The sequence below is a fragment of the Paenibacillus sp. CECT 9249 genome, from assembly GCF_918697855.1.
In the GTDB taxonomy this organism is placed as follows: domain Bacteria; phylum Bacillota; class Bacilli; order Paenibacillales; family Paenibacillaceae; genus MSJ-34.
The window spans coordinates 1-50,899 of sequence record NZ_CAKKLI010000037.1 but is presented as its reverse complement, the minus strand read 5'-3'; the positions used below and the strand labels follow the sequence as shown (position 1 = coordinate 50,899).

Annotated in this window: 42 protein-coding genes; 7 read left to right on the top strand and 35 right to left on the bottom strand. The window is 50.3% G+C overall.

The window, feature by feature from the left end; translation table 11 throughout:
- Positions 1-141: 141 nt before the first annotated feature.
- Together LQ229_RS20420 and LQ229_RS20415 are read right to left on the bottom strand one after the other, a co-directional pair.
- Complete coding sequence (locus LQ229_RS20420) at positions 142-459, bottom strand: metal-sensitive transcriptional regulator (protein WP_230192731.1); 318 nt, start codon at positions 457-459, stop codon at positions 142-144.
- Positions 460-555: 96 nt separating this feature from the next.
- Positions 556-1,029, bottom strand: coding sequence for a DinB family protein (locus LQ229_RS20415; protein WP_230192727.1), 474 nt, complete (start codon positions 1,027-1,029; stop codon positions 556-558).
- Between the two features lie 507 nt (positions 1,030-1,536).
- Here LQ229_RS20415 and LQ229_RS20410 point away from each other — a divergent pair.
- Both LQ229_RS20410 and LQ229_RS20405 read left to right on the top strand, forming a co-directional pair.
- Entirely contained in the window at positions 1,537-2,487 is a 951-nt protein-coding gene (locus tag LQ229_RS20410) for a ring-cleaving dioxygenase (protein ID WP_230192726.1), read from the top strand.
- Positions 2,487-3,095 carry an alpha/beta hydrolase gene (locus LQ229_RS20405; protein WP_230192730.1) on the top strand — a complete coding sequence of 203 codons (609 nt, stop codon included), beginning with the start codon at positions 2,487-2,489 and terminating at the stop codon, positions 3,093-3,095. Before LQ229_RS20410 ends, LQ229_RS20405 begins: the two co-directional genes overlap by 1 nt.
- A gap of 10 nt (positions 3,096-3,105) precedes the next feature.
- On the opposite strand, the gene LQ229_RS20400 is transcribed toward LQ229_RS20405, so the two are convergent.
- The 5 genes from LQ229_RS20400 to LQ229_RS20380 are packed head-to-tail and all read right to left on the bottom strand — an operon-like array spanning position 3,106 to position 8,483.
- Positions 3,106-4,569, bottom strand: coding sequence for a HAMP domain-containing sensor histidine kinase (locus LQ229_RS20400; protein ID WP_230192725.1), 1,464 nt, complete (start codon positions 4,567-4,569; stop codon positions 3,106-3,108).
- On the bottom strand, positions 4,559-5,254 hold the full coding sequence (locus LQ229_RS20395; RefSeq protein WP_230192724.1) for a response regulator transcription factor: 696 nt from the start codon (positions 5,252-5,254) through the stop codon (positions 4,559-4,561). The genes LQ229_RS20400 and LQ229_RS20395 overlap by 11 nt, the downstream gene beginning before the upstream one ends.
- Before the next feature lie 28 nt (positions 5,255-5,282).
- The gene (locus LQ229_RS20390; protein WP_230192723.1) at positions 5,283-6,452 is read right to left on the bottom strand and encodes an ABC transporter permease; all 1,170 of its coding nucleotides are present in this window, start codon (positions 6,450-6,452) and stop codon (positions 5,283-5,285) included.
- Entirely contained in the window at positions 6,400-7,146 is a 747-nt protein-coding gene (locus LQ229_RS20385) for an ABC transporter ATP-binding protein (RefSeq protein ID WP_230192722.1), read from the bottom strand. Before LQ229_RS20385 ends, LQ229_RS20390 begins: the two co-directional genes overlap by 53 nt.
- Complete coding sequence (locus tag LQ229_RS20380) at positions 7,143-8,483, bottom strand: efflux RND transporter periplasmic adaptor subunit (protein ID WP_230192721.1); 1,341 nt, start codon at positions 8,481-8,483, stop codon at positions 7,143-7,145. Before LQ229_RS20380 ends, LQ229_RS20385 begins: the two co-directional genes overlap by 4 nt.
- A gap of 138 nt (positions 8,484-8,621) precedes the next feature.
- On the opposite strand from LQ229_RS20380, the gene LQ229_RS20375 reads away from it, so the two are divergent.
- Entirely contained in the window at positions 8,622-8,894 is a 273-nt protein-coding gene (locus LQ229_RS20375; protein WP_230192720.1) for a hypothetical protein, read from the top strand.
- 17 nt (positions 8,895-8,911) lie between these two features.
- Here LQ229_RS20375 and LQ229_RS20370 read toward each other — a convergent pair whose 3' ends face one another.
- Entirely contained in the window at positions 8,912-10,006 is a 1,095-nt protein-coding gene (locus tag LQ229_RS20370) for an endospore germination permease (protein ID WP_230192719.1), read from the bottom strand.
- A gap of 246 nt (positions 10,007-10,252) precedes the next feature.
- On the opposite strand from LQ229_RS20370, the gene LQ229_RS20365 reads away from it, so the two are divergent.
- Positions 10,253-11,290, top strand: coding sequence for an AraC family transcriptional regulator (locus LQ229_RS20365; protein WP_230192718.1), 1,038 nt, complete (start codon positions 10,253-10,255; stop codon positions 11,288-11,290).
- 186 nt (positions 11,291-11,476) lie between these two features.
- Here the strand turns inward: LQ229_RS20365 and LQ229_RS20360 are convergent, their stop codons facing one another.
- Complete coding sequence (locus tag LQ229_RS20360) at positions 11,477-12,832, bottom strand: glycoside hydrolase family 30 protein (RefSeq protein ID WP_230192717.1); 1,356 nt, start codon at positions 12,830-12,832, stop codon at positions 11,477-11,479.
- Positions 12,833-12,953: 121 nt separating this feature from the next.
- On the opposite strand from LQ229_RS20360, the gene LQ229_RS20355 reads away from it, so the two are divergent.
- Positions 12,954-13,748 carry an AraC family transcriptional regulator gene (locus tag LQ229_RS20355; protein ID WP_230192716.1) on the top strand — a complete coding sequence of 265 codons (795 nt, stop codon included), beginning with the start codon at positions 12,954-12,956 and terminating at the stop codon, positions 13,746-13,748.
- 946 nt (positions 13,749-14,694) lie between these two features.
- Here LQ229_RS20355 and LQ229_RS20350 read toward each other — a convergent pair.
- The 9 genes from LQ229_RS20350 to LQ229_RS20310 form a co-directional block, all read right to left on the bottom strand.
- On the bottom strand, positions 14,695-15,645 hold the full coding sequence (locus tag LQ229_RS20350) for a glycoside hydrolase family 43 protein (protein ID WP_230192729.1): 951 nt from the start codon (positions 15,643-15,645) through the stop codon (positions 14,695-14,697).
- Positions 15,646-15,706: 61 nt separating this feature from the next.
- The gene (locus tag LQ229_RS20345) at positions 15,707-17,464 is read right to left on the bottom strand and encodes a sugar-binding domain-containing protein (RefSeq protein ID WP_230192715.1); all 1,758 of its coding nucleotides are present in this window, start codon (positions 17,462-17,464) and stop codon (positions 15,707-15,709) included.
- 33 nt (positions 17,465-17,497) lie between these two features.
- Positions 17,498-19,966 carry a family 43 glycosylhydrolase gene (locus LQ229_RS20340; protein WP_230192714.1) on the bottom strand — a complete coding sequence of 823 codons (2,469 nt, stop codon included), beginning with the start codon at positions 19,964-19,966 and terminating at the stop codon, positions 17,498-17,500.
- 10 nt (positions 19,967-19,976) lie between these two features.
- Positions 19,977-20,813, bottom strand: a complete 837-nt coding sequence (locus LQ229_RS20335) for a carbohydrate ABC transporter permease (RefSeq protein WP_230192713.1) — start codon at positions 20,811-20,813, stop codon at positions 19,977-19,979.
- 11 nt (positions 20,814-20,824) lie between these two features.
- Positions 20,825-21,718: a sugar ABC transporter permease gene (locus LQ229_RS20330; RefSeq protein ID WP_230192712.1), complete on the bottom strand. Its 894-nt coding sequence runs from the start codon at positions 21,716-21,718 to the stop codon at positions 20,825-20,827.
- Positions 21,719-21,801: 83 nt separating this feature from the next.
- A complete protein-coding gene (locus LQ229_RS20325; protein WP_230192711.1) occupies positions 21,802-23,184 on the bottom strand; it encodes a sugar ABC transporter substrate-binding protein in 1,383 nt (460 codons plus the stop codon).
- Positions 23,185-23,267: 83 nt separating this feature from the next.
- The gene (locus LQ229_RS20320; RefSeq protein WP_230192710.1) at positions 23,268-24,359 is read right to left on the bottom strand and encodes a GntR family transcriptional regulator; all 1,092 of its coding nucleotides are present in this window, start codon (positions 24,357-24,359) and stop codon (positions 23,268-23,270) included.
- Between the two features lie 117 nt (positions 24,360-24,476).
- On the bottom strand, positions 24,477-25,541 hold the full coding sequence (locus LQ229_RS20315) for a GntR family transcriptional regulator (RefSeq protein WP_230192709.1): 1,065 nt from the start codon (positions 25,539-25,541) through the stop codon (positions 24,477-24,479).
- 174 nt (positions 25,542-25,715) lie between these two features.
- Entirely contained in the window at positions 25,716-28,709 is a 2,994-nt protein-coding gene (locus tag LQ229_RS20310; RefSeq protein WP_230192708.1) for a glycosyl hydrolase, read from the bottom strand.
- A gap of 285 nt (positions 28,710-28,994) precedes the next feature.
- Between LQ229_RS20310 and LQ229_RS20305 the strand changes: the two genes are divergently transcribed.
- A complete protein-coding gene (locus LQ229_RS20305) occupies positions 28,995-30,275 on the top strand; it encodes an ABC transporter permease (protein ID WP_230192707.1) in 1,281 nt (426 codons plus the stop codon).
- Here LQ229_RS20305 and LQ229_RS20300 read toward each other — a convergent pair.
- From LQ229_RS20300 to LQ229_RS20225, 16 genes are all read right to left on the bottom strand, one after another.
- Positions 30,236-30,709: a DMT family transporter gene (locus LQ229_RS20300; protein ID WP_216540972.1), complete on the bottom strand. Its 474-nt coding sequence runs from the start codon at positions 30,707-30,709 to the stop codon at positions 30,236-30,238. The two genes, LQ229_RS20305 and LQ229_RS20300, sit on opposite strands and share 40 nt — an antisense overlap.
- Before the next feature lie 17 nt (positions 30,710-30,726).
- Positions 30,727-31,428, bottom strand: a complete 702-nt coding sequence (locus tag LQ229_RS20295; protein WP_230192706.1) for a cyclic nucleotide-binding domain-containing protein — start codon at positions 31,426-31,428, stop codon at positions 30,727-30,729.
- Between the two features lie 39 nt (positions 31,429-31,467).
- The gene (locus LQ229_RS20290) at positions 31,468-31,893 is read right to left on the bottom strand and encodes a DMT family transporter (protein WP_216540975.1); all 426 of its coding nucleotides are present in this window, start codon (positions 31,891-31,893) and stop codon (positions 31,468-31,470) included.
- Between the two features lie 160 nt (positions 31,894-32,053).
- The gene (locus LQ229_RS20285; RefSeq protein WP_230192705.1) at positions 32,054-32,794 is read right to left on the bottom strand and encodes a Fic family protein; all 741 of its coding nucleotides are present in this window, start codon (positions 32,792-32,794) and stop codon (positions 32,054-32,056) included.
- A gap of 95 nt (positions 32,795-32,889) precedes the next feature.
- Complete coding sequence (locus LQ229_RS20280) at positions 32,890-33,231, bottom strand: hypothetical protein (RefSeq protein WP_230192704.1); 342 nt, start codon at positions 33,229-33,231, stop codon at positions 32,890-32,892.
- A gap of 68 nt (positions 33,232-33,299) precedes the next feature.
- Entirely contained in the window at positions 33,300-35,201 is a 1,902-nt protein-coding gene (locus LQ229_RS20275) for an RICIN domain-containing protein (RefSeq protein WP_216540978.1), read from the bottom strand.
- 77 nt (positions 35,202-35,278) lie between these two features.
- Entirely contained in the window at positions 35,279-36,115 is an 837-nt protein-coding gene (locus tag LQ229_RS20270; RefSeq protein WP_216540979.1) for a carbohydrate ABC transporter permease, read from the bottom strand.
- 2 nt (positions 36,116-36,117) lie between these two features.
- A complete protein-coding gene (locus tag LQ229_RS20265; protein ID WP_230192703.1) occupies positions 36,118-36,978 on the bottom strand; it encodes a sugar ABC transporter permease in 861 nt (286 codons plus the stop codon).
- A gap of 78 nt (positions 36,979-37,056) precedes the next feature.
- Positions 37,057-38,394 (bottom strand): extracellular solute-binding protein, encoded by a 1,338-nt coding sequence (locus tag LQ229_RS20260; protein ID WP_230192702.1) that lies wholly within the window; start codon positions 38,392-38,394, stop codon positions 37,057-37,059.
- 191 nt (positions 38,395-38,585) lie between these two features.
- Positions 38,586-40,151 (bottom strand): response regulator, encoded by a 1,566-nt coding sequence (locus LQ229_RS20255; protein ID WP_230192701.1) that lies wholly within the window; start codon positions 40,149-40,151, stop codon positions 38,586-38,588.
- Positions 40,129-41,889 (bottom strand): sensor histidine kinase, encoded by a 1,761-nt coding sequence (locus tag LQ229_RS20250; protein ID WP_230192700.1) that lies wholly within the window; start codon positions 41,887-41,889, stop codon positions 40,129-40,131. The genes LQ229_RS20255 and LQ229_RS20250 overlap by 23 nt, the downstream gene beginning before the upstream one ends.
- 300 nt (positions 41,890-42,189) lie before the next feature.
- Positions 42,190-43,344, bottom strand: coding sequence for a sialidase family protein (locus LQ229_RS20245; protein WP_230192699.1), 1,155 nt, complete (start codon positions 43,342-43,344; stop codon positions 42,190-42,192).
- A 282-nt stretch (positions 43,345-43,626) separates the two neighbouring features.
- Positions 43,627-45,237, bottom strand: coding sequence for a sodium:solute symporter family protein (locus LQ229_RS20240; protein WP_216540857.1), 1,611 nt, complete (start codon positions 45,235-45,237; stop codon positions 43,627-43,629).
- A gap of 34 nt (positions 45,238-45,271) precedes the next feature.
- Positions 45,272-46,186, bottom strand: coding sequence for an NAD(P)-dependent oxidoreductase (locus tag LQ229_RS20235; RefSeq protein WP_290370061.1), 915 nt, complete (start codon positions 46,184-46,186; stop codon positions 45,272-45,274).
- 18 nt (positions 46,187-46,204) lie between these two features.
- A complete protein-coding gene (gene allB, locus LQ229_RS20230) occupies positions 46,205-47,578 on the bottom strand; it encodes an allantoinase AllB (RefSeq protein ID WP_230192698.1) in 1,374 nt (457 codons plus the stop codon).
- 17 nt (positions 47,579-47,595) lie between these two features.
- A complete protein-coding gene (locus tag LQ229_RS20225) occupies positions 47,596-48,318 on the bottom strand; it encodes an FCD domain-containing protein (RefSeq protein WP_230192697.1) in 723 nt (240 codons plus the stop codon).
- Between the two features lie 630 nt (positions 48,319-48,948).
- On the opposite strand from LQ229_RS20225, the gene LQ229_RS20220 reads away from it, so the two are divergent.
- On the top strand, positions 48,949-49,314 hold the full coding sequence (locus LQ229_RS20220) for a group 1 truncated hemoglobin (protein WP_230192696.1): 366 nt from the start codon (positions 48,949-48,951) through the stop codon (positions 49,312-49,314).
- Positions 49,315-49,695: 381 nt separating this feature from the next.
- Here the strand turns inward: LQ229_RS20220 and LQ229_RS20215 are convergent, their stop codons facing one another.
- On the bottom strand, positions 49,696-50,481 hold the full coding sequence (locus tag LQ229_RS20215) for an alpha/beta hydrolase (protein WP_230192695.1): 786 nt from the start codon (positions 50,479-50,481) through the stop codon (positions 49,696-49,698).
- Positions 50,482-50,899: the final 418 nt, after the last annotated feature.

Here is a 50,899-nt window from a genome sequence, read left to right as displayed (position 1 = left end):
CTCCGCAAAAATTGCGTTATTGGATCAAATAAGGCCTCCAAAATCCGTTAACCTTGTTCATCTTCATCCCTATCGCAATCATCGGCTTGAAACGCAGTAAAACATTCGGTGCAACGCCATTGGCTCCAGACAGGAATTCCTTTATCTCATTAACTTATTGATCGTAGTCATCAGTTCGGTCAATACTTCATCATCGCCTTCCTGAATCCGTTCGATGACACAGCTTTTCATATGATGCTCCAGCAAAAGCTTTCCGACGCCGTTGAGGGCCGATTGGACGGAGGCGATTTGATTCAATACATCGTCGCAGTAGGTGTCTTTTTCAATTAAGCCTTTAATGCCGCGAACTTGGCCTTCGATCCGGTTCAAGCGATTGATCAGGCTGCTTTTCACTTTATCCGAATGATGGCTCTTGCGCTCCGCCCCCCCGTGCGAACAGCAATCCGCTTCCAATTCCATGGTTTGATCCGTCGATTCCGTATTCACGCTCATACTTATCGCCTCCTTCTTTATCATATTATAACATACCCCTCACCCCTATATCAATTGCGGCAATTAGATTTGGATGAGTCGCTTGATTGTTTTGATCGCATCGAAGTGCATCCCCTCATGATACAGGCAAAAACTCAACAATTCTTCTACCGTAGATAAGGTATGCCCTGTGGAAGTCGTATACGGCTGCTCGATTTGATCCTTCAGGCGCAATTCCAACGCTTGCTCGATTCGGTCCGTTTGACTCGCGAGCAATTGCGTTAATTCGCGCATCGGCGGCACGTTGTCTTCCCAATCGCCCGGTTTCGTCCCGGGACCGAACAACGCAGGATAATGGTCCGGCATATTCGATGTCTCCTCCCCGGTGAGGATAAAGGCGAACTTTTCTTGCACGACATAAATATGCCCCAGATTCCACTTTATATTATTATTGAAGCCTTCCGGCACGATCGCCGCTTGCTCGTCGCCTATCTCCGCCGCTTGGCGCATCGTATTGTCCCGAACAAAACGAAGTTGCTTAAAAAGGTAATGTTTCATCGTATCCCTCCCACCCCTATTTACACGATTATCTCATAATATGCGACCGTGTAAAGGATCATTTTGTAATGGCTTTGTTCCGGATTCGGGACGTCGACAAGCAACCATTGGAATATGCGCAATCAAATTGGGGATTTTTAGGCGAAACACGGTCCTTGATTGGAAAATATCCAATACAAGCAAGCCGTTTCTCGTGATATGGCCATATTTGAGAAGATTCCATTGGATAAATTCCAATGACAGGACACATAAGGGGGGCGAAAAGGAGGATCCGTTGGATAAATTCCAATAGGCTCTTGCAAAAATCCCTCGAATTGTACGGGCTGCGCATCCATTGCCCCCGATTTGACAAAGCGCCGAAATGGATTTATGATTATCTCGAATTCGAGATAATTTTCGAACACAGTCTTAATGGCGTATCGAGGCTTCATGAGCGCTCTCCAATAAGGGCATCCTAATGGATAACGCGAAGACGCGATCGTTTCATTCGAAAGGAGCATAAAAGTTATGGGCACAAAACAAACGGCGGGAATTCACCATATTACGGCGATTGTCGGCGACCCGCAGCAAAACGTCGATTTTTACGCAGGCGTGCTCGGTTTGCGACTGGTCAAAAGAACCGTCAATTTCGACGACCCGGGCACTTATCATTTATATTTCGGCAATGAAGGGGGCAAGCCCGGCACGATTATGACGTTTTTCCCATGGCCGAACAGCTACCCGGGCCGGATCGGAACGGGACAGGTCGGCGTTACGACCTTCGTTGTGCCTGAACAAGCGCTGGATTTCTGGGAGAAGCGGCTCGCGAAGTTTCGAGTATCCGTACAAAAAGTCAACCGTTTCAACGAATCGTTTCTGCAATTTGAAGATCCGCACGGTCTCCGGCTCGAACTGGTCGCAAGAAGCGAAGGGCCGAAGAGCGAATGGGCGTTTGACGGAATGACGCCGGACGTTGCGGTCAAAGGCTTCGGAGGCGCGATCCTTCTTACGTCTTCCCCGCAACAAACGGCGCAATTGCTGGAACAGGTTCTGGGATTTGAGAAAGTCGGGCAGGAAGGCCAATACCTCAGATTGCGCTCCAACGGCGATCTCGGCAATATCGTGGACATCGATCTTCATACGAGCAATCGGGGCCTTATGGGAGCGGGCACGATCCATCATATCGCTTGGCGCGCGAAAGACGACGAAGACCATCGGGATTGGCAAAGCCATATTCGCGCCGGCGGCTATCAACCGACCGACATTGTGGACCGCCAATATTTCAACGCCCTGTATTTCCGCGAATGGGGCGGCATTTTATTCGAAATCGCAACAGACCCTCCGGGCTTCGACCGCGACGAGCCGGCCGACAAGATGGGGGAACAATTGATGCTGCCGCCTTGGCTGGAGCCGGCCCGCGGCCAAATTGAAGAGATTCTGCTGCCGATCAAGGTTCGGCAAGTGGAGGTGGAGCAATGATGAAACATGTTTACCGTCAAGGGAAAGATCCCGGCAGACCGACGCTCCTTATATTGCACGGCACCGGGGGGACGGAAACCGATTTGCTGCCGGTGGCGGACATGATCGATTCCGCAGCGTCCGTATTGGGTGTGCGGGGCAATGTCAGCGAGAACGGAATGCCGCGCTTCTTCCGCCGGTTGGCGGAAGGCGTGTTCGATGAAGAAGATTTAATATTGCGCACCAAGGAGCTCAACGAATTTCTGGATCAAGCCGCCGAGGAGCATGGATTTGACCGCAATCATGTCGTCGCCGTCGGATATTCCAACGGTGCGAATATTGCCGGCAGCCTCTTGTTTCATTACCGGAACGCTTTGAAAGGCGCGATATTATTTCATCCGATGGTTCCGCGGCGCGGCATCGAACTGCCGGATTTAACCGAAACGCCAGTGTTCATCGGCGCGGGGACGAACGATCCGATATGCAGTGCGGACGAAACCAAGGAATTGGCGGAAATGCTGGCAAAGGCGGGCGCTCCCGTAGAAACGCACTGGGAGAGCTTCGGACATCAGTTGACCCGGACGGAAGCGGAGAAAGCGGCTGCTTGGTATGCCAGCCATTTTCAATGAGGGAGATGGTCTACTTCGTCTCGGGCAGGCGCTCATTCGGCCGATGCGTTTCATGCGGAGGAACGGCCAACGGAAGACTGAACGTAATCGCCGTTCCTTGCCCGATCGCGCTTTCCACCTTGATTTCGGAGTCATGCCTGTCCAAAATCGCCTTGACGATGGAGAGGCCGATACCGGTGCCGTTCTTCTTCGACCTCGCTCGATCGGATTTATAAAACCGGTCCCAGATCCGATCCAGTTCTTCCGGATCGATGCCAATGCCTTTGTCCATGACCGTGACGATAGCGCGGCGTTCTTTCCGGAGGAAGACTTGTATATCTTGGCCCGGGTCGGCGAACTCGACGGCATTCTGCACGAGATTATGCAGGACTTGCTCGATCCGGTCCGCATCGCCGATGGCGTATACGTCTTCCCCGTCCGGCGAATCGATACGGAACACGACCCGATGGTGCGCAAATTGCGGTTCCATGCGGGCAAGCGCCCGGCGAATCGTCTCGCTAAGGTTGAACGGAGCGGAGACAACCGTGAATTGTCCCGAATCCACCTTGCCCATATCGAGCAAATCGTTGACGAGCCGGATCAATCGCTTCGTCTGCCCTTTAATGATCGTAAGATAGCGCTGCGCCTGTTCCGGCGGAATCGTTCCGTCCTGGAGCGCGCCGACATATCCGTGAATGGAAGTTAACGGCGACCGCAAATCATGCGAGACGTTGGCAATAAAATCTTTGCGCATCCGGTCCAAACTGCCGAGTTCCTCCGCCATCCGGTTCAGCGTCGCGGCCAATTCGCCCAATTCGTCCTTGGAACCGACGGGAACTTGCTGGTTGAAATTGCCCTTCGCAATTTTGCGCGCGGCGTCGATCATATATTTCAGCCTGCGGGTAATTAGCTTCGAGGTGATAAGCACAAATAATATGCCAAGCGCAAGCGACAGGCCCGCCGCATAGAGCAGTTGCCGGTTCCATCGATTGAAATCCGGCTTAAACGCCGGGGATACGTTGACGACTTTCAAGCCGCTGCGTCCGGACGATTCCGGAACGGCGGCGGCCGCGACGAACCATTCCTGGCCGTCATATTCGGTAAGCGCCGGCAGACTCGTATCGGGCGGCTGCAGTTCAAGCGCGCTTCTGAAGAAACCGGCGCCCGGTTTGAATGTCATCGTCTGCGACTCCACGCCGAACAAAACGGCCTGATTCACGCTATCGTATACATACCACGCTCTTTGTCTCCCGTTCTTCAACTTCAGCGCCGAACCGATCGTTTCCATATTCCAACCGCCCGCGAGAGCCTCCCCCACGAAATCGGCTACTTCCTGCACTTCGCTGCGATTCTCGAACCCTCCATGCTTGATCATATCCCCCCGCACCAACACGCCGGAAATCAACACGAGCAGCGCATGGGAAACAAACAACAGCACGACAACCGTTGCGACAAGCTTGAAGGTGATTCGGTTCACCCGGATTTTAGTCGGCACTCGCATCCTCATTCACCTCGAACTTATAACCGATCCCCCAAACCGTTACGATCCGCCAATCTCCGCGGTCTCCGATTTTATTGCGTATCCGTTTAATATGAACATCCACCGTTCGCAAGTCTCCTTCAAACGACAAGCCCCATACTTGGTTCAGCAGTTGTTCGCGCGTGTATACCTGATTGCGGTTCGTGGCCAAATAATAGAGCAGCTCGATTTCCTTCGGCGGAAAGCCGATTTCCGCACCGTCCACAAATACTTTATATTCCGAGGGGCTGATCCTCAGCCCGGGCAGCAGAACTTCCTCTCTCGCAACGAAAGGATTCAACCTGCGCAGCACCGCTCTCACCCGCGCAACCAGCTCTTTCGGTTCGAACGGTTTGACGACATAATCGTCGACGCCGAGCGAGAAACCTTTCAATTTGTCATAGCTCTCCCCTTTGCCTGTCAGCATGATCACCGGCGTGTTGCCGAACTGTCTCAACTCCTCCATGACCGCCCAGCCGTCCTTCTTCGGCAGCATAATATCGAGCAGGATGAGATCGGGCGGATCCATGTAGAATAAGTCCGTGCCGCGGCTCCCGTCCTCGGCGAGCGTGCAGCGGAACCGCTCCTTGACCAAATAAAGGGAGATGAGTTCGGCAATATGCCGGTCGTCTTCGATAATTAGAATATGGGGCCTCCGCATTCAGGCTTCCTCCTTCCGATATATGAACTCAATCGTACCGCAGCGCATCGACGGGCCGTAACTTCGAAGCTTTATTCGCCGGAAAAATGCCGAACGAAATACCGATTGCGAAGGAGAACAGGAACGACATGGCGATTGTGTCCCAAGTCATCAGCGCCATCGTACCCGCCCGGTTCAAGAAATAAACGGCCGAATAGCTGACGGCAACGCCGAAGACGCCGCTGAGCCCGCTAATGACAAGCGCCTCCAATAGAAATTGCAGCAAAATATCCTTCCGCTTCGCTCCGATCGATTTGCGGATGCCGATCTCGCGGGTCCGCTCCGTGACCGAGACGAGCATAATGTTCATAATGCCGATGCCGCCTACTAGCAGCGAAATGCTTGCGATGCCGGCCAGCGTCTTGGCCAGCGTCGAGGAAACTTCGGAGATCGTCTTGACCATATCCGCCTGATTGAATACGTTATAGCCGTTCGTATTTCCTCTGAATTTTTTCGCCAATATCTTTTCCACTTCCGCTTGTACGGCGGCGAGATCGTTCTCGCTCCCGGTTTGCATATAGACGGAACGAACGCCGGAAGACCGGAGCAGCCGCTCCGCCGTACTGATCGGAATCAATATTTTGTCATCGTTCGATCCGCCAAGCGAAGTTCCTTGCTCCTCCAGCAAGCCGACCACCTTGAACCTCGCGCCGTTGATCGAGACGTATTGTCCGACCGGGTTGTCCGTCCCGAATAACTCACCGGCGGTTCCCGTACCGATCAAAGCTACCTTTTGCCGGTAGCGGACATCGATCGCATTAATGAACCGGCCGCTTTGAACGCGAACGTCCCGAACCTCCTCATAGGAAGCCGTCACTCCTTCGGTCGAGACATTCACGTTATTCGCTCCGAATTTCACCTGCGCATTTCCGTTTACAATCGGAGCGACGCCCGTTACGGCATCAATGACGCCGAGCGCCTCGGCTTCTTCCACGGTGAGCGAGCTGACGGCCCCGCGTCCGCTAATGTTGACGGCAAGCAGATTGGTGCCGAGGCTGGCCATTTGATCCTTGACGTTCTGCTGCGTGCCCTTCCCCATCGCCACCAGCGTAATCACCGAAGCGACGCCGATCACGATGCCGAGCATCGTCAGCAGCGTACGCAGCTTATTCGCCAGAATCGCTTTCCAAGCCATCTTGATGCCTTGACCGATATGCATCGCCGTCCCTCCTTTCTACCGCCAGCAGGCCGTCCGTAATTCGGACGACGCTCTGCGCCCGTTCCGCCACGCCCGGATCATGCGTAATCAGTACGATCGTGTGCCCTTTGGCATGCAATTGTTCGAAGATGGCGAGCACTTCCCGGCCCGTCTTCGTGTCCAGCGCTCCGGTCGGTTCGTCCGCCAGCAGAATCGAGGGCTGGCTCGCCAGCGCTCTCGCGATGGCGACGCGCTGCTGCTGTCCGCCGGAGAGCTGCTTCGGCAGGTGATGGAGCTTGTCCGCGATTCCCATCTGCCCCAGCGCCTCTTCGGCCAGCCTGCGCCGCTCTTTGGCCGACATGCCGCGATAGATGAGCGGAAGCTCCACGTTCTCGAAGGCCGTCAGTTGGGACAAGAGATGAAAGCTCTGAAAAATAAAGCCGATTTTACGATTCCGTATGTCGGCCAACTCGTTATCGTTCATCCGGCTCGTATCTTGGCCGTCGATAATATACGTTCCTTCCGTCGGGGTGTCCAGACAACCGATAATATTCATCAAGGTCGACTTGCCCGAACCGGAAGGGCCGACGATGGCCATAAACTCGCCCCGATCCACCTGAAGGGAGATATTCTTCAGCGTTACCTGCTTTTCCCCGCCCATCTCGTGTTCCTTAACGATACGCCGCAGATCGATATCTACCGCCCGGCCGCTCATCGTCTTTCGCCCCCGCTCGGCGGAACGCCGTTTCCTCTCATTCCGCCCCCGCCGAATTCGGTTACGAATCCGCCCATGCCCGCAGGCATGCGCGTCTGTGCGGAAGAAGACGCGACGGCCGGCAGAATCACCTTTTCTCCTTCTTTCAATCCGTCCACAATTTCAATGAACTCCTCGTTGGCGCTGCCGACGGTCACGGGCCGCATCATTCCCGTACCGCCTTGCGACTGCGCCGTTCCTTGCGGGCGCTGCCCTTCCCGGCCGGCGGCCCAATTCTGAAGCCTTTCCCTCCGCTCGGCTTCGTTGCCGGACGAAGCGTTGGAACGTCTGGCAAACTGTTCGCCATTCCCCGCACCGGAATTCGGCCGGACGGGAGAAGCTGCGCCTTCCGTCCTTTCAACCGGATCGGCCGGAGCTGAACCGGAGGCGTCCGCCAACATGACGAAGGTTTGTCCGCCCCGCTCTTGCACAGCCTCGACCGGGACGAGCAGTACATTCTCCTTGCTCTCTACCAGCAGCTCCGCCGAAGTCGTCATGCCGGCCCGTACGCCCTCCTGCGTTTGAAATGCGATCGTGACGTCAAACAACGACACCCCGTTCGAAGCCGATCCTTCATCCGCGATCTTCGAAACTTTGCCTTGAATTTCCACATCCTGAAGGGCATCCAGATGAATCGTGGCCGTTTGCCCGATTTTCACTTTCGGAATGTCCAACTCGTCCACCTGAATGACGGTTTGCAAATTTTCGTAATCGGTAATCGTGACGATATCCGCCCCTTCCTGAACCCGTCCCCCTCCCTCTCGAACTGAGACGGCGGTCACCTTCCCGGCAATGGGCGCGGCAATGCCGACAACCTCCTTCGCTTGTTGCTCAAGATCTGCCGCCGAATCCCGGTTGTTCCGCATTTCCAGCTTCAGCTTTTCGATTTCGAAAGCGGCGTCTTCCCGTCCGCCTTCGTCTCCCGCTTCCATAAACTTCTTCTGCAACTGCTCCATTTGCAGCTTTTGCTTCTGATATTCGCTCTCCAATTTCGAAACCTCGCTCTCGACATCGGGAGCTTCATAAGTTGCAATGATCTGTCCCTTCTCGACCGTATCCCCTTCCTTCACCTTCAACGGCAATAATGTTCCGGCTTCCTCAGCCTTGACGTTGACGCTGTTCACGACGGACACGGTGCCCGAACCCGACACTTTGACGGCAAGATCCCCCCGCTGAACGGTTGCGGTTTGTACGGGAGCCGCAGACACCTCTTCTTTTTTAAAAAAATATTGATAGCCGAAATACCCGCTTGCCGCCACCAGGCATAGGCCTACGCAGGCAATCATCCACTTTTTCATTCTCGCACTCCTTTCGCTTCATTGCCAGAGCCGTTTGTTAGGCAAGATATGAAGTTCCTTCCTGTTGCAGCCCGATGTTCACCAGTCTAGCAAAAAAATATGAACAAACTATGACTGCGCGGACCGGCGGCGCTGGAAGTGATGGAGAGAACGTCTTTGGATGACGCCGTGGGCGAGGAGCTGCAAGAATGCGTGGACTCTTTCAACAGTGAGTTTATCGAGACCGCCTCGAAAGGCGGCCTGAAGGGCAAACACAATCAATATAAAGATGACTCTGCCTTTTCCGGCCTTTTATTCTACGAGTTCGACCGGCATGTTCTTCGGATCGAGTATCGATGTCCGATCGCGGCCGTCGACGCATTTGTTCGAATCGTAAACGAAACCGCGGATTCGGTAAAGATGCGGAACTAATCTATCAACGCGGCACTTCATTCCTTAATCCCCTTTTTCTTGCGAACGATCGCGACGAACAGCAGCAATCCGGGATAGGCGATCGTGAATAGAAGTCCCGCCTGTCCTGCTATTTGAATGATTTGGTACAGTTGCACTACGTTGCCCGGTAGAACAGCGAGCGTGAATATAATCGGCAACATAAAAAAAGACAGCATCCTCTGATCGGCTAACCGGAACAATTTGCTTATCGCGTAAACCGTAAAATAATAGCAGGAGAATAAAGATGTAAATACGGTAATGACCCAAGCGATCAGAAATAGGGCATCCAAGCGCTCCAAAATATTGGCGGGCAACGAAGTCATCTTGGCCAACTCCAAGGTTGGCCATAATGTAAGCTTGATTTCATCGGCGCCGAATACGCTGACGCTTGCGATCACAACCATGACGTACAACACGCCGGCAATGAGCATGCCCCATACCCCCGCCGGCAGAGACTTCCGGGGATGGCGCATGGCCGGAATGACCATCATCATAATGAACGATCCTTGAAACGACGTTCCAAGCGTCAATATCCCCAGAAGGAAACCGCTCGGGTTATTCCCCCAAATCGGCTCAAGATTGATGAACTCGGCATTCCGGAACGAAAGGACGATAATCAACAAGCCCGGCACTAGCAGCAACGGGAAGTAAAAATAATGAATGCACGAGAAAATCTCGATGCCTTTGCGCGAAGGAAAAGCGACGAGCAGCAGCATGGCGAGTACGATCGCTTCCAGCGGCGTTTGCTTGAGAATCGCCGTAACAACCACTTCGCCGAACTCCCTTGCAACAAGAGAAGTCAGGATGCCTATAAAAACGATGAGCAGCGCGCTCCCTCCCCATGCGAACCATTTCCCGAGAATCGCTTCGCTGTACTCAACAAATGATTGCTTCGGAAACCGCATGCCAAGCAGCGTAATCCATATTAATCCGATTAATGCGAGAAGCATGCCTGCAAACGTGACCAACGGAGCCCCGGAATCTGCTGCCTGAACGGCAGAGAGAGGAAGCGTGAGTATGCCAACCCCGATAATCGTACTGGCAAGAATCGTAGCCGCCTGTATGACGGTAATATGGCGGGAATCTTTCATGTGCCGACTCTCCTTATCGCAGATCGAATATACGGAAACACAAAACATTTCAACTATCGGCCAATCACCCGTTTCAAGTAAAAAACGGTTTGCGATTCAGTATTGCCAAGTATCCTTATAATTATCATGTTTCGGAGCCTTGTATGAAAAGGATTTAAGGAGTTCTTTATCGAATAAAATGCTCAAACGAAAGCGGTCATGCCGCGCCGAAAAATGAAAATCGCGATGTGCGAGGAGGAATCGGGGATGAAAAATTCCATGTACGAGGTGGTAGAGACCGGCGATGTTCTGCCGTTCGACGTTTCGCTCCATAGCGTGAATTACGTGCCCAGCCACTGGCACAACAGTGTGGAAATCATCTTCGTTCTGCGCGGAACGCTGGAAGTAACCGCGAATGGCCTGCGGCGCCGCCTTGCAGAGGGAGACGTCCTGCTGATCAACGATTGCCGCGTACATGAAGTCATCGGTCTGGATATGAACATCATCGCTACTTTTCTAATTCCTACGGCTTATTTAAAAGAGAACGTGAGAGGAATCGAGCAAGTCCAATTCGAGTGCGATTCGGGCTCGGCGGACAAGGAACGCAAGCCGGCATTGGAGCGAATTCGTCAATATTTGGCGGAAATGGTGCAGCTTAATCATAAAAAAGACGAGTTGTACGAGATGGAATTGCAAGTACGAATGATCAGCGTGTTCTCGATTCTTATGAAACAATTCAAACTTCCGGATCGCGGCAAGGGAATCAACGAGAAGTACATGGATAGATTGCTGCGGATCATCCGGTATATCGACGATCATTATAAAGAGCCGATCACTCTGCAAGCGATAGCCAGACAAGAATTCCTGACCGTTCCCTATCTCTCGAAATTTTTCAGGGAGAATATCGGTCTGAACTTTCAGTCCTATTTGACAAGCATTCGATTGAAACATTCGGTCGAGGATCTGCTCCGCCATGAGGACGCTCCTATCGCGGATATTGCGCTCTCGCACGGTTTTCCGAACGCCAAATCCTTCTACGCGGCTTTTAAGAACAAATATCGCATAACGCCGCACGAATACCGGAAGCAGTACCATCCCGCGCCCGATCGGGACAAGAAAAAATTCTCCTCGAACTATTTCGAATTCAACCAATCCAGCGCCCTCGGCATCATCAACCAATATTTACAGCGGGGCCGATCCTATCAAGCTTCCGAAGTCTATGCGCTTGAAACCGAGAGCTGCGAGATCAAAGTTTTGACCGGCAGCCCGATTCGCCACACCTGGAAGGTGCGCCCGGGCGATTGATCAACCTTCGCTCGAAACAGTTTTTTCGCGAATTCGTCGCCTATTGCCGGGAGCAAGACTGCATGCCGGAATTTATTCCGCTTCATTTCTACCCGCACGAGGCCCTTGACATAAAAATAGCAGGCCTATGCGTATGCGCATAGGCCTGTTAACGGATGTGCGGGTCATCGTATCCGGATCAACATGTCAAGATCCGTGAAACAGCAGCGTTTGGATGGCGTGTCCCGGGATGCTGCCTTCCGCGACATCCCCGTTATAGCGGAGACAATATGACAGATTGTCGTCCGTCCGGTTCAAAATGACTAAGGCGATCGTCCCGTCGCTGTTCTTGAACGCGGTCGTTTCCAGTTTGTCCGTATATTTGGTGCATCCGATCCGTGCAGCGCCGGGACGGATATATTTGCTGAAATGCCCGATGTAATAATAGGAGCTCTCATAATGCACTTCACCGGTCTTTGTATTTGCGATGACAGGCGCGTCGCAGAAATTGCCGACATGGTTGGGGCCGCCCGTTTCGTCCAGCACAAGATTCCAGTCTGTCCAACCGGACGTCCAGTGATTCAAGTTGCCAATCATATCATGTGCGTATCGCTCGCCGGTATGCCATGCTCCCAAGCGGACGCCGCCTTCCTGGCAACCCTCCGTGAACAACAGCCGTTTGTCGGGATACTTGTCGCGCACGGCAGACAACGCTTCGAAATGGTCTCCCGAATACCAGTGAAATGCGATCCCCCAAATATATTTCGACGCGGCCGCATCCTCGAACGCGATTTTGGCCCGTTCATAGATCCGCTCCTTGTTATGGTCCCATATCATCACTTTCACATGGGACAGTCCGGCCGCTTCAAGCGCAGGCCCGAGATAGTCGCGGACGAAATCTTTCTCCTCTTCCGCCGTATAAACGCAAGAGTCCCAAGTTTGCACCGCCTTGGCTTCGTTCTGCACCGTGATCCCCCAGATCGGAATGCCTTCTTCCTCATACGCTTGGATATATTTCACGTAATACCTGGCCCACGCATCGTAGTACTCCCGTTTCAGCTTTCCTCCCCCGTTCATCATGCCCGTCGTTTTCATCCAGCCCGGCGGACTCCACGGCGAAGCGTACAAAGCCAATTGTCCTTCAGCCTGTCGAGCGGCTTCCTGTATGCACGGCATTAACGCCTCCCGGTCGCGGGAAATATCGAACTGCGCAAGTTCCGGATCTTCCCGTTCCACGTACGCATAATTGCCCAGCGAGAAGTCGCAGCTGTTGATATGCGTTCGGCATAAAGTGTACCCGAGCCCGTGCTGCCGGTCGAAATAGGCCCGCATAATCTCTTGCCGCTTCTCGGCGCTTATTTTTTGCAGCGTTACAGCCGACGCTTCCGTAAACGCGCCCCCAAATCCCATGATCGTCTGATATTCCAGATCTTCGTAGACGTTAATCACTTGCATTTCCACTTCTTCGGAATCCGGACGGAATACAAGCGGCTGCAGTTCCGCCAGCCTATCTCCGGTATCTCTGGCGGTTTGAATCCGTCTGATTTTGTTGTTATCTCGCATCGTCGTCGCACCTCTTTTTTCTTTTTCCTTTAGTATAAAAGGTTCTAGGGCGATATTTGTAGAAATAAACTGATGATAAACATGAACGATCTGGTCGTTTTTGCGAAAAGAGGTTTAATGAATGATGCTTCAGGATGAAATATGGATTACCTTATGCGGCTTCTCCCAGCACCGGGAATTCGATCACGAGTTCCATGAAACATCGAACTCTTATATTTTTCGGCTTCAAGTCGCAGGCACATCGGAAGCGGAGCTTAACGGGACATCGATATCGCTGCAGCCGGGCCATCTGCTGCTGGTTCGCCCGGGCGACCGCTATCGGCTGCGGGTTCATGCGGACGGAACGTCCGCCGCGGGCAGCTCGGATTTCTATGTTTTCTGTCAAGGCCCGTGGATCGACCGTTGGTGGGGACAGGGCGACCGGCCGAGAAAGAGCCGCATAGCGGACATGAGCCGGATCGAGACGATCTGGAATCAACTCGTCTTGGAGCATCGGAGATTGGAAGGAGGTTCGTCCGATATTTCCCGGCTTCTGCTGCAAACCTTATGCAAAATGCTCGACCGCGCCGTCGCCGAAACGCCGGTCCGGGTATCCCCTTCGACGATCGGCGCGGCGCGAATGAAGCAATATATCGAGGAACATGCGACGTTGCCGATCCGTTTGGAGGATGTCGCAGCGCATGCGGGGCTGAGCGTTTCGCGCAGCGTTCATCTGTTTAAAGCCCATTACGGTCTCTCCATCATTCAATATGTCAATCGCGTCCGCCTGTCCATTGCGCTGGAATGGATGAACAATAGCAGCATTCCGCTGGAACAAATCGCCGAAACTTCGGGCTTTGGCAGCTATACCTATTTCCGCAGGGTATTTCACGCCCATTATGGCATGCCGCCGGGAGCGTACCGCAAGCAGCGTTAACCGCAACGGCGCAGCGGTTAAGGCCGCCGCGCTTGCGTGATATTTGGGAAAAAATCGCTGTTTCGGAAGCTCTAGTACGGATAATAGCATTACTTCGTTCGGTGACGGTCTATGCAACGCTTGATTCGAACGGCGATCGATCGTCGCGCCCTTCCCCTTTTGTCGAAATCCCCCTCGTTCAGAATACCGATTTATCATTCCAATTCGCCGCCGCCCCGTGTTCATCTCGCTTCCGCTGAGTGAAGGGGATATCGACAAAAGGCCGAGTAAAGAACGGTTATTCGTGCCGGAACGCCGCAAGTTGCGGACTTGCCCCAATCGGAAATGTTGCATCGGCCAAGTTTGGCGCAAACGAAACTGGCAATCCTTATTGGGCGGAAAATGAAGACGTTCCCATCCTAACGAAAGGACGTATCGTTATTCATTGGAAATCGGCGGTTTTACCGCCTTTTTCCCCTCATTAGCGTGCTTCCGTTTCATTACACGAGCAACAAGGCGATTTACAGGCTTTTAGCGTGTATACGTTTCGTTAACCCGCACAACGGGTCGTCAACCGCCAGCGGTATGATGAAATTCATTTAACATGCCAATGGCGTTGCATCGGAAAATTGCTATCCGGACCGTACGGCCGTTATTATGCGTCAAAATAGCTTTTTCGCTGTTTAAGCGGACATTGATTCCGTTATCCGTTCGTCGGAGGGCTTATTTTTACGCTTTTGCTGCGAATAAAGGATCGTCTGTCCGCAAACCGGTCCGAAACGGGCCTTTTGTCACAAGTAACGTCTCCTGTGTCCGCGAACTTGGGGAGCAGGGCGGTAGAAGAAAGCCGCAGCCTTTTTCAATGCAACGGCCAGTATAACTGCCTGAACAAAAATAAGGACACGATCCCGCCAGGAAGGCGGACGTGTCCGTTTCTACGATTTTCAACGCTTTGAACAATGCAGGCTCATTCTTCGCCGGACGGAACGGGTATATCCGAATTCGTAGGAAGAGGAATGCCGAAATCCGGCTCCCCGTCCGTCGTCCAACCGATTCGTTGGATCCTTGGCTGCCTCCTCTGCGATCCCCCTTCGGATTCGGGAATGGCATGATAGACGATCCAATCCTCGCTCCCGTCCGGGGAACGGGTAAAACTGTTATGCCCGGGGGCGAATACGGAATTCTCCGGAGATTTCTTGAAGACCGGCCGTTCGCTTTTCTTCCAAGAGGATGGATCAAGCAAATCGCTGTCTTCCGCTGCGCTCAACATGCCCAAAGCATAGTCGTCCGACCATGTTGTGCTTGCCGAATAAACAAGGAATATTTTCCCGTGTCTTATGAGAAAACAGGGGCCTTCGTTAATCGCCATTCCTCCCTGCTTCTCCCAAGCATATTCCGGCTTGGTCAGCAGAACGTTCGGCCCCGTCAAGGTCCATGGATCGGCCATAAGAGCGGCATAGATCGCGGAGCCGTATTCCGGAAAATGGCCGTACCCCGCATACATGAAATAGAGTTTGCCGTTATGCTGCAGGACCGTCCCGTCCAAGCCGGGCAGTTCCGTATTCACAGCGCCTTTATGCACCCAATCGCCGTCCGTCGGATCCGCACTCTCGTTCTCCAGAACGTATATCCTGCGGGTACTGTCACCGCCCCCGTCGCTTGCCGTGAAATAGATATACCATTTGTCCTCAATGCGGTGAATTTCCGGCGCCCACAATTCCCGGCTGCCCGGGCCTTCCTTGGGCGGCAACCAAACGGTTTTGCGGAATCCATCGGCGATGCCTGTCATTGATCGGGACTTCACCAATTCAAGGCGATCGCGGCGTGTCATCATAAAATAATAATAGCCGTCATCATGCCGGAACATCCAAGGATCCGCACCGCTATCCATAATCGGATTGCGAAAGATGCGATTCATTGCGTTGTTCAAGACAATCCCTCCCCCTGCCTGTTCGATAAAACGGCGTTCGGAATCTTTCTTAGATTTTCGATGTAAGATTAATTTCCCTAATAAGCTCAATTGGAATTTTCGGAGTTCGATCTTCGGTTAGCAAACCGTTCATTTCTTGCTGAACGTCGGTAACTTGCGTATAGCAGTACCCGCAAATATAGTCCGTCCTTTGTATCGCTTGGGTGATCTTGCGGAACCGCTCGGCAAAGGCTTCTTCGTCTGCCACTTGATTGCCGTATCCCCAGCCCTTCTCGGTCCGGAAAGCGATGCCGCCAAATTCGCTTACGATGATCGGCTGCCCGGTGTATTCGTGGCTTGAGGCAAAGGCAAATTTCGCATTATTAAACGCAATCTTGTTGCCCGCAATCTGTTGTTTGTCGGCATACCGCTTAGCGAATTCCTTGCCGCGCTCCACGTAATCATGCAAGGTTAAAATATCCGAGACCGTATGCTCCCACCCATCGTTCGTGATGACGGGACGGTGCGGATCGATTGATTTGGTCAAATGGTAAATGCCCTCCGTGAATTTCTGCTGCCGGACATTGGTTCGAATCTGCATCACGCCCCACGATTCGTTAAATGGAACCCAGGTAATAATGCTCGGGTGATTGTAATGTTGGCGAACAATTTCCAGCCATTCCCGGGTAAAATGGCCGATGGCCGCATCATTGAACTCGAATGTTGCCGGCATTTCCGACCAAACCAACAGCCCTTTGACGTCGCACCAGTATAAGAAACGTTCATCTTCGATTTTCATGTGCTTGCGGACCCCGTTGTAACCCATGGCTAGAATCAAATCAATATCCTTGACGATCGCTTCTTCCGACGGCGGCGTGAGATGGCTTTCCGGCCAATAGCCTTGGTCCAGAATCAATCTTTGATAGATCGGAGCATTGTTTAGCAGCACTTTCCCGTTTTCGATCGAGATTTTACGCATGCCGAAATACGAAAAAACATGATCGACTGCCTCATCGTTCCGGTATAAAACAAACTCTACGTCGTACAGATTTGGTTGCTGCGGGGACCACACGCTCACTTTCCACGGTCCGTTCGCTTCATGAATGAGTCCCGTTTCCATCTGCAACCAAGGACGGTCAACCGTAATTCTGAACTGCTTCATCAATTCGCCCTTCAAACTGATTCGCGTCTCCAATTGAAACAGGGCGGACGACAAATCCCCCGCCGTTTCATATTCGAACCGTACGGCATAATTATCAAGGTCCGGCGTAATCTTCACCGCTTGGATGTAAGTCTCCTCTACAAATTCCAGCCATACGCTTTGCCAAATGCCTGTGGTCTGGACATAGAAGCATTCAAAGCTGTCCTTAACCCAACGCTGTTTGCCTCGCGGCTGGGTACAACTTTGGCTGTCTTCCGCCTTCACGACGAGATTTAGTTCGGACCCGCCCTGAACGTATGTTGTTATATCAAAGGAAAATGCGGAATATCCGCCTTGATGTTGACCGACGTATGTCCCGTTCACCCATACTTTGGCCGTATAGTCCACCGCCTGGAAATGGAGAATCGCTCTTTTGCCCGAATATTCCGCGGGAATGGCCGCCGTTCGTTGATACCATACGTTGGGATGAAACGATTCTTCGCCTATACCGCTTGCTTCGGTTTCGTAAGTAAAAGGGACAAGGATCTTGCGTTCGGCGGAGAAAGACTCGTACCATTTCTCCGCTTCTCCAACATTTGCGTCGTCAAAGCGAAAATTCCATTCTCCGTTAAGTTCAAGCCATCCCTCGCGCACAAATTGAGGTCTGGGATAATTTTTGATATGCATTCCGGTTTCTCACTCCTGCCTGTTGTCTAGTATTCAAGGTTGAACGGATTCAACGGTCAGATCGCCAATCTCGATCCGCTCCGCATAGACCGAGCGAATTCCCACCCTGCCCTGCATCAAAGCATCCGGATCATCGTAGGCCAATACCGGCTGCGATTCATCCTCCAGATAGACGCGTATGGATCCGCCGATCGCATCGATACGCAATCGATTCGATTCATTTCTTTGAAGCGACACTTTCTCTGCATGCAGCAGGACCGAGTCGTAATTATGTTTATATAATTCGAGCTTGTTCGCGGAGACCGCCAGGAAATAACCCGTCAAGGCGTCTTTCACCTGATGGGGGAAATCCGATTCGTTCGTCACTCTAAATAGCACGCCCGCTTGTCCGGAAGGCTTATCTCCAAGTGTAACGGCCGTTTCAATGCGGTAATCGGACCAAAGCGGGCTTCCTCCATACATTTTGGAATCCGCGTCGGCGGCGCCCAAGAACCCCGCATCCCCCTTTTGCCAAATTCCGTGAACATCGTCCGCGCCCGATTGCTCAAGAACTTGCTCCTGCCGGAACGGCTCGGCTTCAATACGGCCGAAATCCATCGTCTTCCATTCGAGCCGGCCTGTCTGCAGCTTGACCGTCATCGTATGCAGGCCTTTGTCAAGCTCCGTCCGGCCTGCCCGAATTCGCGTCCACTCCGTATCAGGCGAAGTTGACGGCATGCCTGGCACCTGATAGATGCCAACTTTCCGATCGTCGACGAGCAGCTCGATCGAAGCCGATTCTTGTGAAGGCTTCACTGTCAAATCGAATGCATAAGTTCCCGATTCGGATACATTGACCGTATACCGAAGCCAATCGCCTTTATCGTGCAGCGCGACGGAATAGCTGCCGTCCCCGGCCTCCCGGATATCGACGCCGTCCGTTGTCCGCCATGCGGCCGAGTCGGCATGCTTCTTCACCGAATAGCCTCTGTCGGCCCTCATGAGGTAATGAGCCGCTTCAATCGTGCCCGGGAGCGGTTTCACCGATTCGAAATCGCTGCTGCCGTTCACATGGTTCGAGAACGCCGTGTAAGAGAGAATAGGTTCCCCTCCTTCGTAACGGTACCCGATCTTCCCGGCGCCGAAAGAAGCCGCGGCCGCTTCCATTTTCAAGCCGCCGTCAACATAGATCCGCGAACGTCCTTCCTCAAGCTCGACGCGAATGGCGTGCAGCTTCGTCAAATCGGTGCCTGCCGGCAGCTCGGCCTCGGCAAGCGTCGACCTTACACCGTCCGATACAGAGATAAGCGATATCCGGTTCCCGTCGCCGATCTCGACGCTGCCGAAGTTGGCGTCGTCAACATAGCTGAACAACGCGCCGATTCGCGTATCCGGCAAGCTTCCAGGGTCGATTCGCAGATTGAATTCCGCCGTAAAGCACGAATGCGTCGATTCCTTGCTGACGATCGCGCCTCCGGCCGGCTCTGTTCTCGCCTCCCATTTGGTTGGATCGATGGCTTCGTCGAGCCGGCCTGCGAAGGCGGCTAACTGCGGAACAGGCTGATCGTAATGGGTCGGCCCGAGAACATTCATTTTATCTCCGTTAAAGACGAGCCGATCGATATTCATTTGCCGGACAGGCGGGCCTTCTCCGGAGCGGCCGACCAGGTTATGATAAACGATGTAATATGAATCCAAATCCGGACCCATGACAATGGAGTTGTGGCCCAGACCGAAAAAATCCGCTTTCGTGCTGATGGCTAACGGGTTGTTGGCAGGCACCCTATAAGGGCCCAGCGGCGACTCTTTCGCTACGGCATAATGAATTCGGTACCCTTTGCTGAAGACATGATTGCCGGTAAACGTCATATAATAGGTGCCATTGCGCTTGATGATCATCGAGCCTTCCGTCCAGTGCCCCAAGAAGGTCTCGGGGATCGCCGAGCCAAATCCAAACGAGGCCGGTCCGTCCATCGGCACGCCGACGATCCCTTCCGGGCCGGCATGAGTGAACGTCCAAGAGCCGTCGTCATCGATGAACACCGAGCCGTCTATACTCATTCCGACATTTTCGCTTATTCTCTCGAACGGTCCGGTCGGCGACTCGCTCCGGAACACATAATGCCCTTTGCCTGCCGGGGATGTGTATAAATAGAAATATCCGTTCCAATAGACCACTTCCGGCGCATAGGCCCCCGTCGATATCGGATCTTCCGTCACAAGGCCAGCATACCGCCAATCGATGAGGTTATCCGACACCCATGCTTTAATGCCGACGCGAAAATCTTTCGTGCTGACATACAAATAATAACGCCCGTCATGACGCAAGACGAACGGATCCCCGTTGCCATAGTCTTCCCATTCCTGTTCCAATGACGCGTAAGGATTCGCATGCATACGTTCGTATACGCTCAAATCGATCTCCTCCGGTTTGTTGTATGAATCGCATCCCGATAGAACCAGCGCCGCCGCCAGTCCGATCAACCACACGATCTTGCGCAGACAAAAAGTGCGTTTCGCCATCGGCGGCAAGCTATCCTTTTATCCCGCTGATCGCCAGCGACTCGATAAAATAACGCTGGCAAAAGAAAAAGACGAGAATGACCGGAACCATGGCGATGACGGCGGCGGCCATGATCATCGGATAATTGGACTGGCCGATGTACAATGCCTGCATCGAAGCGATGAGCACCTGAATCGTTTGTTTCTCCGGAGTATGCAAATAAATGAGCGGTCCGAGAAAATCATTCCAGATCCCCATAAATCCAAGAGCCGCTTGAGCGGCAAGAGCCGGTTTCATGATGGGCAAGGCAATCGTCCAGAAGATGCGGGGGAAGCTGCAGCCGTCAATCTTCGCCGCTTCGATCAGGTCGTTCGGAAGCGAACCTTGCAAATACTGGCGCAGGAAAAATATGACGACAATATTGCCGAACAGCCCCGGCACAATGAGGGGAAGCAGCGTATCCACCCAATCCAGCCGGGAAAAACCGATATACTGCGGAATCATGACGACCGAATACGGGATCATCATCGTCCCGAGCAATCCGAGGAACAGAACGCCCTTGAACGGAAAATCGAACTTGCCGAAAGCATAGGCGGACATGGCGGAGATCAGCAGTCCGACCGTCAAGACGACCGCTACGATGATCAAGCTGTTCATAAAGCCATTCAGCAGCGGCGAGGCTTGCCACACTTCCGTATAATTTTTGACAGTAAAGGGATCGGGGATCCACTTAGGCGGCATGTCAAATACGTTTCTCTGGTCCTTCATCGAAGTCGACACGGTCCAAACGAACGGAGCGATCATGAAGATCGAACCAGCCAGGAGAATCAGGAACGACAAGACATTCGCATTTTTTTGATATCTCACAGGTCTCCCCCCTAATCCTGATACACCCATTTGTCGGATAATTTAAATTGAATGAGCGTAACGATGAATATGATAATGCCGAGCACCCATGCAGCCGCGCTTGCGAAACCCATATTGAAATATTTGAACGCATGCTGGAAGATGTAATAAACGATCGTTGCTCCGCTATATTCGGGTCCCCCGTCCACGGCCAATACATAGATTTGGCTGAATGACTGGAATGCCCCGATCACTCCCATAACGATGACGAAGAAATGTATGGGAGAGAGCAGAGGGACAGTAATCTTCGTTAACTTGTTCCATGCGCTGGCACCGTCGATTTCCGCCGCTTCATAATACGAGGAAGAAATCGATTGCAATCCGGCCAAGTACAGCACCATGGTGCTCCCGATGCCGCTCCACAAGCCGATCAATATGAGAGAAGGCTTCACCCACTCCGGCTTGCCGAGCCAATTCGGGCCTTGAATGCCAAACCAATCCCAAAGCAAATTGTTCAGCAACCCGTAGTCCTGGTTCAGTATCCATTGCCATAGCAAAGATACCGCGATTATCGGAGAGATCACCGGAAGGTAGTAGATCGTTCGCATGAAGGAGATGCCTTTGATCTGGCGGTTCATGAGAATGGCCAGTACAAGCGATATTGCCATGCCGATCGGAATGCCGATCATGAGATAGACCGTATTGTAAAGCGATTTGAATACCTTCTCGTCCCGAAAAAGCTCTCTGTAATTGTCGAAACCGGTCCACTGCGGTTCCGACAACATATCCCACTTCTGAAAGCTGATATAAATCGAAAAAAGAATCGGCACGAGGCCAAACAACAAAAATCCGAGAACCGGAGGAGCCACAAAAAGATACAACCAAGCGAGTTCCTTTTTTCGATACCCGGCAAACTTCGTTTTCATGTCGGTTCCTCCTTCGCCTAAAGATCGTTGCGCCAAACTCGGTGTCTTAAAAAAAGGGAGGGGAGGACGCTCCCCTTGCGGCACTACTTATTGCCCTTGTCATACAGTTCCTGCATTTTAGGCTTGATTTCCGCGGTCCAATCTTTAGCTGACATTTCACCGTTCCATACCTTGCTTGCGTTTTGCAAGAAGGTATCGATCCACTGCGTATCCTTCGAACGGGACGGAACGTCGGGACGACCGTAGTCTTGAATGATATCCAGGAACACTTGGCGGTTCTGAGGAGCTTTCCCCATCTCCATGAATTCGCCGTTCGCCATATCAATCAGGTTTGGAACCGCCTGACCAAGTTGATAATTTTCGCGTTGGCCGTTCTCGTCCAGAGACAGAAATGCGGCTAGGTCGAACGCTTCTTGCGGATGTGCGGTTTTCGCCGAGATCGCGAAGCCCATTGAGCCGAGCCATGTCGCTGTTTTGCCCGTATTCGGGCTCGCAGGCCATGCAGCGATATCCCATTCGAACGGCAGCTCCCAGAAAGCCGGTTGATCCCATGGACCCATGGCGAACATCGCCAGCTTGCCGTTCAGGAAACGGGTATAAGCATTCATCGCTTTTTCGGCTTCCGGATTCGGACTAACCTTATGCTTCAAAGTTAAATCAGCGACGAACTGCATCGCTTCATAGAACTCCGGCCGATCGACCATAACCGTGCCCGTCTCGTAATCGATATACTCTCCGCCGTTCGCCCATACCGCAGACTCCAAACTGTAAGCGCCTACGCCATATTGATCGGGCTTTCCGTCGCCGTTCTCGTCGACCGTAAGTATTTTGGCGGCCTCCAACATATCGTTCCACGTCCATTCTCCCGCTTTGGCGGAAGGCAGCGGAACGCCGGCTTTTTCGAACAAATCTTTGTTGTAAACGAACGCCCAAGGGCCTACATCCTTCGGAAGGGCGTAAAGATCGCCCGAACCTAGCTTGCTGCCGTCATAACGGTACCGGTCCAGCGCTTGCTTCCAAATATTATCCGGATTGAACAGCGACGTTTGATCTATATAAGATTGAATACTGAGAATCGCCTTGGCTTCCGCAAACCGGTAAAATTCGCTGCCGCCGACATAGAATACGTCGGGAGCTTTGCCGGAGCCGACCAGCGTCTTCAACTTCTGCGAATACTCGTTGGGAGGAACCGACGTATATTTTACCGTCACGTTCGGATACTTTTTCTCGAAGGAGGAAATCAGCTTTTCGAAAATCTTTTTCTCGTCCGGGTTGCCATGACCCATGAATTCAATCGTAACAGGGTCTTTCTTTGGATTTTCGCCGCCGTCATGATCCGTTTTCTGCGAGTTGTCCGAGTTTTCCGACGGAGTCGCCTCATTCTTGACGTTGCCGCTGCCGCATGCGGATAGGGCAAGCAACAAAACCAACAGCATCAAACCGGTCCACTTACTCTTCCGTTTCATGCAAATCCCCTCTTCTTTCCTAATTTAATGTAAGCGCTTCACCTCGATCATAAAATATAACATTATATTTTTATATAATAAATTCAATATAAAATTGTCGTGTTTTTTATAAAAGAGACAGGAACAATCACTCTTCGCGCCTCTTGTTTCCCGTTTATTTGCTCCAGCAGAAGCTCCACGGTCAATCGGCACATTTCCTCTTCATTTTGGCGAATATACAATACATTCGGGATGTCCGGAGGATCGAACGTAACGATTTCGAGATCGTCCGGCACCCTCTTTTTCATCTCGGTCGCAGCTTTGTAGGAGTATCGGCATAATTCCGTATTGACGGTCATCACGGCGGTTAATTCCGGCCGCTCCCTCAGAAATTCGCCGATCTTGTCGCCGGCTTTGCCGGAAGCGATCGTATCCAACGGCAACAGGCACCATAAGTTTTTGTCGATTGACAATTTGCGGCCTATATACGCCTGTTCGAATCCTTGCGCTCTTTCGTCGGTTACCGTGTTGGTGATTTCCGGAGAGATGAGCGCAATCGACGTATGGCCTTTCTCCAGCAAATATTCAACCGCTTCTTTCGTGCCGTTTGCATTGTCCGAACTGACGCTGTAAGTCTTGATCTCCTTCAGATAACGATCGATAAGGACAAAAGGGAATTTTTCCAATGAAAGCCGCAAGATAGAATCATTATAGGTCTCGTTCTCAACGGGGAAGATGATCATTCCATCGACGCCTTGCTTCATGAAGGATGCAATGACATTCGCTTCTTCTTGTTGGGATTCCCGAGTAATCCGCAACATTAATTCGTAGCCTGAGGCGGTCGCGTATTTCTCAATGTTATCAAGGAAGCGCTGGTCGACCTTCGTCTTCATCGTAGGCACGACCAGTCCGATTCGTCCGCTTTTGCCGGGCAAAGCCGCCCACTCCCCCAGCCTTTCATGAGCGGGCGAATTCTCCGGCCTGCTTAAGACAAAGGTGCCCTTCCCCTGAATTCGGACAAGCAATCCTTCCTCCATTAGCCCGATCAGCGCATTTTTGCTTGTGATTTGGCTAACACGGTATTTTTCGGACAATTCCTTTTCGGAAGGGACCCGATCCCCTTCGCGAAGCGTTCCAAGCGCGATCAGACGTTTAATGTCATGCTGAATTTGCTTATAAAGCGGCAATGACTTCATAGATCTCCCAACCTTTTATATCATATAAGTTATATTAATTATACTATTATAACTTTTTGTTCGTCTTGTAAAGAAGAAATGGCCGATCGAATCAATCGATCAGCCATTTCGTTGCATCTATACTTCTTCTAATGCTCGTTTATAATGTATCGGTACAGTAATTCTTCGGGGATCAAAGCGTCCGTGCAACTGTTCGGAGAGCAATGCAACCGCCAATCTGGAGATCTCGTCTTCCTGTTGCCGAATATGGGGTATGCCCTCCAGATCCGCGTCGTCGAATGCAACCAGTTCCGGATACGAAGTCTTCCCGCTGCATAACGTTCGAATCGCTTGAAACGCATATTGAGCCAATTCCGCATTTACGGCTAAGACGGCCGTAACATTCTTCTCGTTTAGAAACCGGGTAATTTCATCCTGTCCTCCGCCTTGAACGATCGTTTCGAATGGAAGCATGCACCAGAGGGTCTTGTCGATCGGCATTCCGTGGTCCATGCAAGCCAATTCATAGCCTCTGGCGCGCTCATCCGTCGCCGTATTCGTAATTTCCGGCGACAGGTAAGCGATTCGGCGGTGTCCCCGGGCAATCAGGTCGGATACGGCTTCCCGAACGCCGCCGACGTTGTCCGAGCTGACGCTGTAGGTTTTAATTTCTTTTAAAAAGCAAGATACCAGCACAAGAGGAATCCGATCCAACGACAACCGCAGTATTTCATCGTTGTAATTTTCCCGTTCGACCGGAATTATAATGAATCCGTCTGCCCCAGTCTCCCTGAATTGTTCGATTGCTCTCGCTTCTTCGTCCTGAGACTCCCGCGTAATGCGCACCAATATATTGTAATGCGCTTTTGTACAATATTTCTCCAGACCGTCCAACAATCGCTGATCGTTTTTCGTTTTCATAGCAGGCAAGATGACAGCGATTGTTTTATTGTCACCGGTTGGAAAGGTGCGTCGCCGCTTCGCTTCGGGCGATGTTCGTACGAACGTGCCCTTTCCTCGATATCGACTCAACAAACCTCTTTCCACCAATCCGTTTAAAGCGTTCTTGGCCGTAATCCGACTGACCCCGTACTGAAGCGAAAGATCCTTTTCCGAAGGCACCAGATCCCCTTCGGCAAGTTCTCCCGATTGAATGCGCCGTATAATATCATATTGAATCCGCTGGTATAACGGTCGGTTCATAAAGTCCCCTTTTTTCATGCATTAGTCCAAATATACTATATTTAGTATATCATATTTTTCCAATGAAGATATGTTTCGTTTAGAAAGCATTTCCCGATAAAAACCGCGATTGCGCTTCCAAGCGCATGCGAAAGGCCCGGTCGTTTCCAACGGCCGGGCCTGAACGAATATGCGTTATTGCGTATGTTGATACGTAGGGGAATCGTACTGCGGACCTTGCTTTTCGTAGGTGAACCAATATTGCAGTACGGATCCGGTCGAAATGCCGCTAACAATATGCTCCCATGTTCCTTGGTTGTCGGTCATCCGGAAATTTTGCTGGCCCTCCCCGTTCAAGATGTAATGCACGTCCACATAGTTCGAAACGTATCCGTTCGGCGTGAAATAGATGCGGGCCTGCGACGAAGAAGGCTTGGTCGTTCCCGCGGTATAATCCGCCGTCACGAACGGTCCCGAACCGTTGCTGCCGCCGCTATCCTCCACTTCATAAAACCGCCACTTCTGCGCGCCCGATCCGTTGTCTTCCCAAATCTGTACGTTCGTTCCGTTCGCCGTCCCGCTGCCGCTCACATCAAGCGCCTTCCCGCTGTTCGGGTTAATCAGCTTGTACGTGCCGTCCCCGTTAGATACAATCTGCCATTTCTGCGCGCCCGATCCGTTGTCATTCCAAATCTGCACGTTCGTGCCGTTCGCCGTCCCGCTGTTGTTCACATCAAGCGCCTTCCCGCTGTTCGGGTTGACCAGTTTGTACGTGCCGTCCCCGTTGGATACAACCCGCCACTTCTGCGCGCCTGATCCGTTGTCTTCCCAAATCTGCACATTCGTGCCGTTCTCCGTCCCGGCCGCGTTTACATCGAGCGCCTTCCCGCTGCTCGGATTGATCAGCTTGTACACCTTCCCGGATTCGACGCCGTCTCCTCCCCCCTGCCCGTTTCCTGTACTGAAGCTATGAGCCGGTACCGTGACGACATGGCCGTCCGAGAACGTGACCGTTCGCGCCTGGCTTGTCATGTTGTAGACAACATACGTTTTGACGCCGCCTTTTTTGAACACGGCGTAAACGGGATAATCCGCCGTCACGGTCGGATCCGCGTTGCCCAAGGCGTCCAGATTGTAGATCCAATGGTAGGCCATCGCTTTCGAATTGCCTGCCTCGGGCGTCATTGCGGCTCCGCGCGCGTTCCAGAAGTTTTTGGCCTCCGTAATGTTGGATATGGCGCGGTATTGGTATATCAAGTCTTCCCATGGATCGAAATTCGTTCCGCCGTTTTCCGCCACCAACGCGTTATAATTCTCGGCCGCATAGTTCGGATGATGGGTAAGATAAAGCGATGCGCCCGTGATCGGCAGCCAGTTGATGCCGTGCACTTCCTCGGGATTCGCCGTCCACCATGTGGCGTCCCCGACGGTTTTGCCGCCCCATACCATGCTGGCCGTCGATCGGGTGAAGCCGGCCGGGAAGTTGCTGCCGGAAACGTCGAACCAGTACTCGTTGATCGCTTGCATCTCCGTGGCGTACAAATAAATTCCGGCGTCCCGGATCGCCGTATTGCCCGTCGCCTCGCCCCACAAAATCATGCCGGCCCAGGCGTTCATCCCCTCGGAAGAGGACTCGTTATTGTTGCCGTCTCCGAACTTCGCATGTCCCGACGCCCAGGAATGGCCGGCATACGGATCGAAATTGCGCATATACGGAAACATCGTATCGCTGCGGTTCCAGTTCGCCATATCCCGGATGAGAAGATTGACCATCGGTCCCCAGTTGTCGGCCCACGATTTGTCGACCCGCGCAAGTTCCGCCGCGGCCTTGACGAAGTAGCCGTAATGGAAGTGATGGTCGTTCAGTTCCGCTGCCGACCCGTAGCTGTCCGGATAACCGATCGCCGTTCCCCAATTGTTATCGTAATAGAACAGATTTTGCGATTTCATATTGCCGGACGAATCGCTCGCTTTCAACCATCTTTCCAGCGTTTGCCTGATTTCGCCCCGGAATTTGTTCGCCGCGGCCGTGTCGCCCAATTGATCCGCAATCGGGGCGAGCGAAGCAAGCTTGCCGAGCCGCTTGCCGACCCAATACGTATCCTGCGCACCCGTATAGGTTTCAGATTCGGCCTGATCGATATATTGCTGCAGCGTGGTCCGGTTATAAGTTCCCATGTCCGGCAGCGACGGGAGCACGCCGGTGAATTTCACGGCCGTTTGGAACGAGCCGCCTTCCCCGACTTTCATTTGTCCGTTGACCGTATTGTAGGTATAGGACAACAGCGGTGCGCTCGTATATTTCCACTGGTGCGGATACAGCGCGAACAGGGTTCCGGTTTGGGTACCTTGTTTGGCCTGCGTGCTGTACGTAAACGTAGTCGTTACGGTGCCGCTCGCCGCATTGTACGAATAGTTGATCTGCGTATTGGTCACGTGGGAGTAGGCGTACTGCGCAAATTTGTTCAAGGTGGCGCTGCTGGCATCCGGAAGGACGGCGACTGAAAAGTAAGCGCTGCCATTATTGGTTAGCGTTTTCGATCCGATTCCGCTCCAGGTGCTTCCGCTGGCGCCGAACAGGCCGTAATGGGCGCCCGCAATCGTCACGCCGAGTACCGGAGTGGAAGAATTGCCGGACCAAACGGACGGCGTTTCCGCAAACGCAAGCTTCGGACTCCCTCCGTTAAAAGTGAAATAAACGTAAGGCGACCCGTGCCCGTAAGAAACATTCATGGAATTACCGCCGCTCTGATAGAGCGCTCTTACGAACCAGTCGCTGAATCCGTCGACTTTGGCGTCGGGGAACGTCCCGACGGCGGAATGTCCTACGACAAAATCGTGAATATCGTTCATCCAGCCGCATATGCATGCCGAATTGGATGTGATCCGATTGCCCGGATAATAGATTCGCATGCCTTCGGCCTGATGTTTCACCGCGAGCGGATGCGGATACTGGGCTTCGGAGAACGGGACCCATGCCAGGCTGCTCCACCAATCGTTGGTTTGCATTTTGCCCGTTACGTTGCCGGTTTTGTAGATTTGCGATTGCGGAGCGGACGCTCCCGGCGGAAGGGCGGTGGAATAAGAGCCCGCACCCAACGAAACTTCGCCGGGAAACGCGAACGAGACGGCCGGCAGCAACGCGACGCTCATGGCGAGCAGCATCATACAGACAACCAAGTTACGCATTATTTTCTCCTCCTTTAATCCATTCTTATTTTCACGCAACGCTTCTTCGCATGAACATGCCTATAACCCCCGATCCCCCTTTCTTTCATTTTTTTCGAAACCTGAATCTATGAAAATCTTTGCTAGTAAATTTATTATTTCAAGGAAATATATGGTTGGTCAAGAAATATTTACGAAAATTTTACGAAAATATTTGAATCCCGTTCGCCCCCTTCTCATAATCGCGCTCCCTATCACACATAATAATTGGTAAATCAAGCAATTCCAAGCAAGGAGAACGGAAGCGTGAAACGATTATTTCAGTTAAGTTCCACCTGGTTTCCCATATGGTTAATTTCATTGCTCATGCTAAGTATGATCAGTGTGTACTTGCCCGTTTTTGGCGGAGACAATCGAAATATAACGCATGTTCCTTTAATCGTCGCGAACGAAGACGAGGGACATGCCGGAGATATTATCTTATTGCATCTTATCGAACAGCAAAACGGGAGCGCCGTCGACTGGACGTACGCGAAAAGCAGGAAGGAAGCGTTGAACGATTTAAAAAACAATAAAGCTTACGGGGCGCTAGTCATTCCCGCGGATTACTCGAAACGTCTCGCGCAAATTCGCGATACGCTCCTTGCGGGGAACGAAGGCGGGGAGCCTGCGACGCTGCAAATGTTAATGAACGAAGGGATCGGCCAATCCGCGTCGATGATTGCAACCGGCATCCTGCAAACCGTCGCTTCTTCCGTTTCTGAGGAGGTTAGCGGCAGCCTTGTGCAGCAATTGGGGCAAAAAAGGGTGCTCCTGTCTCCCGCAAATGCATCTCTAATCGTAAATCCCGTTCGGTCAGCCGCCGAAAATGTGCTGGGGCTTCCGCTCCATCTCAATAAAGGAATGACTCCGTTCATGATGATCCTTATTACTTCGATTTCGGGAATTATGGGAGCAAATATGATTCACGGATATTTGATGCGGGGCAACGGGATGCTGCAGAAACAAGGCGCTGCGGTCAGCGAATCGAGGATGTTGGCGTCCGAATTGATGCTCGGAGCGATTTTAGCGTTATGCGTCTCGGTCGTTTTGCAATTGGCGGTATTCGGATTTTTCGGAAGCGCGCACGCCTCCGGCATTTGGATTATTTTCTTGTACACCTTATTTTGCTGCTTGACGATGCTTTGCTTATTTAAATCGCTTGCCTTGTTTTTCGGGGGCTGGGGAATGCTGGTCATGTTCCCGGTGAATATTATGGGCATATTTTCGAGCGGGGGCGCGGTTCCTTTATCGACACTGCCCGTTGTACACCGGATATTCAGTTTCATTCTGCCTACCCGGTATATGGTGGATGGGATGAGGGCTTTGCTTTATTATAACGGAAGAATGCAAGCGGGACTCGGGACCGCCTTATGGGCCATAACGATTTATTTTGTTCTCACATTGGCGATCGTCATATCTTTTATGGCGAAAATGAACAGGAAAAACAAAGTCAAAGCGGCCGATCCGAATGCGGAGAAAATCAATATCCAATTGGACAACGGCATTCACCCGGATTCCCCGGATTCTTTGGAAAAAGAGAAGTAAGGTTTTTTCAATTTAAAAACGAAAATGCCGACGACGATGACCAGTACGCCGACAAACTGTTTGAACGTAAAAGGGACTTTCTCCAATCCGAGCCAGCCCAGCGAGTCGAACAATAAAGCAAAGCCGAGTTGCGACGTCAGAACGATCGAGATGGCATACGTCGGCCCAAGCAGCCGGATCCCCCGCACGAGACAAATGACGACGCCTACGCCGACCAAACCGCTGAACCAGAACCAAGGCTGCATATTGTGCAATACAAACAAACGCTGCCCTTCAAAGATAAAACCGATCGTCAACGAAGCCAGAAATCCGAGCCCCAGTACTAAAGTGGTTGTCGCCCAAGAGCCGGCGCGTTCGTTCACTTTATTGTTGAAAATGTTTTGCAATCCGACCAGCGCGCCCGAAATAAACGCCAATAGCAATCCTATCATCATGACTCTTTACTCTCCCGTCATTTTTCGTAAATATTATGGTTGGCCAGCGCGCTTAATCCTTCCCGGTCCTTCACGAGAATGCATCCTTTGTGGCGCTCGATCAACCCTTCCTTGCAGAATTGCCGGATGACCCGATTCAAATGTCTATAGCTGGTGCCGATTAAATTCGCCGTATCCATGAGATGGATTGCGCTCGGTTCTTCGGTGAAGAGCGAGCCGGATTCGTCGAAGGAGACGGACAATAAATAACTTGCCAAGCGCACTTCGACCGGATACATCAAATTAAAGCTCAACGAATTGGATTTAACCGCGAATTTTTGCGTAATGATGCGCAGCAGAAATTGCAGGAGCGGCGGGTAATCCTTGGCGTATTTTTTCAACCAGCGATGATGAACTCCGATCATAACAACGGACGATACCGCTTCAATCGTATTGAGAATGTCGGTACCCTGGACGTATTCAATATCCCCGACCACTTCAAGCGGCGTTCTAAAGGAGAGTATCAAAGTTTTGCCTTCGGCCGAGGTCGTGTAGACTTTCACCTTCCCTTTGACGAGCACGTACAAATATTGGAAAGGATCTCCTTGGGAGCAAACGAGTTCTCCCCGATCGAAACCGTACAACGATAAATGCGGTACGATCTGTTCATGAAATACGGATTCGATGCGATGGATATGCAAGTAATGTTCCAGCAATGCGCGGTCTTTCCATACTTTCACGTTCCGGTCTCACCTCTAGCCTTCGGTCTTCGCCGATGATTAAAACTTCAGGATCAAAACGCCGACGATCATTAAGCCGATGCCGATAAATTGCGGCAGCCCCATCTTTTGCTTCATGACGCCGAACCAGCCGTTGCGGTCGATGAGGAAGGTCAGACACAACTGGGCAATTAGCGCCGCCGATATCGTTAATGTAACCCCGACCTGATGGATCGCCGTAACATTGGTGTAAATAATGATCGCCGCCAAGGCGCCCCCGGTTAAATAGAGCGGTTTCACTTGCTTGAACCCTTGCCAGCTTCCGTCGCGGACGAACAGGAAGATCAGGGAGGCGGCAACGAATCCGGTCAACTGGGTGATGGTAGCCGCTTGCCATGTGCCGATATCTTGACTGATCCGGGAATTGGCTACTCCTTGCAATGTAATAAAAAATCCTGCCATAACCGCAAATAGGATCCCTCTCATGGTCGCACTCCCTATTATAGATGTTGTAATTATTAAAAGATATCTTCGTGCCGTTTGGATAGGACATATGTCCTTTTTGAATTATTATAAGACGAACATTGATGGCAACGTCGACAATGGGAAAAGGCCGGCGAAATGCCGGCCTGTCCCTTGGGTCTATTTACTTGACCGCGCCAATATATCTTGTCAGACTTTCTTCCACACATCCGGCAATGAACTCGATAAACGGCTCCAAATCGCCTTTTACGCTTGCTGTCTCCAGCACCTCGTAATATCTCAATCGATCCGCGCTTGCCGCTTTGACAATAGCCGGCGGAAACCCGTATTTCATCAATATGAGATTCTTTAATAACCGTGCAGTCCTCCCATTTCCATCTGCAAAAGGATGGATATAAACAAACAGGAAATGGAATTCCGCGGCGAGCGAAACGGGGTGAAGATTATCTTTATGCACGTTGTACCACTCTATGAGCTGTCCCATTTTTTCGGGGAGTACTGCATAATGCGGAGGCTGATGCTGCGAACCTGAGATCATAACGTTGATTTCCCGGTATTGTCCTGCATTTTCATCGTCAATGCCTTTAAGCACCAAGTAGTGGATCGACTTCATTACATATTCGGTTAATTCAACGTCCCGTTTTACAATATCTTGAACGTAATTAATGGCTGCGGAATGATTCACAACCTCAAAATGCTCGCGCAGCTTCTTACCGCCTATCGTTAAACCTTCTTCCAGGACAAACTTCGTTTCAAGCAAAGTCAGCGTGTTTCCTTCGATTGCATTCGAGTTGAACGTCCACTCTACCCGATATACCTCGTCTAGATTTTTGACAGCAGCAGGCGGCAAGGGGCGCAATGCATCCAATTCCCTTTTTAATTGGTCTATTCTATTGAAATTCATATCCCCGCCTCCCCCGCTTTACTACTCATTATATCACAGTGCATAGGATTTAAACGGATTCTCGCGCATAGATCGAACCGTGCTCCTATTAATGGTTACCGATCTTTCCGCGTTTCATTAGGCAGCGTCATTGTGATCGTACCGGCTTCGTCGGACACCGATCCGCCTACCACTCTTTTGTAACCGGTTTGCGTATATTTCCCCTCCGTATCGACCCATCCGCTTTCTTCCCAAGAGCTATCGCCAAAGATGCCTGTGCCGTAATAGATGAGCTTTTTATCGATGGCAGGCAACGGTCCCGTACGGTCCTTAAGCTTATTGGCCGACAGGCTTTGGATCGAATCCTCCCCGAGGCCGTCGATATGGGCTTGCCAAACGGCAACCGGGAAATCGTCTTGGAACTCGATCACTATTGAAAAAGAGAAATTGAAAAACACCCCTTAAAATCGGCAACAACCGCGAAAGAAGCCCGTTACCGGACGTCTCCGCGGTTGAGCGGGGTACGCTATTGAACCTTCTCCAATCGCCACTGTTGATTCAGGCCGTTATGGTACGTATATTGAACGATGCTCGCTCCGTTGTCGGTCGATTCGCCCCTCACATCGAGGAGTTTGCCGCTGTTGCGGTTGATGAACATATATTTGCCGCCGCCGATGTTTTGAATTTCCCATTCCTGATCAAATATGCCCAGATCGGACCATTGCAGCACTTTGGCGCTGTCTGACGAGGAACTGGCGCTTACGCCGGCGACCTTGCCGCTATTGCGGTTCACGATCTTGTAGTATCCGTTGCCGACTTCGACGAATTTCCATTGCTGGCTCAACGTATTATTCTTCTCCCATTGATTCAGCTGTACGTCATCGTTCGTGGAACTCCATGGGACATCGAGCAATTTGCCGCTATTGACATTGACGATATGATAATAGTCGTTCGGATCGAAAGTCTCCGCCCCGCCTGCGTAAGAAGTGCCGCTAATGACAAGCGTGGTGATGGAATTGGCTTTGGCCGTTGCCGTAAACGAGTGGCCGGCAATGGAAATATCGTCAAGCCGAGCCAGATCCTCCGCGGCTGAAGTGCGGTACGGCGCAACCGAGCCGGCGATGCTCGCGAACTTGGAAAGATCGAACGTGACGTCTTGATCCGTTGCGCTGCCGTTCGTCGTTACGATTACGGTAGTCCCGGTTGCCGGATCGTACGCCGCCAGCGAGTTGGCATCGTCGATCGCGATTAATTTATAGCCCGGGCGAATAAACTTGCTGTAATTGCTCATGGCGTAAAATTTCTTGGTCAAATACCAGTTCTCCGTCCCCCCGGTAAAATCGGCATGAATGATTCCCCAGTTGTCGTTGGAACTGACCATGTTGCCTTCGTCCTCAACGGCTTGCCAATACACCCAGGCGCTTGGAAGCATCTGCTTCACATCGATTAAGATTTGATTGGACAGATTCAATGCGGGCGCGATCGAATGATGGTTATGTCCGCCCGCCCCGCCCATGCCGACTTCGGACATCCATAGTTTCTTGCCGTTGCTCTTGGCTACGTTATGCAACTCCACGCGGCGAGAACCGTTATACGTATGGGTATTGATTCGTGAAATATATGATTTGGCCGTGCTGTCATACGAGTGAAACGAATCGATCATCCAATCGATGTTATTTTCGTCGGAGGCGGCGACGGTCGTGCCTGTAATTCCTCGCGCGATCAATCCGTTCTGCGTGTCTTTGATGATTGCATTTTGCGCGCTTCGGTCGAAGTGGGCTCCCTCTTGTTTGCCGTAAGCGAACCAGAACGGAGAGTACGACTCGTTCACCGGTTCCACCGTCTCGAATTCGATATCCCATTCATCCTTAAAATGCTTCACGACCTCGGCTAAATAATCGCCAAAGGGAGCGAAATATTGGGTTTGCAAATTATTTTGAATGCCTAGAATCGAACCGGAAGCGCACTGGCTATTGGTCATCCAATAAGGAGGGGAGTTGGAGAAAGCTTCAAACTTGTTCGCGCCTCTCGCTTTGGCCGCTTGCAGCATCCATCGCTGATTGGCGTCCGCGTTCCAATCCCAAACTCCCGGGGATGGTTGGAATCCTTCGATTTCCGCACCCGGCCGCATATGATCATGGGACGGATTTTCGCCGCCGCCGATATTATATCGAATCACGTTAAGGCCCATTCCCTCTTCCAGGGAAAACAACTTATCGGCAATCGCATTTCTCTCGGCATCGGACCAGCCGCCAATAACGTTTCCAAACCAGGCCAGCGATGTCCCCCACCCCTCCCAATCCGCATATTGCGCGGAAGGATCGACCGAGATCACGCTTGCGGCCTGAACTTGCTGCGGCATGGCTAAAGTCGCGAAGACGGCCAAAGCAAGCATTCCTGATAGAATCATGTTCATCCAACGTTTCATACCATCTACCCCTCTCACTATAGATTTGATAATTTGAATGCGTCAGCAGAACGAACCGACGCGTTTTACGCGTTCCTTTACCCTTTTACCGCGCCATTGGTAAGACCGCCGATAATTTGTTTTTGCGCGAACAGAAAAAATACAATAATCGGAATCATCGTCAATACCGCCGACGCAAAGGCGAGGTTCAGGTTCGTCGTATATTGGCCGAAAAAGAAATATTGCATCATCGGGATCGAGCGTACGGCGGTCTTCTGCAGTACGATTAACGCAATGCTGAATTCGTTCCACAGCCACATGACATGCAAAATCGCCACCGTGGCGGTAATCGGCCGGAGCAACGGGAACACAATTTGCCAGAACATCCGGAACGGACCGCAGCCGTCGATCACAGACGCTTCCTCCAATTCGCGGGGAACGCTTTTTATAAAACCGATATACAGAAACGTAGAATATGGAATGCTCGTTCCAACAAGCATGATGATATAGCCGTAAAGCGTATTGATCATATCCAGCGATTTTAAAATTTTGTACACAGGGATGATAATCACTTGAAACGGAACCATAAGCGCCGCCAAAATGAGTAGTTCCGCGAATTTATATAAAGGCTTGCGGGAGTTGCGGGAAATGGCAAAAGCGGCCATGGAGGCGCAAATAACGATACATAGTACGCCGGAAACGGTACTGATCGCGCTGTTGAAGAACGATCTTGTAAAATGCGTGATTTCCCAAGCCGAGCTAAAGTTGCTCCACGCAATATGGGACGGTATCTTCAATAAGGAGTCGGTCGTTTCGGCCGGCGTTTTCATCGCCATCAAAAGGCTGATCAGGAACGGGAAAAGAAATAGAAGCGCCAGCGCATAGGTTAGCAAGCTAATAATAACGTTTGAAAGTTTCCATTTATTTTGCGGCATCGTTACATTTCCACTTCCTTACTGCGCAACATTCGCGACACCGTCCAACCGATTACAACAAGGGCAATCAGAAATACCATGGAAATCGCTTGACCGTACCCCGCTTTCTTAAAGTCGAACAAATGGCGATAAATATAAATGGCGATCGTTTCCGACGCTCGCACCGGTCCGCCGTTCGTCGCAATGATCGGCGTCGTAAACACGCGCAGACCATAGGTGATCGCCAAAGTGACATTGACGGTAATGGCAGGCATGATCATCGGAACGGTTACATTTGCGAATTTTTGCCATACGGTTGCGCCGTCCGCTTCCGCGGCTTCATACAAGTCTCTGGGGACGCCGGTTAAGGCCGATAAATAGATAATCATGCTGATCCCGACACTGTTCCATATATCAATCCCGACAATAGCCGGCATGACTGTGTCCGGACTTCCGAGCAGGCTGTTAATGCCGAACAGAGTATGAAATACTTCGCGGTAGATAAATCCCCAAATAAACGAAACGAGCACCGCGCTCAGCACTGTCGGCAAGAAAAAAATAACTTTGGTTACATGTTTGCCTGCAAAGGACCGGTTCACCGCCATCGCTAACAGCAGCGCCAGCGAGTTCGAAAAAACGACCGACAGAACCATATAATAGAGCGTGTTTCTCATCGGAATGAGAATGTCGTCGTTTGTAAATATTTTTGCGAAGTTATCCAATCCCACAAAGCGATATTCAGGAATAATCCCGTTCCAATCCGTGAATGCGACATGAATCCCCATAAAAAAAGGAATGATCATCGCAAAAGCGAAAAAGGCGAATGCCGGAACCAAAAAACTGAAACGGACAAGTCCATCGCGCCATCGAAATCGAGTAGACATCGTCATTCCTCCAAGTAACGATTCTCCCGGGACGACCGGGAGAATCCTATCTTCAACAGAAGCGCTTTTCACAAAAGCTTATTTTTGTAACGGACGTATTTTGTTGAAATTATCGTCAAGCTGTTTGATAGCTTTATCCACATCGTGATTTTTATCGAGAATCAAGGATGTAAGGCCGTCAACATAAGCGTTCCCTAATTCCGTACTTACAAAATCGGGCGAGAACTGCGACCAGTCAAAGGTTTTGCCCGGTTTCAAGTAGTTGGCGTCCAGTTCGACATAGGTCGGATCGAAATCCGGTTTCAACCCTTTGATGACGGAGATCCCTTTTTTGTTATTCTGGAATATTTCTCCTACTTCCGGCGTAGAGAACGTTTCCAGCAATTTCAGAGCCGCCTCTTTATTTTTCGATTTCGGATTCACGACGATCCCGCCGGTCGATTTCATGGCAAATTTGGCGTCATCCGGATTTTCGGTCGACGGGAAGGCGAATAGACCGATGTTCGCGTCCGGATTTTTCGATTTGGCGCCGTCCACGGCCCATGTGCCGTTAATGACCATCGCGGCTTTGCCGCTGGCGACAAGCTCCTGTACTTTATCCCAGTTCGTACCCATCGGATCGTCGTTCATATAAGGCAGACGCTGCACGAATCGAGTCAATACCTCTTTAAAATGTCCTTTATTATCGGCGAAGGTCGCTTTCCCCGCCTCGACATCCTTGATCCAATCGGTATCCGAATTGACGCCGGTTACAAGCAAGTCGGGATTGATATCCCAGCTAATGACCCAGCTGTCTTTAAAGCCCGCCGCGATCGGAACGATTCCCGCCGCTTTCAATTTCTCGCAAACGGCAAGAAACTCGCTGTACGTCTTAGGAACTTCCGTAATGCCCGCTTTGGCGAACGCATCTTTGTTATAAGTGACGCCGCCTCCGTTCGTGTCGATAGGGAGCGCCCAAATTTTCCCGTCTTCGGATTTCACACCGTTCAAGTACTGCTCGCCGATATTGCCCAGGAAAGGCTGTCCTGTCAAATCGGCGGCATATCCTGCATCGATGATTTCCTGATATCCCGGTATATCGTCGATCATGTAAATGTCCGGAACGTCGTTAGCCGCAACTTTGGTGTTAAAAAAGTTTTTGTACGTCGTTCCTCCTTCGGTCGCGATCACTTCGACGTCGATATTCGGATTGTTCTCTTTAAACTTTTGGATGCCGAGATCGATCCATTTTCTGGCGCCTTCTTCGCCAAAATGATGTACCCATGTCAACTGCACAGGCTTGGTCGACGCTAGGCTCTCTCCTCCCGTTTTCGTATCGGCCCGGTTCGCCGTGTTTTGTTCGCTCTTCGACCCGCATGCCGACATGACACCTGCCAAGAGAACAACCGCGGCGACAACGGCCAACGCTTTTTTCATGCAAGAAACCTCCCTTTGGCTTGACTAGTCTCGGATAGCGCTTACATCCGCCATCTGATCTTAGTCTATAAGACACGAACCATGTTTTCATTGAACAAAAAAACGATTCATTGGAAATATCCTCGAACAGTCAAATCCAACATCGTATTCGTATCAAAAAACTACGAAACGTTGTAATAATCAACAAAGCTTTATTTCTTCCTATACTCTGTTACAGTGACTCCCGTCAGTTCTTTAAAGACTTTGCAAAAGTACGACGTTTCCTGAAAGCCGGCTTTTTCGCCTACCTCATAAACCTTAAGGTTCGTTTCCCGCAGCAGCCTCTTGGCCGCTTCGATTCGGCGTTGATTGATATATTCGACGAGTCTTATGCCCGTCTCGCTTCGAAACAATTTGGAGAGGTAATTGGGGCTCAAATTCAATACGTCGGCAATATTGGCAACGGAAATATCCTCGTTGTAATGCTCGTTTATGTATTCGACGGCCATCCGGATATCTTGGCGATGCGATTGCCGGATTTCCGTTTGTCCGAAAATTTGACGACAACAAGAAAGGAAGTATTCTTTCATTTCGCCAATCGGTTCCAAATTGTCCATCGAATCAAGCAAGACGTCATGCCAATGATTCATGCTGTTCAGCTTCATTTTCCTCTCCGCCGCAAAGACCGGCAGAAGGGCGAACAGATCGAACAATAGCCGTTTGACATGTTTCATCTCCAAGCGGCTGGATTGGATCCATTCGAAGACGTATGCGATCTTATCTTCGATCACTTTCATATTTTCGCTTCTGAATGCCAATGTGAATTGCGTCATCCATGTATGATGCAATCCCTCTTCCGGAGGCTGCGCTTCCCGATAAATGAAGATCCTCTCGCGATCCGCATATATTTTTTGGAACAACGCGGCTTCGGCTTGCCGAAATAGATCGGGAAGAGCGGAGTAACCGGCACCGATCCGACTCATTCCTACAGAGAGGGACAGCTGCAAACTCCGGGCAATCGGGACGAGACGATCAGCGAATTCAAGGGCGGACGCAATCATGTACGACTCGCTTTTGATGTGAGGAAAACTTTGGATGACTGCAGCTTGTTTCTCGGACAGGACAATCGGATAGAAATGCTCATTCTCCTTGCGAATGCGGTCCAGAAAGTCGCTTTGGGCTTTGCCCGGCATGGAATCGGCAATAACCTCTTCGTGCTTGTTGGCGTTAAAGCGGAGGAGTTGCACGATATAGGGTGAGCGGGATAACGTTTGTTCAAAATGATAACCGGCAGTCTCCGTTTGATCGCTCTGAATATTCTCGCCGAGCATCATTTTCTTTAGGTACAGGCTCGTCAGATGAATATCCGATGCATTCGCTTCCGCAAGCTTCTCTCGCTCCTTCAAGATCGATATCTTTACTTGCTCCAGGACTTGAATCAGTCCCTCGATTTCAAGATCATGCTTCAGCAGATAGTCCTGCGCTCCCAATCTCATCGCTTCTTTGACGAAATGAAACTCTTCGAAAGAACTTAGCGCGATAAATTTGATCGCCGGGTACAACCGCTTGACCTGCCGGATTAGATCGAGCCCGTTCATCTCCGGCATGCTCATATCCGTAATGATTACATCGCAGCGGCGCTCCTTGATATATTCCAATGCCTGTTTGCCGTTAATGGCCTCGGTCGTCAGCTCGAAGCCGTAATCCTCCCAGCGAATAATGGTTTTAATGGCATAACGGTAAATCGCGTTATCTTCAACGATCATAACCCGCAGCAATATGTTCAGCCTCCTCCAGTTTCGTATGATAAGGGAGTTTGATCTTCGCTTTCGTTCCTCGGCCCGGTTGACTTTCATACAACAAACCGTACTCCTTGCCGTAATACAATTGAATTCTTTCGTTGACCCCGCGGACCCCGATGCTGCTCATGCCCGGGAATCGTTTGTCCTCTTGACCGCGGCCGTTTACAATTTGCTCGATTTTTTGCTCATCCATTCCAACTCCGTTATCTTCCACGACCAAGTAAATCCTTTCGTTCTCACGCCAAGCCCGAATCGTAATCAAAGCGTTGCCTTTCGACGGCTCGATTCCGTGCAAGATGGCATTTTCCAAAAGCGGTTGCAAACTCAAGTAGGGAACATAACATTGGAGCAACCTCTCGTCGATATCGAATTTGATTTGGAGTTCATCCCCATAACCCATTTTTTGGATAAAAATATAGTTGTCCAACAGCATAATCTCCTCCGCTAACGTATGGAACTCGCTCGTTCTTCGCACAGACGATTTGAGGAGCTCGAACAGCGAACCCGTCATTTTTTCGATTTCGGATTGCCCTTTCATGCGGGCGAACCATTTAATCGTTCCAAGCGTGTTATAGAGAAAATGAGGATTGATCTGCGCCATCAACACCTGGAACTCGGCTTGTTGTTTCGCAATCCGCTCTTTATATACGCTGTTGACCAGTTCATTAATTCTGCCGACCATAAAATTAAAACGAACCGACAGCATGCCGACTTCGTCGCGTCCCATAATATCGGTTCTGACTTGGAAATCGCCTTCTTCTACTTTTCGCATGTTTTTTTCGAGCAGCTTGATATTTTTCGTTGTCGTCGCCGACAGGAACCATGAAATGGCAATGGAAATAAGGATGGCCAAGGCGCTGAAAATCAGAATCATCCACTGCAGGAGCCTAGTATGGTCTTTCAGCATCGTCATGGGGATGACGCAGACCACCCTCCATCCGGAAGGGGATGTTTGCTTTTGCGTTATTAAGTAATTTTGGCCTTCGATCCGACGAATCGCGCCGTTTGCGGCGGCGGATTCGGATTGACCGTTGCCAAAGAGCGTATCCCGCTCGGGCTGCCTGAAGTTGCTTTTGACCAAAACTTGGTCGTTCTGATTGAATATCGCGATGTTGTCCGGATTGATGTAAGAAATATCCGACTTTAAATTTCTGAAAAAATTAGGATCGATATTGATGAGGACGGTGCCGATATGCACATTGACATGGTTTAAATCGATGAAATTTCTGGTCAAGGAAACTTCATCTTCCCCCCGGAACGAGGATGTCCATACATATTCATGCCCGCTGCTTCTCAGTTCGGCTTCGGCTTGACTCATAATTTGCGAAGCGCTATGGACGTTTAGCTCGTTTTGAATCTGATGCTTATTCTCCCACCAATAGACCGTACCCTTGTTGTTTTTAATCACAATGGAACGAATATAACGATTATTGCTGGCGAATTGTGCGAGCACGTAATTAACGCGGTACTGGTACGCAGCGTAATTGTCTTCGGTGACAGCCTCCGCTCTCTCCGTCAGGAAGTCCCGCAATAGTTGATCCGAGATCAGGTACACCGTTGAATTCATAAATTCTCTGGCGCGGTATTCAATATTGTCGGACACCTGATGGACGATTTGTGCGGACAGATCTTTCGTATTCGACTCCAGAAAATAGTTGGCCGTATAAATGGATGCGCTTCCAATTGCAGTTGTAATCAACAAGATGATGATCATGTTGGATAAAAGAATTTTGGTCCTTAACCTGGCATTCCTGATGCCGTTCGATATTGTTCTGAACGGATTGTATTTTGCGCGGCGTTTCAATGGATCTCAACTCCAGGATAGAAATTTATTTGTTTCCGGTCTCATAGAGGGAAATGCTGGTATGTGTTGAGATGGTACCACAGAGTGGCGATCCGGAGCAATAAGTAAGATCAATTACGGGGGGGCTTCGCGGGGCAACGAAAAAACGGCAGCCCCGGATAAGAAAATCAAATCCTCGACTGCCGCTCTATTACTGCCATATTATTTAACTTATTCGATATCCGGTTGACCTGTCGCTTTGTTGACAAGTTGTTTTAGTATAGCGCCTTGCGAACGGCATTCGCCCCTCATAATATCGTCCTCCGTAAACCGTGCCATCAATATTTCCCGTTGCTTTACACGTTCCCAATCATAAGTGACATAAATATACCCATCCGCGGCCTCAACAGCATCCGGATACGACACCTCGTTGCGTTCGTCAAGCAATAACGAATACGGCCATGTTTTTCCGTCATCTTCGCTTAATAGAGCCGTCAAATGGCTTCGTCCTTTCCACTTCTTCACATCCCCTTGGCTAAGAATATCGTCCAAGTCGATTCTTTCTTGGAAATTGTGATGGTTAATCAGCAACAATCTTCCCGACTTCAATCTGCGAATATGAAAACGCGAGCACGGCCCGTCGATATGGCTTTTCCTGCCTGGGGACCAGGTATAGCCTCCGTCTTGGGAGATGCTTTCCCCGATCCCGTCAAATGTTCTGACAAGCATCCATAAGGTTCCGTCTTTTTTCTCCACGATCATATGTTCATCGAAGCTTCGATTCGGCACATCCGCATGGCCTCTTAGGCTAAAGGAATTTCCGTTATCCGTGGATACATAAACATTGGAAAACTGTTCGTTCTGCAATCCGTGATCCTCGCTTGGCGTGCTTCCGCTCGTATTGCACCATATCGCGCATGGAAAGAGCCATTCTTGTTTCGATGTCACAATCGGTTTATTCATCATGATGCCGTTCGCAATTCTTCGCGGCGGACTCCAGTTCAGCCGCTCCGCATCCGGATCTTCGCAAATCGACGCCCATACCCCCATTCTTCCGTCGTTAAACCCGCGCGTTTGCGTCCAGGTCATCCATAATCTCTTCAAAGGATCAATCCATAAATTCGGATCGTAAATGCGGCATTCCGGATCGGGGTGTTCTACCACGGTAACGCCTGAGCGGAATGTTCGCCCATGGTCGTCGCTTACGCATAAAACCATAATGTTGCCGCCAACCTCCGCATCTTGTCCGGAGTAGAAATTGATCAATATTCTTCCTTTTTCCGTTACCTCAAGAGAAGGAATCCCTTGCCAACGCCGATAGTTATCCTGAAACCTTTCTTCGGAAGGCTCTATAAAAATATTCGCCGGTCTCAATGTTGAATCCATAGTTTCTACTCCCCTATCTTATTTTTAGTGAACCGATTCGGACTTTTTAACCGTAATGAAACTGCCTAGCAAAAAGGCTAGTCCAAACAGAAACGTAACAATACCCCACCATAAATTGATATTAAATGGAAAGTGCTCTGTTGTTTTATTCGTAAATAATCCATACACGGTTAAAACCAAACCCAAGTAACAAAAAATGATGCCCGTCAAAAACTTAAGATCGAATAGCAACCTCTTCAATGATCTCACTCCCCGTTTTTTCATTTCATTACATGAATCCGCTTACCAGAAATAAAGATTGATAACAATCATAATAAGGATAGAAATAATCGCGAGATAGCCCGGGCGTTTATACCAAGGAAGATTCGGGTATGATATTTTTTCGCTCACGCTTCGTACCAAGCCCTTCAGTTCGCTCTCCGGTCTCGGTTTTGTAAACAAGCTTACGACGATAGTGATGACCATCGTTACGATCCAAGCCCATAGCGCTCTTGAGAAGTTGCCTTCCGCCAATGTGCTGTAAAAATCGCTCGGAATAAGGAAATACATGAGGAAAGAACTTGTAATCCCCAACAGCAATCCCCAGAACGCTCCCCATCCGGTTGCTCTCTTCCAAAAGACGCCCAAGAAGAATGTGGCGAAGAACGGAGCGTTAAAAAATGAGAACAACATTTGAATATAGTCCATAATATTCGGAAACTTCGCTGCCAGAAATGCGGCAAAAACGGCAAGTATGGTGCCGAGAACAACCATGAGACGACCGACTTTCATATAATGCTTATCGCTTCCGTCTTTTTTAATGTAAGCTTGGTAGATGTCATAAGTCCAAACGGTCGTAAAAGCTGTAATATTGCCTGCCATCCCGCTCATGAAAGCAGCCAATAATGCAGTGATGCCTAAACCGAATAATCCTTCGGGCAATAATTCGGCGAGCGTAAGCGGCAATGCCAGGTTATAGGGCATATCGGGATTTTTGCCAAGCTCGGGAAAAAGCGGAATGGCGATAAACCCTGGAACAATGACGACGATGGGTACGATAATGCGAAAGAAGGTCGCATAGATCGGCGTATTTTGCACCGCTCTTACATCCTTGGCGGCAAATGCCCTTTGCGCAACCAGGAAATCGGTCATCCAATATCCGAATGAAAGAACAAAGCTCAGCCCTACAATCACTCCAAACCAGCTTACGCCCATCGGATTATTCGCCGTACTGCCCAAACCTTGCCATAGATGCGTGAAGGACTCGGGCATGTTGGCCAAAATACCGCTCATGCCTCCGAACTTATACATGCCAATGACAGCAATGGGCAGCAAACCGATCCATATTAAGAAAAATTGAATCACTTCGTTGTATATCGATGAAGTTAATCCGCCCAGCGTTACATATAATAAAACGACGACAGCCGCGACAATGATACTGAAGACCATCGACCATCCCAATAACACGCTAAAAATCAATCCCATAGCGTATAAACTAATCCCGGAAAACAGAATCGTCAGGATAAAAAATGTGATGGCGTTCAATCCCCTGGTTGCTTCATTGAATCGAAACCTTAAATACTCCGGAATCGTTCTCGCTTTGGATGCATAAAAGAACGGATACATGTACAAGCCTACGAATAACATAGCGGGTACCGCTCCCATCCAATAATAATGCATCGTTAACATTCCGTATTGCGCGCCGCTGGCTGCCATTCCCAACAATTCCAGAGCGCCTAAATTCGCCGCCAAATAGGCAATACCCGTTATCCATGCCGGAAGAGATCTGCCTGAGAGGAAGAAATCGCTGTCTGTTTTAATCATCTTTTGCACAATGAATCCAACGACGATGACAAATGCAAAATAACTAAAAATAATAAAATAATCGATCGTTCCAACCGAAACTTGCCCCATGTGATATTCACCTGCCTCGTGTAATTAAACGCTTTCAACTTTTCGATTTCTTGTTCTCTTCCAAATATTTTGCATATTCGGCAATACCGTCTTCAAGACGATACTTCGCTTTAAACCCTAGCTGCTTCTCCGCTTCGCTGCAATCAAAGGCGCCGATAAAGTCATAGCCTAAATCACCGGGTCCGATCTTGATCGATATATTAGGATACAGGTTCTTAATAACGGCGGCAACTTCATCCATCTTGGTATTTACCCCTGTTCCAATATTGAAGATGCTTGAACTGCATTTTTCAGCTTGCAGCGCTTTATAGACGCCAAGAGCGGCATCTTTGACATAAATGAATTCCAACTGTTGATCCGCGCCCTTCGCATCATCGATATCAAGCCCGTTGACCGCCCTTTCCAAAAGGGATTTAATCGGATCCGGCATGAAACGGTTGGGACCATAAACAAAAGCAAGGCGTAACGAGATGACATTCATCCCGTAATTTCTGTTATATACCTCCCCGAGGTATTCGCCCGTCAATTTCGACACAGCGTACGTATTCTCCGGATGAACCTTCGTTTCCACAGTGGTTACTCCCGCGGAATGATTGCCGTACACAGCGCCGGAACTCAAATAAACTACCTTGTTAATATGAAATAGTCTTGCCGCTTCAAATATCGTTGTTGTTCCCAATATATTGGTTCTTACGGTCTCATATGGCGACACTTCCCCCGCATGAGGATGCGAGATTCCGCCCGAATGGACAATTGCGCCGATATTGTACTTTTGAATGATCGAGGCCAATCTCGGAAAATCGCATAGATCTCCGGTTTCAACCGTAAGATGATCCGTAATTGGCGACTTTCTTTGATCAAACCCTACAACATGATGGCCCTCGCGATGTAACAATTCCATAACGGCCGATCCTACCAACCCTGAGCTTCCGGTTACCAAAACATTCATGTTTGCTTCTCCTTTCTGTTACCGTTGAATGGGGACAAACTCTCCGTAGGTCGATTCTTCCGTAATCTCCCCATCGTTATAAATGACAGTCCCCCGCACCATCGTTGTCATAACCCTGCCTTTAAACTTATACCCTTCATAAATGCCTTGCGAACTTTTTGTTTTCGAAAACGAATGCTCGCCTTGATAAACCCACTCTTGATTCAAATCTACAATCGCCAAATCGGCGTCCGATCCGACGGCAATGGTCCCTTTTTTCGGATAGATTTCAAATGTTTTCGCTACATTCGTTGAAACCAGCTTGGCCAGTTCCACCAAACCGAGTCCCCTGGCATTCACGCCTTCGCTAATCATCGCCGGCAGCAAGACGTCAATTCCGCCGAATCCGGGCAGAGCCTTCCATATATTATCCTTGCCTTCGAGTTTTTCTTCATCGGTGTACGGCGAGTGATCGGAGCCGATAAAGTCGATGTTTCCCTTGAATATTTGTTCCCACAGGCCCTCTTTATTCTCATACGATCTGATGGGCGGATTGCACTTGGCAAACGGGCCCTTTTCTTTCAGGATCGATTTATCAAATAACAGGTAGTGCGGACATGTTTCATTCGAAACCTTGACCCCTTTCTCTTTCGCCTTGCGAACCAGTTCGCCGCCTTCCGCTACGGACATGTGAACAATATGCAAGCGGCAGCCGGTATGTTCCGCGAATAACATGGCCCTTTCCATCGCTTCCAGTTCGGCCAAAGCCGGTCTTCCATCCGGATAGGACTCCGGATCTCTATTTCCGCTTTGCTCCATCTCTTTACTTACCGTTTCTACGATGTCAGCGTTTTCAGCATGAACCCCGACAAGGCCGTTGAACTTTGCGGCATTCTTCATCGCTTTGAATAACACATCATCCGGCGTATGAGGATAATTATCGTTCGCGTATGAAATAAACGCTTTATAACCGACACACCCTAATTCATGCATTTCACTCAGACGATCAACCGACTTAGGAATTAATCCGCCCCAAAGGGCAAAATCGACCAAGGAGTTGCGATCGGCAATATCCTTTTTTAACTGAAACGATTCGCGATCGATGACCGGCGGAACGCTTAAAGGCATTTCGATGATAGTCGTGACTCCGCCCGCAGCTGCCGCCTTGGAACCGCATTGATAATCTTCTCTATAATCTTGCGGGCTTGGCTCCCATAGATGAACATGGGGATCAATGGCGCCGGGCAATACAACCATCCCTTCGGCATCGATCAGCTTCTTGCTTTCAACCTTGCTGCCGCTATCCAAAATGCCCGCAATTTTGCCGTCCTGAATTAATAAGGTTCCCTCCACTGCCTGATTCTCCAACACAATAGTTCCATTCACGATCGCGGTATCAAATACGGTCCCCATTTCATTCGCCCCTTTCTTTATTCGTCTATCCCATTCATAAACGGGATCATTTGGGTTCCTTCATATCCTTCGGCTTGTTCTTTAATAGCGCCAATCAGCGTTTCGATATGAACTCCCATCAGTCTCTCGGCTTCTTGAGCGTTTTTCTGCTTAATAGCGTCGACAATCGATATATGTTGAAGAAGATACTCTTCCCCGCGCTCTCTCGTGATGAGCTGGGCAATTTGCGATTCCAGCTTAAGTTCTTCGTAAATTAAAATATCCAGCGATGCAATTAAGAATCGATTATAGGACGCCTTGGCCACTTTAATATGAAAATCTAAAGCAATATCGGTAGGGTCAATCTTTCCTTTGACGACTTCCTCATGTTTTTTCAACGAAACTTCAAGTTCCTCAATATCCTTTTTGTTAGCACGAAGCGCGGCCAGTCTTGCCGTTTCGCATTCCAAAGCTTTCCTTGCATGAAGCAAATCGATCAACTCGTCAAGGCTTTGCGGTATCGCCGCCATCATGAGCCGCGCCTGCAGGCGCTCCCTTTCGATCCGTTCGGATTGAAATTTGGCATAATGAATTCCTTCCGAAGTAATGACCCTTCCTTGCGCGCCGACAAGCTTTGTGAATCCCTTGGCGTCCAATTCTTTCAACAATCTTCCAATCGTCGCCGTGCTTAGCTCTACTCCTTTCAGTCCAAGCATCACTTTCAAAACCCAGGAGCCAACCGGCTCATCGGTTTGTTTCAAATACTTTAGAACGAGATACTCCGAATATTCGCTTTTTGAAGGAAAAAAGCTCTCTTCATCGAGTGTGTCAACGTTTTCAACATACTTTACGTCCACCTCACACCTCACCTTTCCCTCCTCATCTATGATGAGGAGCAATTAATAAAAAAAATTGCTGTACTTTAGTGTAAAGAAAACTAACTTTTGAGGCACCTCATCACTGATGAGCAGGTTTAGTGTTCATTATAGATTCATGGTTTATTATTTGTCAATATGTTTATTAAAGCGCTTCGGTGGCAATGAAGACGATATGCACCACAGTACGATAAAGTCGATACTTTGATTGGCGATGAGCTGTACAAATAGCTCCGTTCATTTGTCGACGTTCCCCAACCGCTATCTCTGTTTTTTCCCCTTTCTGAGTCTCGTGCATAGATTTCACCGCGCTAAAATATATGCATCATGCTCAGAATGTCTTTTCCCCCGCTCCCCTTCCCGGTTGCCGCCAAACGTTCCGCCCTTCATGCAATGCTTGCGAAATATTTAATGCATTTCCGTAATATGGGATGCAAAAAAACAGCCGAAACGAAATGCCGTTATTGGGAGATAATAATTCTTGTCTTTTCCCAATAAATACAACGGAGGTATCGCATGACTTCAACGGCAACCCTTTACGAACAACTTGGCGGCGAAGAAACGATCGGCAAAGTGGTAGATTACTTCTACGAACTTGTACTGGCCGACGATACGGTCAACCATTTTTTCGCCAATACCGATATGGAAAAACAACGTCTGCATCAAACGAAATTCATCAGTTTCGCTCTCGGAGGCCCGAAACGGTATACAGGGAAAGCGATGGCGAAAGCGCATGAGGGGATGAACCTGCAACCCGAGCATTTCGATGCGATCGTGAAGCATTTACGCGAGGCGTTGGAACACTTCGGGGTCCCCGAAGCGAATATTCGCGAAGCGCTCGACAAAATCGCAACATTGAAGGACGATGTGCTGTACAAATAAAGCTGAACAAGTTGGATTATCTCCAATCACATGGGAGGCATCTCTGTGAAAAACGAGGCTTCACTGGATATGATCCAACAGATTCGAGCCACATTTCGCTTTTCACCGGATTTGCGGCGATTTGATTGGATGAAATCCAAGCAACGCACGCAGAATGGGCTGAGAAGCATTATTCCGTTGGATAAAATCAAACAGACGAGCGGAAAACAGGACGACATTGCCGGACGAGACCAGACTATATGTTCGAGAAAAACGCCAGCATCTCATTGTTGGATTCCATGCTCTCCGGCCACTCCGGATTGGCGACATGAAATACATGTCCCAGACGTTTCCCGTGCGATTTCGTCCAAAATTTCGTTTGATGCAGTATATTTCTTTCGCTCAGGTACCGATCCAGTACGACAGAATGATAATTGTGCAGCGGATCGGCTTCGCTGCTGATGAGGAAAACAGGCGGAAGCTCCAAGCCTTCGGCCGTTTCCGTAAAACTCGCTTTTCCGTAGCATGCCGCAAGCTCCGGTTTCTGGCCGAAAAACATGCGGAACATTTCCTTATAGACGCTGTTTCCGGCGCCCAAGGCTCGGCTGATACGGCGAAAATCGGAGAGCTCGCACATGCCGTGGCTGATGCCGATCGCTTTGATATGCAGTCCGGTTGGCCGCACACCGTAAATTGCTTGCAATTCGGGGCTAAGTTGCACGCAAGCGGCAAGCCCGGTCCGGTTAAATGCCCGCCGGCCGAATCGCCGCATATATAGAAGCGGCTGAGGTCGCAATGATGCTGCGATCCGTGTTTTTCCAACCAATGCAACGCGGCGAAGATATCCTGCACCTGCCCGAGCAAATCGGTATTCGGCAGCAACCGGTAGCTGATGTTCGCAACGGCGAAGCCTTGGGCCGCCAAATATAGGCAGTAGTATTTGTTCAATTCTTTGTCGCCGTACATCCAGCCGCCGCCATGAATATCGACGATCGTGGGCAATAACCCTTTCGTCCCTGCCGGATAATAGATATCCAGCAGGTGCATCGGATCTCCGTCGTCGAGATACGCCAGATCGACGTCCTCGCCGACGCCTGGCGTCGGCGTTTGCCGGGCGATACGGGCCAAATCCTGCTTCCTCACTTGTTCCCAGCCTCTTCTTATCATCTGTCTTACGATAAAGCCCATTGCAACCACCCCATCCTTTAACAGATTTTTGATAATGACATCATTTTCATCGAATAGCCGTTTAAATATTCAAACAACTCAGTCAAGTCTTGCTCCGTCCATTTGCCTGCGCTGAACCAGATTAGTCCCCGCAACGGCTTTCTTATCTACCGTTCGAATTCCATGGGATTCTAGCAAAAATGTTTCAATATGGTTTGCCCCTCGCCGGTTGACCGCTGCCTAAATCTTTCATCGCGCATTTTCGCCATATATTCCTTCAGACGAATATAGATTAAATCGAAGCGGTTTATTATGCAATTGTGCACTAGCGTTGCACCGAATGTTTTACTTCGTTTCAAGCCGATGATTGCGATAGGGATGAACAAGGTTAACGGATTTTGGAGGCCTTATTTGATCCAATAACGCAATTTTGGCGGAA

Bases quoted from the DNA above. Each gene is read 5' to 3' on its own strand.
- LQ229_RS20420 (WP_230192731.1), bottom strand. From the start codon at position 459: ATGGAATTGGAAGCGGATTGCTGTTCGCACGGGGGGGCGGAGCGCAAG.
- LQ229_RS20415 (WP_230192727.1), bottom strand. From the start codon at position 1,029: ATGAAACATTACCTTTTTAAGCAACTTCGTTTTGTTCGGGACAATACG.
- LQ229_RS20410 (WP_230192726.1), top strand. From the start codon at position 1,537: ATGGGCACAAAACAAACGGCGGGAATTCACCATATTACGGCGATTGTC.
- LQ229_RS20405 (WP_230192730.1), top strand. From the start codon at position 2,487: ATGAAACATGTTTACCGTCAAGGGAAAGATCCCGGCAGACCGACGCTC.
- LQ229_RS20395 (WP_230192724.1), bottom strand. From the start codon at position 5,254: ATGCGGAGGCCCCATATTCTAATTATCGAAGACGACCGGCATATTGCC.
- LQ229_RS20390 (WP_230192723.1), bottom strand. From the start codon at position 6,452: ATGCATATCGGTCAAGGCATCAAGATGGCTTGGAAAGCGATTCTGGCG.
- LQ229_RS20385 (WP_230192722.1), bottom strand. From the start codon at position 7,146: ATGAGCGGCCGGGCGGTAGATATCGATCTGCGGCGTATCGTTAAGGAA.
- LQ229_RS20380 (WP_230192721.1), bottom strand. From the start codon at position 8,483: ATGAAAAAGTGGATGATTGCCTGCGTAGGCCTATGCCTGGTGGCGGCA.
- LQ229_RS20370 (WP_230192719.1), bottom strand. From the start codon at position 10,006: ATGAAAGATTCCCGCCATATTACCGTCATACAGGCGGCTACGATTCTT.
- LQ229_RS20365 (WP_230192718.1), top strand. From the start codon at position 10,253: ATGAAAAATTCCATGTACGAGGTGGTAGAGACCGGCGATGTTCTGCCG.
- LQ229_RS20360 (WP_230192717.1), bottom strand. From the start codon at position 12,832: ATGCGAGATAACAACAAAATCAGACGGATTCAAACCGCCAGAGATACC.
- LQ229_RS20355 (WP_230192716.1), top strand. From the start codon at position 12,954: ATGATGCTTCAGGATGAAATATGGATTACCTTATGCGGCTTCTCCCAG.
- LQ229_RS20350 (WP_230192729.1), bottom strand. From the start codon at position 15,645: ATGAATCGCATCTTTCGCAATCCGATTATGGATAGCGGTGCGGATCCT.
- LQ229_RS20345 (WP_230192715.1), bottom strand. From the start codon at position 17,464: ATGCATATCAAAAATTATCCCAGACCTCAATTTGTGCGCGAGGGATGG.
- LQ229_RS20340 (WP_230192714.1), bottom strand. From the start codon at position 19,966: ATGGCGAAACGCACTTTTTGTCTGCGCAAGATCGTGTGGTTGATCGGA.
- LQ229_RS20330 (WP_230192712.1), bottom strand. From the start codon at position 21,718: ATGAAAACGAAGTTTGCCGGGTATCGAAAAAAGGAACTCGCTTGGTTG.
- LQ229_RS20325 (WP_230192711.1), bottom strand. From the start codon at position 23,184: ATGAAACGGAAGAGTAAGTGGACCGGTTTGATGCTGTTGGTTTTGTTG.
- LQ229_RS20320 (WP_230192710.1), bottom strand. From the start codon at position 24,359: ATGAAGTCATTGCCGCTTTATAAGCAAATTCAGCATGACATTAAACGT.
- LQ229_RS20315 (WP_230192709.1), bottom strand. From the start codon at position 25,541: ATGAACCGACCGTTATACCAGCGGATTCAATATGATATTATACGGCGC.
- LQ229_RS20310 (WP_230192708.1), bottom strand. From the start codon at position 28,709: ATGCGTAACTTGGTTGTCTGTATGATGCTGCTCGCCATGAGCGTCGCG.
- LQ229_RS20300 (WP_216540972.1), bottom strand. From the start codon at position 30,709: ATGATGATAGGATTGCTATTGGCGTTTATTTCGGGCGCGCTGGTCGGA.
- LQ229_RS20290 (WP_216540975.1), bottom strand. From the start codon at position 31,893: ATGAGAGGGATCCTATTTGCGGTTATGGCAGGATTTTTTATTACATTG.
- LQ229_RS20285 (WP_230192705.1), bottom strand. From the start codon at position 32,794: ATGAATTTCAATAGAATAGACCAATTAAAAAGGGAATTGGATGCATTG.
- LQ229_RS20275 (WP_216540978.1), bottom strand. From the start codon at position 35,201: ATGAAACGTTGGATGAACATGATTCTATCAGGAATGCTTGCTTTGGCC.
- LQ229_RS20270 (WP_216540979.1), bottom strand. From the start codon at position 36,115: ATGCCGCAAAATAAATGGAAACTTTCAAACGTTATTATTAGCTTGCTA.
- LQ229_RS20265 (WP_230192703.1), bottom strand. From the start codon at position 36,978: ATGTCTACTCGATTTCGATGGCGCGATGGACTTGTCCGTTTCAGTTTT.
- LQ229_RS20260 (WP_230192702.1), bottom strand. From the start codon at position 38,394: ATGAAAAAAGCGTTGGCCGTTGTCGCCGCGGTTGTTCTCTTGGCAGGT.
- LQ229_RS20250 (WP_230192700.1), bottom strand. From the start codon at position 41,889: ATGATCATCATCTTGTTGATTACAACTGCAATTGGAAGCGCATCCATT.
- LQ229_RS20245 (WP_230192699.1), bottom strand. From the start codon at position 43,344: ATGGATTCAACATTGAGACCGGCGAATATTTTTATAGAGCCTTCCGAA.
- LQ229_RS20240 (WP_216540857.1), bottom strand. From the start codon at position 45,237: ATGGGGCAAGTTTCGGTTGGAACGATCGATTATTTTATTATTTTTAGT.
- LQ229_RS20235 (WP_290370061.1), bottom strand. From the start codon at position 46,186: ATGAATGTTTTGGTAACCGGAAGCTCAGGGTTGGTAGGATCGGCCGTT.
- allB (WP_230192698.1), bottom strand. From the start codon at position 47,578: ATGGGGACCGTATTTGATACCGCGATCGTGAATGGAACTATTGTGTTG.
- LQ229_RS20220 (WP_230192696.1), top strand. From the start codon at position 48,949: ATGACTTCAACGGCAACCCTTTACGAACAACTTGGCGGCGAAGAAACG.
- LQ229_RS20215 (WP_230192695.1), bottom strand. From the start codon at position 50,481: ATGGGCTTTATCGTAAGACAGATGATAAGAAGAGGCTGGGAACAAGTG.